51 protein-coding genes (1 of these 51 running past the window's edge) are annotated in these 56177 nt (G+C 72.2%); 27 read left to right on the forward strand and 24 right to left on the reverse strand.

All coding sequences use genetic code 11. From position 1 onward, the window contains the following. Window positions 1-409 (forward strand): sugar phosphate isomerase/epimerase family protein (locus QSK36_RS20235; protein WP_285783502.1); only part of this gene is annotated, 409 nt, incomplete at its 5' end. A gap of 197 nt (window positions 410-606) precedes the next feature. On the opposite strand, the gene QSK36_RS20240 is transcribed toward QSK36_RS20235, so the two are convergent. The 4 genes from QSK36_RS20240 to QSK36_RS20255 form a co-directional block, all read right to left on the reverse strand. After that, a complete protein-coding gene (locus QSK36_RS20240; RefSeq protein WP_285783503.1) occupies window positions 607-1101 on the reverse strand; it encodes an MSMEG_6728 family protein in 495 nt (164 codons plus the stop codon). A gap of 70 nt (window positions 1102-1171) precedes the next feature. Then, window positions 1172-2257, reverse strand: coding sequence for an alcohol dehydrogenase catalytic domain-containing protein (locus QSK36_RS20245; protein ID WP_183540749.1), 1086 nt, complete (start codon window positions 2255-2257; stop codon window positions 1172-1174). A gap of 37 nt (window positions 2258-2294) precedes the next feature. Next, window positions 2295-2489: a ferredoxin gene (locus QSK36_RS20250; RefSeq protein ID WP_030506197.1), complete on the reverse strand. Its 195-nt coding sequence runs from the start codon at window positions 2487-2489 to the stop codon at window positions 2295-2297. A 21-nt stretch (window positions 2490-2510) separates the two neighbouring features. Continuing rightward, complete coding sequence (locus QSK36_RS20255; protein ID WP_182899710.1) at window positions 2511-2993, reverse strand: pyridoxamine 5'-phosphate oxidase family protein; 483 nt, start codon at window positions 2991-2993, stop codon at window positions 2511-2513. Window positions 2994-3075: 82 nt separating this feature from the next. Between QSK36_RS20255 and QSK36_RS20260 the strand changes: the two genes are divergently transcribed. Continuing rightward, window positions 3076-3705 carry a class I SAM-dependent methyltransferase gene (locus QSK36_RS20260; protein WP_285783504.1) on the forward strand — a complete coding sequence of 210 codons (630 nt, stop codon included), beginning with the start codon at window positions 3076-3078 and terminating at the stop codon, window positions 3703-3705. 22 nt (window positions 3706-3727) lie between these two features. Here the strand turns inward: QSK36_RS20260 and QSK36_RS20265 are convergent, their stop codons facing one another. Continuing rightward, complete coding sequence (locus QSK36_RS20265) at window positions 3728-4135, reverse strand: RidA family protein (RefSeq protein WP_285783505.1); 408 nt, start codon at window positions 4133-4135, stop codon at window positions 3728-3730. 98 nt (window positions 4136-4233) lie between these two features. Here QSK36_RS20265 and QSK36_RS20270 point away from each other — a divergent pair, with 98 nt between their 5' ends. After that, window positions 4234-4614 (forward strand): winged helix-turn-helix transcriptional regulator, encoded by a 381-nt coding sequence (locus QSK36_RS20270; RefSeq protein WP_183540744.1) that lies wholly within the window; start codon window positions 4234-4236, stop codon window positions 4612-4614. 23 nt (window positions 4615-4637) lie between these two features. On the opposite strand, the gene QSK36_RS20275 is transcribed toward QSK36_RS20270, so the two are convergent. The 3 genes from QSK36_RS20275 to QSK36_RS20285 are packed head-to-tail and all read right to left on the reverse strand — an operon-like array spanning window position 4638 to window position 7682. Further along, entirely contained in the window at window positions 4638-5699 is a 1062-nt protein-coding gene (locus QSK36_RS20275) for a prenyltransferase (protein WP_285783506.1), read from the reverse strand. Next, window positions 5696-6409 (reverse strand): class I SAM-dependent methyltransferase, encoded by a 714-nt coding sequence (locus QSK36_RS20280; RefSeq protein WP_352240606.1) that lies wholly within the window; start codon window positions 6407-6409, stop codon window positions 5696-5698. Before QSK36_RS20280 ends, QSK36_RS20275 begins: the two co-directional genes overlap by 4 nt. A gap of 31 nt (window positions 6410-6440) precedes the next feature. Further along, complete coding sequence (locus QSK36_RS20285; protein ID WP_285783507.1) at window positions 6441-7682, reverse strand: glycosyltransferase family 4 protein; 1242 nt, start codon at window positions 7680-7682, stop codon at window positions 6441-6443. A gap of 255 nt (window positions 7683-7937) precedes the next feature. Here QSK36_RS20285 and QSK36_RS20290 point away from each other — a divergent pair, with 255 nt between their 5' ends. After that, window positions 7938-8963, forward strand: coding sequence for a GDP-mannose 4,6-dehydratase (locus QSK36_RS20290; protein ID WP_182899703.1), 1026 nt, complete (start codon window positions 7938-7940; stop codon window positions 8961-8963). Window positions 8964-8990: 27 nt separating this feature from the next. Here the strand turns inward: QSK36_RS20290 and QSK36_RS20295 are convergent, their stop codons facing one another. Continuing rightward, window positions 8991-10907 (reverse strand): hypothetical protein, encoded by a 1917-nt coding sequence (locus QSK36_RS20295; RefSeq protein ID WP_285783508.1) that lies wholly within the window; start codon window positions 10905-10907, stop codon window positions 8991-8993. Between the two features lie 15 nt (window positions 10908-10922). On the opposite strand from QSK36_RS20295, the gene QSK36_RS20300 reads away from it, so the two are divergent. Further along, complete coding sequence (locus tag QSK36_RS20300; RefSeq protein ID WP_285783509.1) at window positions 10923-11255, forward strand: hypothetical protein; 333 nt, start codon at window positions 10923-10925, stop codon at window positions 11253-11255. Between the two features lie 274 nt (window positions 11256-11529). Then, window positions 11530-12795 carry an ROK family transcriptional regulator gene (locus QSK36_RS20305; protein ID WP_285783510.1) on the forward strand — a complete coding sequence of 422 codons (1266 nt, stop codon included), beginning with the start codon at window positions 11530-11532 and terminating at the stop codon, window positions 12793-12795. Here QSK36_RS20305 and QSK36_RS20310 read toward each other — a convergent pair. Then, complete coding sequence (locus QSK36_RS20310) at window positions 12782-13981, reverse strand: cytochrome P450 (protein WP_285783511.1); 1200 nt, start codon at window positions 13979-13981, stop codon at window positions 12782-12784. The two genes, QSK36_RS20305 and QSK36_RS20310, sit on opposite strands and share 14 nt — an antisense overlap. Window positions 13982-14180: 199 nt before the next feature. Here QSK36_RS20310 and QSK36_RS20315 point away from each other — a divergent pair, with 199 nt between their 5' ends. Beyond that, a complete protein-coding gene (locus tag QSK36_RS20315) occupies window positions 14181-14522 on the forward strand; it encodes an MmcQ/YjbR family DNA-binding protein (RefSeq protein ID WP_139578270.1) in 342 nt (113 codons plus the stop codon). Window positions 14523-14535: 13 nt separating this feature from the next. Here the strand turns inward: QSK36_RS20315 and QSK36_RS20320 are convergent, their stop codons facing one another. After that, window positions 14536-15207 (reverse strand): FadR/GntR family transcriptional regulator, encoded by a 672-nt coding sequence (locus QSK36_RS20320; protein ID WP_139578271.1) that lies wholly within the window; start codon window positions 15205-15207, stop codon window positions 14536-14538. A gap of 75 nt (window positions 15208-15282) precedes the next feature. Next, window positions 15283-18144 carry a helix-turn-helix transcriptional regulator gene (locus QSK36_RS20325; protein ID WP_285783512.1) on the reverse strand — a complete coding sequence of 954 codons (2862 nt, stop codon included), beginning with the start codon at window positions 18142-18144 and terminating at the stop codon, window positions 15283-15285. Between the two features lie 432 nt (window positions 18145-18576). Here QSK36_RS20325 and QSK36_RS20330 point away from each other — a divergent pair, with 432 nt between their 5' ends. The 5 genes from QSK36_RS20330 to QSK36_RS20350 are packed head-to-tail and all read left to right on the forward strand — an operon-like array spanning window position 18577 to window position 28400. Then, window positions 18577-20835 carry a TOMM precursor leader peptide-binding protein gene (locus QSK36_RS20330; protein WP_285783513.1) on the forward strand — a complete coding sequence of 753 codons (2259 nt, stop codon included), beginning with the start codon at window positions 18577-18579 and terminating at the stop codon, window positions 20833-20835. 17 nt (window positions 20836-20852) lie between these two features. Further along, window positions 20853-22355 (forward strand): SagB/ThcOx family dehydrogenase, encoded by a 1503-nt coding sequence (locus QSK36_RS20335; protein WP_285783514.1) that lies wholly within the window; start codon window positions 20853-20855, stop codon window positions 22353-22355. Further along, complete coding sequence (locus QSK36_RS20340) at window positions 22352-23164, forward strand: DUF2118 domain-containing protein (RefSeq protein ID WP_285783515.1); 813 nt, start codon at window positions 22352-22354, stop codon at window positions 23162-23164. Before QSK36_RS20335 ends, QSK36_RS20340 begins: the two co-directional genes overlap by 4 nt. An 11-nt stretch (window positions 23165-23175) precedes the next feature. Then, window positions 23176-25428: an NHLP family bacteriocin export ABC transporter peptidase/permease/ATPase subunit gene (locus QSK36_RS20345; RefSeq protein WP_285783516.1), complete on the forward strand. Its 2253-nt coding sequence runs from the start codon at window positions 23176-23178 to the stop codon at window positions 25426-25428. Continuing rightward, window positions 25425-28400 carry an NHLP bacteriocin export ABC transporter permease/ATPase subunit gene (locus QSK36_RS20350; RefSeq protein WP_285783517.1) on the forward strand — a complete coding sequence of 992 codons (2976 nt, stop codon included), beginning with the start codon at window positions 25425-25427 and terminating at the stop codon, window positions 28398-28400. Before QSK36_RS20345 ends, QSK36_RS20350 begins: the two co-directional genes overlap by 4 nt. A 60-nt stretch (window positions 28401-28460) precedes the next feature. On the opposite strand, the gene QSK36_RS20355 is transcribed toward QSK36_RS20350, so the two are convergent. The 3 genes from QSK36_RS20355 to QSK36_RS20365 are packed head-to-tail and all read right to left on the reverse strand — an operon-like array spanning window position 28461 to window position 30795. Further along, entirely contained in the window at window positions 28461-28646 is a 186-nt protein-coding gene (locus QSK36_RS20355) for a hypothetical protein (protein WP_079320568.1), read from the reverse strand. After that, entirely contained in the window at window positions 28643-29479 is an 837-nt protein-coding gene (locus QSK36_RS20360; protein WP_285783518.1) for a class I SAM-dependent methyltransferase, read from the reverse strand. Before QSK36_RS20360 ends, QSK36_RS20355 begins: the two co-directional genes overlap by 4 nt. Beyond that, entirely contained in the window at window positions 29476-30795 is a 1320-nt protein-coding gene (locus QSK36_RS20365) for a cytochrome P450 (protein WP_285783519.1), read from the reverse strand. Before QSK36_RS20365 ends, QSK36_RS20360 begins: the two co-directional genes overlap by 4 nt. 237 nt (window positions 30796-31032) lie before the next feature. Here QSK36_RS20365 and QSK36_RS20370 point away from each other — a divergent pair, with 237 nt between their 5' ends. From QSK36_RS20370 to QSK36_RS20380, 3 genes are read left to right on the forward strand one after another with little or no spacing between them, the layout of a single operon-like run. Beyond that, window positions 31033-31419: a hypothetical protein gene (locus tag QSK36_RS20370; RefSeq protein ID WP_079320571.1), complete on the forward strand. Its 387-nt coding sequence runs from the start codon at window positions 31033-31035 to the stop codon at window positions 31417-31419. Between the two features lie 28 nt (window positions 31420-31447). Then, entirely contained in the window at window positions 31448-32392 is a 945-nt protein-coding gene (locus QSK36_RS20375; protein ID WP_285783520.1) for an ABC transporter ATP-binding protein, read from the forward strand. Beyond that, window positions 32392-33249 carry an ABC transporter permease gene (locus QSK36_RS20380; RefSeq protein ID WP_183540714.1) on the forward strand — a complete coding sequence of 286 codons (858 nt, stop codon included), beginning with the start codon at window positions 32392-32394 and terminating at the stop codon, window positions 33247-33249. Before QSK36_RS20375 ends, QSK36_RS20380 begins: the two co-directional genes overlap by 1 nt. 3 nt (window positions 33250-33252) lie before the next feature. Here the strand turns inward: QSK36_RS20380 and QSK36_RS20385 are convergent, their stop codons facing one another. Further along, window positions 33253-34416 (reverse strand): cytochrome P450, encoded by a 1164-nt coding sequence (locus tag QSK36_RS20385; RefSeq protein ID WP_183540712.1) that lies wholly within the window; start codon window positions 34414-34416, stop codon window positions 33253-33255. 90 nt (window positions 34417-34506) lie between these two features. Between QSK36_RS20385 and QSK36_RS20390 the strand changes: the two genes are divergently transcribed. The 4 genes from QSK36_RS20390 to QSK36_RS20405 are packed head-to-tail and all read left to right on the forward strand — an operon-like array spanning window position 34507 to window position 38138. After that, on the forward strand, window positions 34507-35733 hold the full coding sequence (locus QSK36_RS20390) for a flavin monoamine oxidase family protein (RefSeq protein ID WP_285783521.1): 1227 nt from the start codon (window positions 34507-34509) through the stop codon (window positions 35731-35733). Then, a complete protein-coding gene (locus tag QSK36_RS20395; RefSeq protein WP_285783522.1) occupies window positions 35730-36653 on the forward strand; it encodes a Rieske 2Fe-2S domain-containing protein in 924 nt (307 codons plus the stop codon). The genes QSK36_RS20390 and QSK36_RS20395 overlap by 4 nt, the downstream gene beginning before the upstream one ends. Continuing rightward, on the forward strand, window positions 36653-37438 hold the full coding sequence (locus QSK36_RS20400; protein ID WP_285783791.1) for an alpha/beta fold hydrolase: 786 nt from the start codon (window positions 36653-36655) through the stop codon (window positions 37436-37438). Before QSK36_RS20395 ends, QSK36_RS20400 begins: the two co-directional genes overlap by 1 nt. Further along, window positions 37425-38138 carry a VOC family protein gene (locus tag QSK36_RS20405; RefSeq protein WP_285783523.1) on the forward strand — a complete coding sequence of 238 codons (714 nt, stop codon included), beginning with the start codon at window positions 37425-37427 and terminating at the stop codon, window positions 38136-38138. The genes QSK36_RS20400 and QSK36_RS20405 overlap by 14 nt, the downstream gene beginning before the upstream one ends. Here the strand turns inward: QSK36_RS20405 and QSK36_RS20410 are convergent. From QSK36_RS20410 to QSK36_RS20420, 3 genes are all read right to left on the reverse strand, one after another. Then, window positions 38098-38268: a hypothetical protein gene (locus QSK36_RS20410; RefSeq protein WP_183540702.1), complete on the reverse strand. Its 171-nt coding sequence runs from the start codon at window positions 38266-38268 to the stop codon at window positions 38098-38100. The two genes, QSK36_RS20405 and QSK36_RS20410, sit on opposite strands and share 41 nt — an antisense overlap. 125 nt (window positions 38269-38393) lie before the next feature. Continuing rightward, on the reverse strand, window positions 38394-39242 hold the full coding sequence (locus QSK36_RS20415; protein ID WP_183540700.1) for a zinc metalloprotease: 849 nt from the start codon (window positions 39240-39242) through the stop codon (window positions 38394-38396). 192 nt (window positions 39243-39434) lie between these two features. Continuing rightward, on the reverse strand, window positions 39435-40091 hold the full coding sequence (locus QSK36_RS20420; protein WP_183540698.1) for a TetR family transcriptional regulator: 657 nt from the start codon (window positions 40089-40091) through the stop codon (window positions 39435-39437). Window positions 40092-40298: 207 nt separating this feature from the next. Between QSK36_RS20420 and QSK36_RS20425 the strand changes: the two genes are divergently transcribed. Together QSK36_RS20425 and QSK36_RS20430 are read left to right on the forward strand one after the other, a co-directional pair. Next, complete coding sequence (locus QSK36_RS20425; protein ID WP_285783524.1) at window positions 40299-41366, forward strand: acyl-CoA dehydrogenase family protein; 1068 nt, start codon at window positions 40299-40301, stop codon at window positions 41364-41366. Continuing rightward, window positions 41366-42538, forward strand: a complete 1173-nt coding sequence (locus QSK36_RS20430; RefSeq protein ID WP_285783525.1) for an acyl-CoA dehydrogenase family protein — start codon at window positions 41366-41368, stop codon at window positions 42536-42538. Before QSK36_RS20425 ends, QSK36_RS20430 begins: the two co-directional genes overlap by 1 nt. A 31-nt stretch (window positions 42539-42569) precedes the next feature. On the opposite strand, the gene QSK36_RS20435 is transcribed toward QSK36_RS20430, so the two are convergent. Continuing rightward, window positions 42570-44372 carry a hypothetical protein gene (locus tag QSK36_RS20435; RefSeq protein WP_285783526.1) on the reverse strand — a complete coding sequence of 601 codons (1803 nt, stop codon included), beginning with the start codon at window positions 44370-44372 and terminating at the stop codon, window positions 42570-42572. 283 nt (window positions 44373-44655) lie between these two features. Here QSK36_RS20435 and QSK36_RS20440 point away from each other — a divergent pair, with 283 nt between their 5' ends. From QSK36_RS20440 to QSK36_RS20465, 6 genes are all read left to right on the forward strand, one after another. After that, window positions 44656-45741 carry an ABC transporter ATP-binding protein gene (locus QSK36_RS20440; protein WP_183540690.1) on the forward strand — a complete coding sequence of 362 codons (1086 nt, stop codon included), beginning with the start codon at window positions 44656-44658 and terminating at the stop codon, window positions 45739-45741. Beyond that, entirely contained in the window at window positions 45738-46412 is a 675-nt protein-coding gene (locus QSK36_RS20445) for an ABC transporter permease (RefSeq protein WP_183540688.1), read from the forward strand. The genes QSK36_RS20440 and QSK36_RS20445 overlap by 4 nt, the downstream gene beginning before the upstream one ends. Then, on the forward strand, window positions 46409-47071 hold the full coding sequence (locus QSK36_RS20450; RefSeq protein ID WP_139578293.1) for an ABC transporter permease: 663 nt from the start codon (window positions 46409-46411) through the stop codon (window positions 47069-47071). The genes QSK36_RS20445 and QSK36_RS20450 overlap by 4 nt, the downstream gene beginning before the upstream one ends. Window positions 47072-47110: 39 nt before the next feature. Next, window positions 47111-48031 carry an ABC transporter substrate-binding protein gene (locus tag QSK36_RS20455; RefSeq protein WP_285783527.1) on the forward strand — a complete coding sequence of 307 codons (921 nt, stop codon included), beginning with the start codon at window positions 47111-47113 and terminating at the stop codon, window positions 48029-48031. Between the two features lie 256 nt (window positions 48032-48287). Further along, a complete protein-coding gene (locus QSK36_RS20460) occupies window positions 48288-49487 on the forward strand; it encodes a cytochrome P450 (RefSeq protein WP_285783528.1) in 1200 nt (399 codons plus the stop codon). A gap of 156 nt (window positions 49488-49643) precedes the next feature. Further along, the gene (locus tag QSK36_RS20465) at window positions 49644-52799 is read left to right on the forward strand and encodes an AfsR/SARP family transcriptional regulator (RefSeq protein WP_285783529.1); all 3156 of its coding nucleotides are present in this window, start codon (window positions 49644-49646) and stop codon (window positions 52797-52799) included. On the opposite strand, the gene QSK36_RS20470 is transcribed toward QSK36_RS20465, so the two are convergent. From QSK36_RS20470 to QSK36_RS20485, 4 genes are all read right to left on the reverse strand, one after another. Further along, window positions 52783-53532 carry an ABC transporter permease gene (locus QSK36_RS20470; protein ID WP_221264151.1) on the reverse strand — a complete coding sequence of 250 codons (750 nt, stop codon included), beginning with the start codon at window positions 53530-53532 and terminating at the stop codon, window positions 52783-52785. The two genes, QSK36_RS20465 and QSK36_RS20470, sit on opposite strands and share 17 nt — an antisense overlap. Next, entirely contained in the window at window positions 53529-54473 is a 945-nt protein-coding gene (locus tag QSK36_RS20475; RefSeq protein ID WP_285783530.1) for an ATP-binding cassette domain-containing protein, read from the reverse strand. Before QSK36_RS20475 ends, QSK36_RS20470 begins: the two co-directional genes overlap by 4 nt. Window positions 54474-54602: 129 nt before the next feature. Continuing rightward, entirely contained in the window at window positions 54603-55376 is a 774-nt protein-coding gene (locus QSK36_RS20480; RefSeq protein WP_285783531.1) for a Cof-type HAD-IIB family hydrolase, read from the reverse strand. Beyond that, window positions 55373-56177, reverse strand: the 3' portion of a protein-coding gene (locus QSK36_RS20485; protein ID WP_285783532.1) for an inositol monophosphatase family protein. It continues 20 nt past the right edge of the window; only the last 805 of its 825 coding nucleotides appear in the window; its start codon lies off the right edge, out of view; its stop codon occupies window positions 55373-55375. The genes QSK36_RS20480 and QSK36_RS20485 overlap by 4 nt, the downstream gene beginning before the upstream one ends.

Raw genomic sequence — 56177 nt, forward strand, 5'->3', positions numbered from 1 at the left:
CCGGCCGGCCTTCGGGCTGAACTGGGACCCCTCGCACATGGTGTGGCAGGGCCTGGACCCGGCGAACTTCATCCTCGACTTCGCCGACCGGATCTACCACGTCGACTGCAAGGACGCCCGGGTCGCCACCCGCGACGGCCGGCGGGGCCGCCTGGCCTCCCACCTGGCCTGGGCCGACCCCCGCCGCGGCTGGGACTTCGTGTCCACCGGCCGGGGCGACGTGCCGTGGGAGGAGTGCTTCCGGGCGCTCAACCACATCGGCTACGACGGCCCGATCTCCATCGAGTGGGAGGACGCGGGCATGGACCGGCTGCACGGCGCGCCGGAATCCCTCGCCTACATCCGCTCGCTCAACGCCATCACCCCACCGGCCGCAGCCTTCGACGCCGCCTTCTCCTCCGAGAGCTGACCTCTCTCTCCCCAGCTCTCGCGAGGCCAAGGGCCGGGTGCTCCGTCAGGCGCGCCCGGCCCTTGGCCTCTTGACCGAGCCCGCGAACAGCACCCGCCGTGCCACCGGTGCCCGGTCCGCGCCGACCAAATCCACTTCCGAGGGAAAGCAACCGCGCTTACCGTGCCCCATGTAGACGGCATCTACGTAGATGCCGTCTACATACTGCGGCGGGGTGGGAGCAGGGCGTTGACGCGGTCGGAGTCGGGCCAGACGTAGGGGAGGTCGTCCGGGTCTCCGGGGAACTTCGGGCCGTAGAACTCCGGGTCCTTGCGCAGCAGGGCCGAGCGGTGGCTGAGGTGGAAAGCGGGATCGCCGAGCCACGGCGGCAGTTCGCCCGCCTCCGCGAGTGCCTCCTGGGTGCGGGGCGTCGCGATGCCCCGGCAGTCGAGCAGTTCCCTGGTCATCGTCCCGGCGCAGGTGTCGGCGCGGCCCAGGTCGCACCAGACCATCACGATCTCCAGGCCGTAGCGGACCAGCGCCTCCTCGTATCCGGCCCACATGTGCGCCACCGGATGGTGCCGCCAGCCGTACCCGGGAACGGTGAGCGTGCGCAGGACCTGCAGGGCCTCGACCCGCTGCTTGCCGAGGCGGAGCGGGTCGAGGACGCGGGCGGTGGCCGCGAAGTCCGGGTACGGCAGGAACGTCTGCATGTCGCCGCTCGGGCTACCCCGGCCCGCCGGAGATATCCCCCGCGCCGGGGAGATCTCCGGCGGGGCGGTGTCAGTCGAACAGCACGATCTGCCGGAGCACCTCGCCGCCGCGCAGGGCGTCGACGGCGTCGTTCAGGTCGCCGATCCGGATACGGGAGCTGATCATGCTGTCCAGGTCGAGCTTGCCCGCCTTGTAGAGGTTCACGAAGCGCGGGAAGTCCCTGCGGACGTCGGCGTCGCCGTACAGCGAGCTGAGGATGTTCTTGCCCTCGAACAGCAGGTTGAAGGCGGTCAGCGGCACCTGGTCGTCCATGGCGCCCGCGCCGACGACGATGACGTCGCCGCCGCGCCTCGTCGCCTGCCAGGCCGTCATGATCGCGGCCGACTTGCCGACCACCTCGAAGCCGTGGTCGAAGCCCTGGCCGCCGGTCAGCGTGCCGATGGCGTCCATGAGCTGGTCGGGGGTGCAGGCGTGGGTGGCGCCGACCTTCTTCGCGAGCGCGTGCTTTGACTCCAGCGGGTCGATCGCGAGGATCGTGGTCGCGCCGGAGACGCGGGCGCCCTGGATCACCGACAGGCCGACGCCGCCGCAACCGACGACCGCGACGGTCGCGCCGGGGCGCACCTTCGCGGTGTTGAGCACCGCGCCGACGCCCGTCGTGATGCCGCAGCCGATCAGCGCCGCCACCTCGTACGGCACGTCGGGGTCGACCTTGATCGCCCCCTGCCACGGCACGATGATCTCCTCGGCCCAGGTGCCGCACCCGGCCATGCCGAACGCCGGGGTCTCGCCGTCGAACAGGAAGCGCGGCTCGGTGAAGCTCTTCATCATGTACGTCATGCAGAGGTTCGGCTGGCCGCCCACGCAGCTCGGGCAGTCGCCACAGGCGGGCGTCCAGTTGATGATGACGTGGTCGCCCGGCTGCACGGTGGTCACGCCGTCGCCCACCTCGACGACCTCGCCCGCGCCCTCGTGACCGGGGATGATCGGGAGCGGCATGGGGAGCACGCCGGTGAGCACCGAGAGGTCGGAGTGGCAGACGCCGGTGGCCTTCACTCGCACGCGGACGTCACCCGGGCCCACCGGCGTCAGCGTGAGGTCGTCTCTGATGTCGAGCTTTTCGTCGCCGACCGCGTGGAGAAGCGCGCCGCGCATGGGGACCTCCTGGTCTTTCAGGGTTGGGTGCCGCGCGTCACTCGTCCTCGAGCGACAGCGCGGCCTTGGGGCAGGACCGGACCGCGTGGCGGACCCGGTCGAGCAGTTCGGCGGGCGGCTCGGGCATCAGGACGTGGAGGTTGTCCTCGTCGTCGACCTCGAAGACCTCGGGCGCCAGGCCCATGCAGACGGCGTTGGCCTCACACACGTCGTAGTCGACCTTGATCTTCATGGCGCGTCCTCCTCCTGTGCGTCACGTCGCGCTGGAGTTCACGCTATCGCCGCCGAGCTTGCGGTGATCCCAGGAGACGACGCGGGCCGGCTCGACCAGGTAGGCCACGCGCTTGCGCGCGGTGTGCTCGACGTATGCCCGCGCCTCGGGGCCGTCGACGGGCATGCCGGTCATCCGCCGGGTGACGTCCAGACCGACCTCCAGGACGGCCGCCGGGTCGTCGATCAGCCGCGCCTTGCCGTAGACGAGCGCGCCGCGCAGCTGCGCGTACTCGTCCCCGGTCTCGATCAGGCAGCTCACCCGCGGGTCGCGCTCGATGTTGCGGGCCTTCTGCGACTTGGCGTACGTCCAGAATGTGACGCGGCCGTCGTCGAGTCCGTAGAACATCGTGACCAGGTGAGGCGTGCCGTCGGGATTGATCGTGCCGAGCTGCAGCTTGCGGGCGTCCCGCAGGAGCCCGGCGATCTCTTCCTCGCTCATCGCGATGCGGGCGCGCTGGTTCACGAAGCAAAGTAGAACACGTTCCATCAGAGCGGACAAGGGGCAGTCCCGAACATCGTTCGGCTTGTTGGGTAGGGTGCCCGACATGGTGACCCCGATGCCCGACGACCTGCGCCGCGCCGCCGAAGAGGCGCGCGGTTTCATGCCGCCCGCCGAGGGCGAGGCCCTGTACGAGACCGCCTGCGCGTACGGCTCCCGCGGGCCGATCTGTGAGGTCGGCACGTACTGCGGCAAGTCCGCGATCTACCTGGGCGCCGGGGCGCGGCGGGCGGGCACGGTGGTCTTCACGGTGGACCACCACCGGGGGTCTGAGGAGATCCAGCCGGGCTGGCCGCACCACGACCCCGAGCTGGTGGACGCGAAGACCGGGCTGATGGACTCGCTGCCGTTCTTCCGCGACACGATCGCCGCCGCCGGCCTGGAGGACGAGGTGATCGCGGTCGTGGGCGCGTCGGCCACGGTCGCCCGTCACTGGTCCACTCCGCTGGCCGTGCTGTTCATCGACGGCGGCCACTCGGAGGAGCCGGTGACGGCCGACTACGAGGGATGGGCGCCGCACGTCATGAAGGGCGGCGCGCTGGTCTTCCACGACATCTACCCCGACCCCGCCGACGGCGGGCAGGCGCCCTACCGGGTCTACCTGCGCGCGCTGGAGTCGGGCGGCTTCCGCGAAGCGCGGGTCGTCGGGTCGCTGCGCGTACTGGAACGCGTCTGACGGCGCGTCCCGCCGGGCGTTCTCAGTCGACGACCGCGGTGGCCTCGACCTCGACCAGATGGTCGGGTACGTCCAGCGCCGCGACGCCCAGCAGCGTGGCCGGCGGCACGGGGGTGATCCCCAGCTTCGCGGCCGCCCGGGCGATCCCCTCCAGCAGCAGGGGCATCTTACGGGGCGTCCAGTCGACGACGTGGACGGTCAGTTTCGCCACGTTCTCGAAGGAACCGCCGGCCGCGGCCAGTGCGGTGGCGACGTTGAGATAGCACTGCTCGACCTGGGCGGCGAGGTCGCCTTCGCCGACCGTGACCCCGTCGGCATCCCAGGCGACCTGTCCGGCGATGAAGACCAGTTTCGACCCGGTCGCGATCGACACCTGCTGGTAGGCATCGATCTGCGGCAGTCCATCCGGGTTCACCAGAGTGACGGTCATACGTCCGCCTCCTTCACACTCTCTTGCGGTTACTCGGGAACTGTAGGAGAGTGGCCGCTGACAAGGAAGAACGCACTTTTCAGTGACTGGGGAACCTCATGGTGACCAAGCAGTTCACGGGCTCGCCGGAGGAAGCGGACCTGACACGCGCGGACTCCCTGGCGCGGGAGATCTTCTCGGACATCGCCAACAAGTGGGCTCTGCTGATCATCGAGTCCCTGGGGGAACGCACCCTGCGTTTCAGCGAGTTGCGGAGCGAGATCGAGGGCATCAGCCACAAGATGCTCACGCAGAATCTGCGCATGCTGGAGCGCAACGGCCTGGTCGAGCGGACCGTGCACCCCACCGTGCCGCCGCGGGTCGACTACGTCCTCACCGAGCCGGGCCGGGCTCTGCGGGCGGTCGTCGACGGAATGTGTGACTGGACCCACCGCCACCTCGGTGACATCGAGGCCTCCCGCGGCCGCTTCGACGCCTGACGAGCGGCGCGGGCGACCGGCGGTCAGGCGCGGGCGCGCTCGCAGCCGCACTCGCCGGTGATGCGGGCCTCCCGGCCGCCGGCGTCGCGGAAGATCCCCGAGCCGGGGGTCGCGCGGGCGAGGGCGTCCGCGGCGAGCACCACCGCGGCGGCCGTGTATCCCGAGCGCTCGTTGGGGAAGTGCCGCTCGTTCACGAACTGCCAGCCGGTCCAGTAGGAGCCGTCCTCGTGGCGCAGGTGCTGCATGTCGGCGAACATCGCCAGCGCGCGGTCCCGCTGCCCGGCGGCGTCGAGCGCGAGCACCAGTTCGCACGACTCCGCGCCGGTCACCCAGGGCTGGTCGGAGACGCAGCGCGCGCCGAGGCCGGGCACGACGAAGGTGTCCCACTCCAGGTCGAACCGCCGGGCCGCCGCCGCCCCGCGCACGGCGCCGCCGAGCACCGGGTAGTACCAGTCCATCGAGAACCGGCTCTTGTCGGCGAACGCCTCCGGATGGTCGGCGATCACGTGGCCGAGCTGGTCGGCGGCGAGCTCCCAGTCGGGCTGCGGGTCGCCCAGCCGCTCGGCGAGCAGCGCCCCGCACCGCAGGCCCTGGTGGATGGACGAGCACCCGGTGAGCAGGGCGTACTCCGCCGGACGCCCTTCGGCGTCGCGCTGCCAGAGGATCTCGCCGCGCGCGGTCTGCAGGCCGATGACGAAGTCGAGGGCCCGCGCCACCATCGGCCACATCGACCGGGCGAAGTCCTCGTCGCCGGTCACCAGCAGGTCGTGCCAGACCCCCACGGCGATGTACGCCGCGTGGTTGGACTCCCCGGCCGCCTCGGCGGGCTCGCCGTCGCGGACCTTCATCGGCCAGGAGCCGTCCGGGCGCTGGTGCCGTACGAGCCAGTCGTAGCCCTTGCGGGCCTCCTCGCGCAGCCCGGCCACGGTCAGCGCCATCAGGCACTCGATGTGGTTCCAGGCGTCGATGTGGCCCTCGGGCCAGGGCACGCCGCCCTGGTCGTCCTGGATCGCGACGATGCTCTCGGCCGTACGGACGACCTGCTCTGCGGTGATGATCCCCGGAACGTCCGGCACCCGCCTCATGCCGGCTTCCGGACGTAGACCACCACGCTCTTGCCGATCAGGGGGTTGAGCACGGCCTCGGCCAGCCGGGTGGCGAGGGGGCGCTTCATGATGTCCCAGACGAGAAGCTCGTGGTAGGCCTTGGCCAGCGGGTGCTGGTCGTCGTTCACCCCGACCGCGCACTTGATCCACCAGTACGGCGAGTGCAGGCCGTGGGCGTAGTGATGGCCGCCGACCTCAAGCCCGGAGGACTTCAGCTTCGCCTGGAGCTCCGCCAACGTATAAATCCGGATATGTCCGCCGGGGGCGGTGTGGTAGTCCTCCGACAGGGCCCAGCAGATCCGCTCGGGCAGGAAGCTCGGCACCGTGATCGCGGCCCGGCCGCCCGGCTTCAGCACGCGCACGATCTCGCGCATCGCGGCCATGTCGTCGGGGATGTGCTCGAGCACCTCGGCGGCGATGACGCGATCGAACGACGCGTCGGGGAACGGCATGTCGAGGGCGTCGCCGACGACGGTGTCCCCGGTCGCGCCCGCCGGCACCTCGCCCTCCTTGTCCATGGCCGCGAACATGGCCGCCACGCTCTCCATCTCGGCGGCGTCCATGTCGAAGGCGACCACGTCGGCGCCCCGGCGCAGCACCTCGAAGGCGTGCCGGCCACCGCCGGCCCCGAGGTCGAGGACGCGGTCGCCCGGTCCGACGGGCAGCCGGTTGAAGTCGACGGTCAGCACTCGCTGCCTGCCTTTCGTCAGTTCTGGGGAGTCACCGCGAGGGGGTGTGGGCGGCGATGGCCTCGTGGTAGGCCTCGACCGTGCGGCGGGCGACGACCGGCCACGCGTACCGCTCCATCACGCGGTCGTAGCCGCGCCGGCCGAACTCCGCGCGCTCCTGCGGGGAGTCGAGCAGGCGGCGCAGCACGGCGGCCAGCTCCTCGGGGTCTCCCGGGGTGACCTGCACGGCCGCGTCGCCGACCACCTCGGGCAGGGCGCCCGTACGCGAGGCGACCAGCGGCGTGCCGCACGCCATGTGCTCGACGGCCGGCAGCGAGAACCCCTCGTAGAGCGAGGGGACCACCGCAACCTCGGAGGTGGCGATCAGCTCGGCCAGCTCCTCGTCCGGGATGCCGTGCACGAACCGCACACGGTCGTGCAGCGACAGCTCGTTGACGAGCTGTTCCGTGGGTCCTCCGGGGGTGGGCCTGCTCACCACGGTGAGGTTGACCTCGCGCTCGGTGGCGAGCTTGGCGACCGCCCGCAGCAGGGTCGCCACGCCCTTCATGGGCGAGTCGGCACTGGCCACGGCCACGATCGAGTTCTCCCGCTTCGGCAGCTCCGGCCGGGGGTGGAAGAACCGCGTGTCGACGCCGAGCGGGATCAGCCGCATGTTGGACTGCGGCACGTTGAAGTCGCGGTGGATGTCGGCGAGCGACGACTCGCTGACGGTCAGGATCGGGCTCAGCCGGGGCGCGACGATGCTCTGCATGCGCACGAAGCCGTACCAGCGGCGCATCGACAGCCGCTTCCAGCCCTTGGCGGCCTTCAGCTCGATCCGCCGGTCCACGCTGATGGGGTGGTGGATGGTGCCGACCACGGGGAACAGCCGCTGGATGCCGAGCAGGCCGTAGCCCAGCGTCTGGTTGTCCTGGACGACGTCGAAGTCGCCCCGCCGCCTCTTCAGCTCCCGGTAGGCCCGCAGGCTGAACGTCAGCGGCTCGGGGAAGCCGGCCGTCCACATCGTGGCGACCTCGAGCGCGTCGATCCAGTCGCGATATTCGTCGAGCTTCGGCGTGCGGAACGGGTCCTCGTCGCGGTAGAGGTCCAGGCTCGGCACCTTGTTGAGGATCACGCCGTCGTCCAGCTCCGGGTAGGGCTGGCCGGAGAAGACCTCGACGTGGTGGCCCAGAGCGACGAGCTCGCGGCTTATGTGGCGCAGGTACACCCCCTGGCCGCCGCAGGTGGGCTTGCTGCGGTAGGACAGCAGCGCGACTCGCAGCCTCTCCGCCAAGAGGCACCCCTTTCCCGCCGGTTTCCAGCCGTGCCCCCGCGGGGCTGCTGCCAGGAACACTACCATTTGACCTTAGATGGGGTAGGTGAGGTGGAAAGGGTCCTCGATCGACTCTCACCCTGCCCGACCTGGGGTGTTAGCTTACCCGAACGAGATTCGGTGTAACACGTTCTAGCGGCGCCTATGTAGGCACGGCCGGGCAGGGCGGTACATTCGCCTCTCATAGGCCAAGTTGGGCGCTACGAGGAGGATCCGTTGGCCAGGCGTGCGCTGATCACCGGCATCACCGGTCAGGACGGCTCCTATCTCGCAGAGCACCTGCTGAGCGAGGGATACGAGGTCTGGGGCCTGGTCCGCGGGCAGGCCAACCCCCGCGTCCCGCGCGTGCGCCGGCTCCTGCAGGACGTACGGCTGGTCCGCGGCGACCTGCTCGACCAGGGGTCGCTGATCTCGGCGGTGGAGAAGGTACAGCCGGACGAGGTCTACAACCTGGGGGCCATCTCGTTCGTGCCCATGTCGTGGGAGCAGGCCGAGCTGACCGCCGAGGTGACCGGCATGGGCGTGCTCCGCGTGCTGGAGGCCATCCGCGTCTGCTCGGGGATCACCGCCTCGCGCGGCTCGTCGGCCGGGCAGATCCGCTTCTACCAGGCGTCGTCCTCGGAGATGTTCGGCCAGGTCAGGGAGACGCCGCAGACCGAGCGCACCCCCTTCCACCCCAGGTCGCCGTACGGCGTGGCCAAGGCGTACGGGCACTTCCTCACCCAGAACTACCGCGAGTCGTACGGCATGTTCGCGGTGTCGGGCATCCTGTTCAACCACGAGTCGCCCCGGCGGGGGGCCGAGTTCGTCACCCGCAAGGTCTCGCTCGGCGTCGCGCGGATCAAGCTCGGCATGGCCACCGAACTGCGCCTGGGCAACCTGGAGGCGCGCCGCGACTGGGGGTTCGCCGGCGACTTCGTCCGCGCCATGCACATGATGCTGTCGGCCGCCGGGCCCGAGGACTACGTCATCGGCACCGGGCGCACGCACTCGGTGCGCGAGCTGGTCGAGGCGGCGTTCGCCGCCGCCGATCTGGACTGGGAGCGGCACGTCGTCTGCGACGCGTCCCTGCACCGTCCGGCGGAGGTCGACCTGTTGTGCGCGGACCCGAAGAAGGCCCGCACCCAGCTCGGCTGGGAGCCGACGGTGTCGTTCGAGGAACTCGTGGCGATGATGGTCGAGGCCGACCTGCGCCTGCTCGCCGACGGCGGCGACCCAGAACAGGACTCCTCCTGGGCCTGACACTCCCCGGCAGCGGGCTGGTGGGGGCTACGGCGGAGTGAGAGCCCGGCTCACCGCCTCCGCGACCTTGCCGATGCCGTGTTCGAGACGGCGGAAGTAGGTGGCCCTGGACAGGTGGAGGCGATGCGCGAGGAGGTCGTGCCCTCCGGCGCGGGCGAGGTAGTACAGGCGGAGGATCTCCCCGGCTTCGGCGTCCACGGCGGACGCCGACGACGCGAGTGCCTCCACGGCCTGCCGCAGGAGGTCGGCGAGCGCGGGCGCCGGTCGCGGGCCTGAGACGGCCGTCCGGGCCGGCGCGCGAAGGTCCCGCAACGCGGCGCGGACGAATTCGGCCGTCCGGCCGGGTTCCTCGGTGTGGGGGTCCTGCATCCGCCGCAGCCACCCGGGCAGGTTCCGCACCGTGAACGTGCGGGCGAACACGGCGCTCGGCCGGCCGCACCGGTAGAGATCGTGCCTCGTGGCGCCCACGCGGCGCAGGCCGAAGCGCGCCGCCATCTCCTGGTAGGGGATCCACGGCGTGGACACGACAAGCCGGCCGCCGTCGATCCCCGCCATGAGGATGTGGCGGACGAGTGCGGGCTGAGCCCGGGCGAACCGCGGCTCGACCGCCATCATGCCGACGACCGATCCGGACCGCCCGAGGCCCAGCACCGTGTCCGCGTGCTGCTGGAGCAGCGGTTCCAGCGCCGGTGCGCGGTCGGGATCCAGCGGCGTGAGGTTGACCATTCCCACCGCGTGGTCGTCGGTGTCCACCGCGAGATGGAAACCGTGGTCGGCGCCGGAGAGCCACAGATCGCGCATCCGCACCACCTGGCGTTCCGCCAGGCCCTCGGCGTCGCCCCACAATCGGATCAGGCGGCCGATCGCCTCGTCGTCGCCGTCGCCGGCGCGCCGGACCGAGAACTCGCCGCGCTCGTCGGCGTACAGGTCACGGCGCGCACGCCGGCTCCCCGACAGGTAGAGGACCTGGTCGGCGAGCCGGGCCCGCAGCGGTGGGTCGGCGGTGCGGGCCAGCTGGCGGTGCCGATGCTCGGCGGCCCGCGCGGCCATGTCGTCGCGGAGAACCGGGTGACGCCAGCGATAGGCGAGATCGAAGAGCGTGCGGTAGGGCTCGGCGACGGTCAGCCCGTGACGGTCCGGGCGGATCACGCTCAGCCGTCTCAGCCGCGTGAAGACCCCGGGCGGCAGTCGTGCCAGGGCGGTGAGGAGATCCTCGTCCGCCCCGTCCACGGCGGCCACGATCGGCAGCGTTTCGGGAGGAATCCCCCGGGACTCCACGCCCAGGCGAAGCAGCACCTCGGTGGCGGCGGCATCGGCCAGCGCGCCCTCCGGGCCCGGTTCGCCGCCTCTGCGGATCGCCCGGCACAGCGAGTCCGCGACGAGCGGGATCCCGCCGCCGAGCCGTACGACCAGGTCGGCGCGCGCCGGGTCCGTCACCCCGAGCGTGGCGGCCAGCCCGCGGATGTCCGCGGGCGGCCACGGCCCGAGCTCGACGGTGACGAGCGGCCTGTGCGCCCACCCGGGCCGCGAGGCCAGGGGCAGCCGGCTGGCGATCAGGAAGCGGCCGTGACCGGCCCGGTCCAGGAAACGCGCCGCCGCGTCCGCGCGGCGGTCGGTGTCGACGCCGTCGATGGCCAGCGGCGCGCGCCCGCCACGATGGACCTCGACCGGCGTACGGACCCCGTCCGGCGTGCGGAGGTCCACGAATCCGGATGACAGCGTCGCGAGCAGACGGGTCTTGCCGACCCCGAGCGGGCCCACGACGTTGACGATCGCCGGCGCGTGCTCGGCGTCCGTCTCGTCCAACGCCGTGACGACACCACGGGCGGCCTCCTCGACGCCGGCCGGTGCGACCTGCGAGCCGGCGAGCCGGTGGGTGGAGGCGGGGAGGTTGAGACCCGGTTGAGACTTCGCCGGGGACGAGCGCGGATACGTTCGGATCACGTCGAACACGGAGAGGTGACCATGTTCAGTGTCATCCGCGCACGCGCCGGCGCCGCCGCCGTCGTCATCGGTGCGGTGAGCGTCCTCACCCTGACCGCCCGGCCCGCCCAGGCCGCCGTCGACCCGGCCAACTGCCAGTTCAGCTACAACCTGTCCGTCGGACGCGTGGCCGCCGACTGCTGGAACAGCACCGGGTCGGGCTGGTATCTCAAGCTCACCTGCGAGCGCTTCAGTAACGGCAACCATTACTACGCCAAGGGATCGATCGTCTACGGCAGCGGAGTGTCGGCCGCGCAGTGCGACGCGCACATCTCGGAGATCGCCGACGTCGAGATCGTCAACATCTGAGCCGGCGTTCGCCGGGTCGCATGCCGGCGGCCGGCGCCGGGCGGCGTCCGGGTGGCGGGAGGCCTGCCGGTCTCCCGCCGCCGTCCCGTCAGCCCGCCGGGAAGAGCGCATGGATTCCCCTTCGGGACGCACACCCGCGATGCGGGGCGATGGGGCGGGAAGGGTGGTTCCAGCGCATCGTGAGCCGCCTGACAGGTACTGTCAAGATCTCCGCGCCCTCGCTGGGGTTATCCAAGATTGACATAAAACCTACCAAATGTGCATGCTTTTGGGCATGTGGCAACCCAGGCCAGATGTCGTGTCTCCGGTGCGGCGCGGGCACGAGCAGACCGTGCTCGGCCTGCTGCGCGCGCACGGCCCGCTCAACCGGGGCGAGCTCAGCCGGCGGTGCGGCCTGTCGCGCACGACCCTGCACGACACTCTCAGCGGACTGTTGGCCACGGGCGCGGTGGTCACGGCGATGCCGGACGAGGCGCCGCGCGGACGGGGCCGTCCCGCCGAGCGACTGGCCCTCAATCCCGCGGTCGGCCAGGCCCTCGGCATCGACTTCGCCCGCCGCGCGGTCCACGTCGCGGCCGTCGGCGTGACGTACGAGATCGTGGGCGCGGCGGGGGAGGCGCACGCGCCCGGCCTGCCGTGGCCCGACCGGGTGGCGCTCGCCGACCGGCTCGTCCGCGGGCTCGTCGGCGGCGGGTTGTGGCACAGGGCGCTCAAGGGCGTGGGCGTGGGCGTCGTGGGCCCGCTGGCCGGGGCTCGGGACGGGACCCTCTCCGGCGTCGAGGCCCTGCTCGGGGAGCGCTTCGGCGGGCCGGTGCTGCTGGACAACAACACCAGGCTCGCGGCGCTCGCCGAGTCGACGTGGGGCGCGGCCGCCGGTGACCAGGACGCGCTCTATCTGCGGCTGTCGTACGGCGTCGGCGGCGGGGTGGTGGCCGGAGGGATGTTGCACCGCGGCGCCGACGGAGTGTCGGGGGAGATCGGGCACATCCCGGTGGACCCGGCCGGGAGGCCCTGCGAGTGCGGTGGCACGGGGTGCCTGGAGACCGTCGCCTCGATCAGGGCGGTGCTCGACGCCTACCGCGCCCGGGGCGGCCGCGGCGACGACCTGCCCGCGCTGACGGCCGCCGTGGAGGCGGGCGACCCGATCGCCCTCGGCCTGCTGTCCGAGGTGGGCAGCCAGATCGGCCGGGTGCTCGCGGCGCTGTCCAACGCGATCGGGCCCAGGGTGATCGTCGTCGGCGGCGAGCTGGCCGAGATCGGCGCTCCGCTCCTGGGGCCCGTCCAGAAGGCCCTGGACGCGGGCGCGGTGCCGATCTCGCGCCATCGGCTGACCCTGCGCAGGGCGGCGCTCGGCGACGTCGCGGGCGCACTCGGCGGCCTCGCGCTGGCGCTCGGGGAGTCTCCGCTGCTGTCGCGCTACCCGGCCGCGGAGCCGGAGCCCGGCCCCGCGGATTCGCGCGCCGCCGGGTGCGGCAGGGCGCCGGCCCGGCCGCGCCTGGCCCTGACCCCGCTGCCGCCGCCGCGCGTCAGCCGAGGGTGACGGGGAGCGTCTTGATGCCGTTGATGAAGTTGGACCTCAGCCGCGTGGCCTCGCCGGTCTGCCGGATGCCGGGCAGGCGCTGGGCCAGCACCTCGAACAGCACCCGAAGCTCCAGCTTGGCCAGGTGGTTGCCGAGGCAGAAGTGCGCCCCGCCGCCGCCGAAGCCGATCTGCGGGTTGGGGTCGCGGCCGATGTCGAACTCGTCGGGCCGCTCGAAGATCTCCTCGTCCCGGTTTGCCGACGCGTAGAAGACCACCACCTTGTCGCCCTCGGCGATCTTCTGGCCGCGGATCTCGGTGTCCGCCGTGGCCGTACGCCGGAACAGGTTGACCGGGGACACCCAGCGGACGATCTCGTCGGCGGCCGTCCTGGCGAGGGAGGGGTCGTCCACCAGGCGCTTCCACTGGTCCGGGTGCTCGAAGAGGGTCAGCATGCCTCCGGAGGCCGCGTTCCTGGTGGTCTCGTTGCCCGCCACGATCAGCAGCAGGACGAACAGGTCGAACTCGTCCTCGGTCAGCGTCTGCCCGTCCTCGTCGGGCTGCAGGAGCTTGGTGACGATGTCGTCGCGCGGGTCCTGCCTTCGTGCCGCGGCCAGCATGTGGGCGTACGAGTAGACCTCGAACGCGGCGGCCTGCCCCTCGTCCGGGCTGGTGGAGTAGTCGGGGTCGTCGCTGCCGATCATGCGGTTGGACCACTCGAAGATCTTGTCCCGGTCCTCGACCGGCGCGCCGAGCAGCTCGCAGATCACGTACAGCGGGAGCGGCGCGGCGATGTCCCGCACGAAGTCGACTTCGGGCTTGCTCTGGACCTCGTCGACGAGGGCGTGGCAGATGTCCCGGATGTGCTCCTCCAGCCGTCCGATCTGGCGCGGGGTGAAGCCGCGGTTGACCAGCGAGCGGCGCCGGGTGTGGTCGGGCGGGTCCTGGTTGAGCATCATCAGCCGCTGGAACTCGCGCTGCTCCTCGGGCATCTCGTCGAACAGCGCCAGTTTCCGCGCCGAGGAGAACAGGTCGGAGTGACGGGAGACGTGGACGACGTCGGCGTGCTTGGTGACCGCCCAGAATCCGGGCCAGTCGCCCTGTCCCTCGTGCCGGTAGACGGGCGCGTTGTCCCTGAGCCAGCGGAGCTGGTCGTGCGGCACCCCGCTGTGCGCGTAGCGGTCCTTGTCGACGAGGTTGATTTCCATGGCACTCACCTAATCGGGTTTGGTTGCCCTTGGTAAGAGGGGTGATCGCCCTGCCGGCGCTCGGCGAAAGTGTGGTCAAGCGCTTGTTCGCGGTGATTCTGAAACGTGTTCTATTACGTGGGCGACGGCCCGTCAAGCGACCCGCAGGTGACGGATCGTTGCCGCCGCCTTGTCGGTGGGCTCTGGTACGACTTGGCGTATGGGTGTGAGCGTCGAGGAGTTTCTCGCCATGCTGGACCGGTTGCCCGAGGTGAGCAAGGGCGAGGGCGGCGACTGGGTCTCGGTCAAGGTGCGCGGCAAGGGTTTCGGCTACCTGTGGGAGCGCACCGAGACGGTGGGCCTCAAGGCGACGATCGAGGAGCAGATCGCGCTGGTGGCCGAGCGGCCCGAGGTGTTCGAGCCGCAGTTCACCGCCGGACGTTTCGGCTGGGTCGTGGTCCATCTGGCGAAGATCGACGCCGACGAGCTGTTCGAGCTCGTCACCGAGGCGTGGTGCCTCACCGCGCCGAAGTCCCTCGTCGAAGCGCACGAATCCCGGTAGCGGCGGGGCGCCGTCACAGCGAGCGGCGCAGCCACTCCTCGACGCCCGCGATGTGGACGGTGGCCCAGGCCTGCGCGATCTCCGGCCGGCGGCCCGCGATGGCCTCGTAGATGGCGGCGTGCTGTGCCCGCGTCGTCTCGGCCGCGCCCTCCTGGGTGAGGCCGCGCCAGATGCGGGCCCGCGCGGTCGGGCCGGAGATGCTCTCGATGAGCGAGCTGAGCACGGGGTTGCCGGCGCCCTCGGCGATCCGCTGGTGGAACCGCAGGTCGTTGGCGACGAAATCCTCCGTGCTCGGCTCCTCGGGGAACGCGTCCAGGATGTCGCGCAGCTCGGCGATGTCCTCGTCGGTCATCCGGGTCGCCGCCATCGCGGTGGCCGCGGGTTCGAGGATGCGCCGCACCTCGAAGAACTGCAGGACCGTGTCGTCCTGGTGGAAGCCGACCACGAACGACAGGGCGTCCAGCAGCAGGCCCGGCTCCAGGCTGGTGACGTAGGTGCCGTCGCCCTGCCGCACGTCGAGCACGTTGATCAGGGCGAGTGCGCGGACGGCCTCCCGCAGCGAGTTGCGTGACAGCCCCAGCCGCTCGGCCAGGTCCGCCTCCCGGGGCAGCCGGTCGCCCGGGCCCAGCTCACCCGACAGGATCATGTCCTTGATTCTGCTGATCGCCGCGTCGGTGACCGCCACGCCCCGTCCCCCTGCCACGCGCCTTCGTCCGGGGCCGTGCTCAGCCCCGTCTCCGGGGAATTGTACGGCCGGGCCCTATTCCTCCTGGCCGCGCCATTCCTCCTGGCCGGGCAGGGGGCCGATCCCGACCTGCTGGTGGTCACCGAGCCGCTTGATGATCTCGGCCAGCTCGGCGCGGGTGTGGATGCCGAGCTTGCGGTAGATGCGGGCGAGGTGGGTGTCCACGGTCCGTTTGCTGATGGACAGCTCGGTCGCGACCTGGAGGTTGCTCATGCCGCGCAGCACCAGTTCGGTGACCCGCATCTCCCCGGCCGTCAGGGGCGATGGGCCGTCGGCCTGGCCGCCGCGGGCTCGGCCGCCGATCGTTGCGAGGTTGCGCTCGGCGAGCGCGGCGAGCCGTACGGCGCCGCAGCCGTCGGCCAGCACGTATGCCTCGTTGAGCGTGTCGTGGGCGCGGCGCGACTCCCCGGCGGCCTGCAGGGCGATGCCCAGGCGCAGCATCGCCCGGATGCGCTCCATGGCGCCGCCCGGCCCGTCGAGCACAGTCAGCGCCTCGGTGAGCAGGTCGAGCCTTCGGCTGCCTTCGGCGGTCGTGCTCGCGATGCTCAGCGCGCGGCCGAGGCTGTCCGGGGCGCCCCAGGCCCGGGCCAGCTCGAGCTCCTCCTCCGCCAGGCGGTGGGCGGTGCCGTGCTGGCCGAGCCGCAGGTAGGCCAGCGCCGCCTGGCCCCGCCAGCCCGCGCACGCCGGGTTGACGACCCCGGCCGACAGCATCTGCCGTCCGGCCTCCAGCAGGGCGCGCAGCCCCTCGCGGACGTCACCCCTGGCGATCGACACCCGGCCCCGTGCCTCCAGCAGGGTCCCCTGCAGGAGGGGGTGCACCGGTTCGCGCGCGGCGACCTCGTCGAACAGCGCGTGGGCGACGTCGAGTTCATCGCGCTCGAGGAGCACGCGGGCCGCGCAGGACACGGCGGCGACGTGCAGCCCGGGGGCGTGCGACCCCCGCGCGAAGTGGATGGCCTCGCGGGCGTGCGCCAGCGACGCGCGCAGCTCCCCCTTGCGGTAGGCGACGTCCGACAGCAGCGTGACGGCGAGGGCCTGCCCGGTCATCGAGGCGTGCGCCCGCGCCTCGGCGGCCGCCTGCTCCGACCAGTACGCCGCCTCGTCCACCCGGCCCGCCCACAGCAGCGCCATGACCAGCGTCGGCGGGATCGGCCCGCCCCCGTCGAGGCAGCGCCGGGCCAGGGTCAGCGTGCGGTGGAGGTGCCTGCCCCTGGCCGCGCCGGACAACGCGGCGGTGGCGAGGTAGTCCCGCGCCCCTGCGCTCGTGACGGCGCCGGGCTCGGCGTTGAGCTGCCGCATCGCCGCGCGTGAGCCGTACGACTGGCCGGTCAGCAGCGCCTGCGCGCTGAGCCGCAGCAGCACCTCGCGATCGGGGAGCCGGCCGGTCGGATCGTCGTCGAAGCCCCGGGCGATGTCGCAGAAGGCCGAGGCCGCTTCCGGGGAGTTGAGCGTGAGCAGAGCGGTGGCGAAGGGCGCCAGGGAGTCCGCCAGCTCGCCGGTGTCGCCGGCGAGGGCGGTCACGGTGCGGAAGTGCCGCAGACAGGCGGGGATGTCGAGGTGCACCTCGACGGCGCCCAGCTCGGCCGTCACCTGCAGGACGGCCTGGTCCTTGGCCGTGGCGAGCGCCCGGTGGAGATAGCGGGTCGCGTCCTCCCAGGCGTTCTCGGAGACCGCCTCCCGCGCGGCCTCGCGCAGCACGGAAACGGCCCACGGGTCGCCGGTGGGGCTCGCCGACAGCAGGTGCCGGGCCGACCGCTTGGGCGGCGAGCCGAGGCGGTGCAGCAGCGAGGCCGCCCGCCGGTGCAACTCGTCGCGCGCGCGGGGGTCCATCCGCGCGAGGATCGTCGACTGGACGAGGTCGTGCGTGAACCGCTGCGGCGGGCTGCCCTCCAGTAAGCCCGCCCCGGCGAGCGCGTGGCCCGCCTCCTCGGCCGCGACCGCGCCGTACCCGGCCAGCATCGCCGCCGTCTCCAGCCCGGCGTACGGCGCGATGATGGCCAGGCTCTGCAGGAGGGCGAGGAGGGACGGATACCTGCCGCCGAGCCATTCGAGGACGGTCTCCGACAGGGCCGTCGCGCCGATCCGCATCACGTGGGGCAGTTCGGACCTGTCCGGCAGGACGTCGGCGGCGGCCAGCCGTCCCGCCGTCTCCAGCAGGAGCAGCGGATTGCCCTTGGTCAGGCGGTGGCAGGCCGTCACGATCTCGTCGTCCACCGGGGCGCCCAGCGCCGACTCCATGAGCGTGGCGGCGCATCTGCGGCACAGCGCCGAGGGCCGCAGCGACCGCGCGTACGGCAACGCCAGGATGTCCCAGATCGCGTCGCCGGCGCTGCGGTCCTCCACGTCGCAGGTCAGGATCATCGCGATGGGCAGGCCGTCGAGCCGCCTGGCGATGTAGGAGCACCACTGCGCCGACTGCGGGTCGGCGTGGTTGAGGTCGTCGACCGCGATGATCAGCGGCTGTCCCGCGGTCAGCGAGCGGGTGGCCCGGTAGAGGTCGTCGAGCAGCGTGGCGGGCACGACGGGCGCGCTCCCGTCGTACGGCACCGCCGCCAGTGCGGGCGCGCGCACGTTCGCGTCGAGGACGGCGGCGGGGGCGCCGGGGTCGGCCCGTTTCGAGCCGCTCATCATCGGGTCGAACAACTGCCGGACGATGCCGAACGCGAAGGAGCGCTCGTCGGCGTGGCCCCGGGCGCTGAGCACGACACCGCCCGGCCTGCGCGCCAGCGCCGCGTGCAGCAGCCGGGTCTTCCCGATCCCCCGCGTGCCCTGAATCACCAGTACGGCCGGTTTCCCTTCGGCAAGCCCGGCCAGTACCTCGTCGACGACCCCTAGCTCGTTGTCCCGATGCAGTAGTACCGGGCGCCCTGAGGCCATCCCTACCCCCGGAGCACATACTGATTTTTCTCGACATACGGATCATGCCGGACAGGGCCAGCGGGTTGTCAATACTTGAAATCGGGATGAGTAAACACAATATTGCTGACTCGTGAAAGCAACCTATTGTCATGATTTCCTGTCTGCCGGATAGGGGAGGCCGCCCGTCCGAGCCGAAACCCCTGTGGCGCCGGCGATGCGGGCGGCCGAATCATCGCGGCAGGTCGGCGGCCCAAGCCCCGGGAGGCGGTGCGCATACGTATTCCGCCGCGCCGCCCGCGGTACGCATCGCCGTACGCACAGGGCCGGGTCCTGCTTTGTGCGCGCCGCGCGTACGTATGGTCGGCGTGACGACAAATACGTCTTTACTTTCTGCGGAATCCGATGGAATTCTCCGCTCATCGGCTAATCGCGCAGTGAATGGCGGGGGGCATGGAACGGCCACGGCTAAAGGCGCACTTCACCACCGAAGTCCTCGACGATGCGAAAGTCTTCCTTCTGGCGGAAGGCCAGCACTATCTCGTACGCGGCGCGGGCTCGGGCCGCGTCCTTCCCTATCTCGACGGCCGGCACACGGTGATGGACATCGTCCAGGCCCTCGCCGGCGAACTGTCCCCGGCCCAGGCGGTGCTCGCCATCCGGCGCTACGAGGCCGCCGGTCACCTGGTCGAGGGCCGACCGGCCCTGACCGATCCGGTGCTCGCCTTCTGGGACGCGCAGGGCGTCGACCCCGCGGCCGTCGTCACGGCCCTGGAGCAGACGTCCTTCCGGCTGTTCGCGGGCGCGGGCGTCGACCCCGGCCCGATCGAGGCGCTGCTGCGCGAGCACGGGCTGCGCACGGATCCGGACGGCGACGGCCCGGTCGTGGCGGTGGTCGACGACTACCTGGACCCGGGCCTGGAGGAGCTCAACGCCGAGTGCCTGGCGGCCGGGCGGCCCTGGGTGCTGGTCAGGCCGGCCGGCACCGTGGCCTGGTTGGGACCGCTGTTCCAGCCGGGCAGCACGGGCTGCTGGGCGTGCATGTCCCAGCGGATCGAGGGCAACCGGCAGGTCGAGCGCTACCTCGCGGGCAAGCGGGGAGACGGGCTGCCGCCGTACCACCCTGTGCGCGAGGCCCTGCTGGGCGGCGCCGCGGCGGTGGGCGGGCTGCTCGCGGCCGAGCTCGTGCGGACGGCCGCCACGGGCCTGCCGTCGACGCTGCAGGGCAAGATGATCACTGTCGACCTGCGCACGCTCACCAGCGCCGAGCACCAGCTGATCCGGCTGCCGCAGTGTCCGGTGTGCGGCGACCCCTCGCTGATCCGCGAGCGCGAGCCGAAGGTGACGCTCTCCTCCCGGTCCGCCCGGCACGTGACCGACGGCGGCTACCGGGTCGAGCTGCCCTCGGCGACGTACGCACGGCTGGAGCGGCACATCAGCCCCTACCTGGGCGCGGTCACCCGGCTGCGGCCGTGGGCCGACGAGGACAACGGCGTGACCTACAGCTTCACCGCCGGTCACAACTTCGCGATGCTCGGCGACAACATGGACCTGCTGCGCCGCAACCTGCGCGGGCAGAGCGGCGGCAAGGGCCGGACCGAGATCCAGGCCAAGGTCAGCGCCCTGTGCGAGGCGATCGAGCGCTACTCGGGCGTGTGGCGCGGCGAGGAGCCGGTGCTCAAGGCGGCCCACGCCGACCTCGATGACGGTCTCGCGGTCCACCCGAGTGACCTGCTGCTGTTCTCCGACAAGCAGTACGGCAACCGGGACGCCTGGAACAGCGACCCCTCGCACCGGCTGCACCTGGTGCCCGAGCGGTTCCGCACCGACCTGCCGCTGGACTGGTCGCGGGCCTGGTCGCTGACCGCCGACGAGGAGCGGCTGGTCCCCGCGGGCTACGCCTGGTATGGCCATCCCGACCTGGAACGCCACTTCTACTGCGTCGGCGACTCCAACGGCAGCGCCTCCGGCAACACACTGGAGGAGGCGATCCTCCAGGGGTTCTGCGAGGTCGTGGAGCGGGACGCGGTCGCGCTGTGGTGGTACAACCGGGCCCGGCGGCCCGCCTTCGACCTCGACTCGCTCAAGGACCCGTACGTCGACACGTTGCGCGAGTTCTACGCCGACATGGGCCGCGGCCTGTGGCTGCTCGACCTGACCACCGACCTCGGCGTCCCGGCCTTCGCCGGTGTCTCCCACCGGCTCGACCACCCGGTGCAGGACGTCATCGTGGGTTTCGGCGCCCACCTCGATCCCCGGATCGCCGCGCTGCGGACGCTGACCGAGGTCAACCAGTTCCTCCCGTCCGTACGCCGCAGGGACGAGAACGGCGAGACGATCTACCACGACGACGACATCGCCACGCTCCGCTGGTGGAAGGAGACCACCCTCGAGAGCGACCCCTGGCTGCTGCCCGACCCCGCGCAGCGCCCCCGCACGCTCGCGGACTACCTGGTGTCCGAGGGCGCCGACCTCGCGGCCGACGTGGAGACCTGCGTCGCCCGGGCCGCCGCGTGCGGCCTGGAGGTGATCGTGGTCGACCAGACGCGGCCGGATCTGGAGCTCAACGTCGCCCGGGTGCTGGTCCCCGGCATGCGGCACTTCTGGCGCCGGCTCGGCCCGGGCCGCCTGTACGACGTCCCGGTGGCCCTCGGCTGGCGGACGGAACCGGCTCTGGAGGAGGAGCTCAACCCCACCAGCGTCTTCTTCTGACCCGATAGGGGGAGCCCATGCACACCGTTCAGGTGCGGCTGCGCCGCGACGCCGGTCTGTCCGAACCGGAGGAGACACCGGGGGCGGTCACCCTGGCCACGCCGTTCGGCCCCGCCGTGCTGCGGGGCCTGCCTCCGGGCACGGTCGCCGCACTGCGCGCGCTCGCCGGCGGCGCGAGCGAGGACGAGCTGGCCAGGACCGTCACCGAGCACGACGGCGACGGCGGGCTGTTGCGCTGGCACCTGCTGCTGCGCAAGCTGTCGGCCGGGGCGTTGCTGGAGCGGGCCATCGTGGTGCCGTCCGGCGGAGAGGTGGTGCCGTCCGGCGGAGAGATGGTGCCGCCCGGCGGCGAGCCGGTGGCCGTGCTGCGCCCCTACGGCGGCGGCCCGCTGCGCCCGGCCGCGCCGCTCGCCGCGGACGCCCGCGTGCGCCTGTCGAGGTTCGCCGTCGCGGCGCCGGAGGACGGCAGGCTCGTGGTGCGCGCGCCCCGCAGTCCCCTCGGGGTCGAGCTCGCCCCGGCCGCCGCCCCGCTGCTCGGCCTGCTCGCGGACTGGACGACCCCGGCCGGCCTCGCCTGCCCGGGCCTGGCGGCCGGGACCACGGCGGCGGTCCTCGGCCTGTTCGCCGACGCCGGGCTGCTGGTGCGGCCGACGCCGGAGGGGGAGGACCCCGAGCGCGGCGCCGCCCCGCTCGCCCAGTGGTCGCCCGCCGACCTGTGGTTGCACACCCGCACCCGGGAGCCGCGCACGACCGGGCGCTACGGCGGGACCTATCCCCTGCGGGGCGTGCAGGATCCGCTGCCGGTGGCGCCGCCCGCCTTCGCCGGCCCCCGGATCGCCCTGGAGCCGCCGGACCTGGACGCGATCGCGAAGACCGAGGCGAGCCTGACCGACGTGCTGGAGGCCCGCCGCTCGATCCGCGAGCACGACGCCGCCCACCCGATCACCCTCGACCGCCTGGGCGAGCTGCTGTACCGCACGCTGCGCCAGCGGCGCACGTTCACCGGGGAGGACGGCCAGGAGCTGGCCGACCGGCCTTACCCGTCCGGCGGCGCCGTCCACGAGCTGGAGGTCTACCCCCTCGTCGTCTCCTGCGAGGGGCTGGAGCCCGGGCTGTGGCACTACGCCGCCGGCGCGCACGTGCTGGAGCGGGTGGCCGATCCCGGCCCGGCGACCCGGACGCTGCTCGACCGGGCGAGGTCGGCGGCCATGATGACCGAGGACCCGCAGGTCCTGCTGATCGTGACCGCCCGCTTCGGCCGGGTGATGTGGAAGTACGAGACCATCGCCTACTCGCTGATCCTCAAGCACGTGGGCGTGCTGTACCAGACCTTCTACCTGGTGGCCACGGCCATGGGCCTGGCGGTCTGCGGGCTCGGCGGCGGGGACGCGGCGGAGTTCGCCGCGGCCAGCGGGCTCGACCCGAACGCGGAGGGCAGTGTGGGCGAGCTCCTGCTCGGCAGCAGACGGGGCGGTGCGGCGGGGCCGCCGCCCGGATGGTCCCCGGAGGTGCCGGCGTGAAGTTCCGGTTGAAGGCGCTGCAGCGGATGCGGGAGCCCGACGAGCTCGACTCCCCGACCCTGCTCGCCTCCCCGCGAGGCTGGATCGCCACGTTCGTCGTGCTCATCGTGGTCGTCGCCGCGGGGGTGTGGTCGTTCGTCGGCCGGCTGCCGGTCACCGTCACCGCCAAGGGGCTGCTGACCCATCCGGCGGGCACCGCCCAGCTGCAGAGCCCGTACACCGGGACCGTGCAGACCATGATGGTGAGTCCCGGCCGGCGGGTGGTGCGCGGGCAGGCGGTGGCGGAGGTCCTGCGGGGCGACGGCACCGTGCGCACCGTGAGCAGCCCGTTCGCCGGCGAGGTCGTCACCGTCTCGGCGAGCGAGGGCGCGATGGTCCGCGAGGGCGACGGGCTGCTCGCGATGGAGAGGACCGACGCCCCCCGCGACCGCCTGGTCGCGATGCTGTTCGTGCCGGGCGACCACGCGCTCGGCATCGCCCCCGGCCGTACGGTCGACCTCGCGGTCTCCGACGCCCCGCCCGGCGTGTTCGGGCTGCTGCGCGGCAGGGTGACCTCGATCAGCGCCTACCCGCTGATGGCGGAGGGCGTCGCCGGTCTGGTCGGCGGGGACCTCGCGGCCCGCGGCTACGTCACCGCGGAGCCGCCCCGCCTGGTGGTCGTCGACCTCGTCCCCGACCCCGGGACCACCTCCGGCTACTCCTGGACGACCGAGACCGGTCCCCCGATGAAGCTGCGGTCGCAGGTCACGGTGACGGGCACTGTCACGCTCAGCAGCCAGACGCCCTTCAACCTGCTCCTCGGACGCTGAGAAGGAGACGGATGAGCCAGGTCACGGCCCCCCGCGCCGACGCCTCACCGCCCCGCGCACCGCGCAGGCGCGGTCCCCGCAAACGGGGCGGCCGGCGCGGGAGCACGCCGACCGTCATCCAGATGGAGGCCGTCGAGTGCGGGGCCGCCGCCCTCGCCATGGTCCTCGGCCACTACGGCAGGTTCGTGCCGCTGGAGGAGCTGCGGGCCGCCTGCGCGGTGTCCCGGGACGGCGCGAAGGCGTCCAGCGTGATCGCCGCCGCCCGCAAGTACGGGCTGGAGGCCAAGGGCTTCCAGATGGAGCTGGACGACCTGCGCGACATCGTCAAACCGGCGATCATCTTCTGGGCGTTCCAGCACTTCATGGTCGTCGAGGGCATCCGCACCCGCTTCGGCAGGCCGGTGGTGGCGGTCAACGACCCCGCGAGCGGCCCGCGCCTGCTCGACTGGGACGAATTCGACTCGGGCTTCACCGGCATCGTGCTGACCTTCGAGCCCGGGCCCGGGTTCCGGCCCGGCGGCCGGCCCACCCGGGTGGCCGAGGCGCTGCTGTCGCGCCGCATGCCCTCCGGCCGGGCGCTGCCGCTGGTGCTGCTGGTCAGCCTGCTGCTGGTCGTGCCCGGGATCATCGCGCCGGCGTTCAGCCGGGTGTTCATCGACCACATCCTCACCGGCCGCGACCCCGGCTTCATCCTGCCGCTGCTGCTGGCGATGTCGATGACCGCCCTGGCGATGTTCGTGCTGACCTCGGTCCAGCGGCACTATCTGCTGCGGATGGAGATACGGATGGGGCTGGTCAGCTCCGCCCGTTTCTTCCGCCATCTACTGCGCCTGCCGGTGGAGTTCTTCCTGCAACGCAGGCCCGCCGAGGTCGCCAGGCGGGTGTCGGCCAACGACACGGTCGCCGAGATCCTGTCCAGGGACCTGGCGATCACCGTCGTCAACCTCGTGCTGGTGCTCTTCTACGCGGTCGTCCTGATCCGGTACGACCTGCTGCTCGGCCTCATCGGCGTGGGCATGGCGCTGCTCAACATCCTGGTGCTGCGGCAGGTGTCCAGAGCCAGGACCGACGCGGTGGCCGCGCTGCGGGCCGATCTCGGCAACCTCACGTCGGCCACCTTCAACACCCTGCAGCTCGTGGAGACCGTGAAGGCCACCGGCGCCGAGCCCAGCGCCTTCCAGCGGTGGGCGGGCTTCCTGGCCAAGGCCGTGACCGCCCGGCAGCGGCTGGGCGTGCCCAGCGCGGTCATCACGGTCGTGCCTCCGCTGCTCGCCGGGGTCAACAGCGGCCTCATCCTGCTCGTCGGCGGCCTGCGGGTGGTGGACGGCGCGGTCAGCGTCGGCCTGCTGGTGGCCTTCCAGAGCCTGCTCGGCGCGCTGTCGCGGCCGGTCACCCAGCTCACCAACCTCGGCGGGCGTCTGCAGGACATCTCGGCCGACATCACCCGGCTGTACGACGTGGAGCGTCACCCCCGCTCGCCGGTCTTCGACCGGCCGGACAGGCCCGCCGGCAGCCGGCTCGACGGGGCGATCACCTTCGAGGACGTGACGTTCGGGTACAACCCGCTGGCCAAGCCGGTGATCAAGGACGTGTCGTTCTCGGTGGTGCCCGGCCGGCGGGTGGCGATCGTCGGGAGCTCGGGGAGCGGGAAGTCGACCATCGGCCGGCTCGTGGCGGGGCTCTACCGGCCGGCGTCGGGCCGGGTGCTGCTCGACGGGCGCGACCGCGAGGAGATCTCCAGGACCGAGCTGGCGGCCTCGGTCGCGTACGTGGACCAGGACATCTCGCTGTTCGAGGGCACGGTGCGCGACAACCTCACGCTGTGGAGCGAGGACGTCTCCGACGAGGTCGTCACCGCCGCGCTGCACGACGCGGCCATCTTCGACGTCATCTCCGCCCGCCCCGGCGGGCTCAACAGCCGGGTGCGCGAGGGCGGGCGCAACTTCAGCGGCGGGCAGCGCCAGCGGCTGGAGCTGGCCAGGGCGCTGGCCGCGCAGCCGACCCTGCTCGTCCTCGACGAGGCGACCAGCGCGCTCGACCCGGAGACCGAGCGGGTGATCGCCGACAACCTGCGCCGCCGGGGATGCGCCTGCCTGATCATCGCTCACCGGCTGTCGACCGTACGGGACGCCGACGAGATCCTCGTGCTGTACCAGGGCGAGGTGGTGGAGCGCGGCACGCACGAGGACCTCGTGCGCCTCGGCGGGCACTACGCGTGGCTGATAGAGAACGCCCAGCCGGGCGGTGAGGGAGCGGACCAATGAGCGTCTCGACCGTGACGCCGTCCTCGGCGTTCTCGCCGTTCTTCACCGACGCGGCCACGCCCATCGACTACTCGGCCGACCGGCTGCTCGTGCTGGCCGACCTGCGCGAGGTGCTGCTGGTCGAGCGCGGCGCGGTCGACCTTTTCGCCGTACGCCTGGAGAACGGCAGGCCGGTCGGCAGGTGGAACTACCTGTGCCGGGTGCGGCAGGGCGCGCTGGTGCTCGGCTCGCCCCGGGGGCCCAGGCACAGCATCGTCGGGCGGCCGGTGCTCGGCACCCGCGTGTCGCGCCTGCCGCTGGCCCGGCTGGAGGGCCTGTCGGCCCGGCGCGTCGACGGCCCCTCCGAGTCGGGGAAGGCGGTCCGCGCCCTGCCCACCCGCGAGTACGGCCTGGCGGTGCGCGAGTTCGTGCGGGGCCTGGAGGCCGGGGTGGTGGCGCTCGCCGCGTCGATGCGCGACACGCTGCCCCCCCGAGACTTCGTCCCGCTGTCGCCGCACGAGCCCACCATCGTCCGCAGGGGCGAGGCCGTCCGGTCGGTCGACGGCGTCCGGTGGATCACCGTAGAGGACGGCGTCGTCGAGATGCCGGAGGGCGTCGCCGGTCAGCTGAGCGCGGGCGCCGAGGTCTGCGTCACCGAGCGGGACTGGCTGGCGGCGCTCGGTCCGGCCCGGTTGCGCGCCCGGTCGACCCTCGACCTGCTGGGCGCGGGCGAGCTGTGGCACCGGTGGGTCGAGCACACCACCCGCTTCCTCTACATGATCGACCGGCGGATCGAACGCCGGAACTCGACCGAGCTGAGGGCGCTGACGAGCCGGGCCGAGCGGGGCGGGGACGTGCTGCGCACCACCGCCCGCGGGTTCGACACGCTGGTGCGCGACACCGAGGCGCGGGTCCGCCTCGCCGACGTGGCAGGGGACCCGCCCGCACTGGCCGCCGCGCGCCTGGTGGCCTCGCACGCCGGCTTCTCGGTGACCGCGCCCCCGCCAGGAGGCGCGCACGGCGGCCGGATCGACCCGCTCCAGGCCATCGCGCTCGCCTCAGGCGTGCGCACCCGCCGGATCAGGCTGGACGACCACTGGTGGCGGCGGGACATCGGGCCGATGGTGGGCTACCGCTCCTCCGACGGGGCGCCGGTTGCGCTGCTGCCCATCGGGTCGCGCTACGTCGTGGCCGCGCCGGGGGAGGAGCGCGTCACCCCGGTCACCGCGGCGGTGGCCGGCACGCTGACCCGGCACGCCGACGTGCTGTACGAGCCGCTGCCGCCGACCGTCACCGGGGTGGGCGGGCTGTTGCGGTTCGGCCTGGCCAAGAACCGCAAGGACCTGTGGACCCTGCTCAGCCTCGGGACGCTGGTGGCCTGCATTGGCCTGCTGGTGCCCGCCATGACCGGCCTCGTGCTCGGCACATACGTGGCCAGGGCCGAGCGCGAGATGATCGTGCAGGGCGCGCTGCTGGTGATCGCGGGCTCGCTCGTGGCGGCCGCGCTGTCGGTGGTGCAGAACTTCGCCGCGCTGCGCATCGAGGGCAGGTCGTCGGCCCGCCTGCAGGCGGGCGCGTGGATGCGGCTGCTGTCGCTGCCGGCGACGTTCTTCACCAACTACTCCACGGCCGAGCTGGGCACCACGGTCCTCGGCGTCAGCGCGGTGCAGGAGACGCTGTCCGGCGTCATGACGACGGCGGCCCTCGGCCTGTTCGCCGGCCTGGCCAACCTCGTGCTCGTCTATCTCTACGACGTGCGGCTGGCGCTGATCGCGACGGCGCTCGTGCTGGCCGGGGTGCTCGTGTGCGCGGTCGCCGGCTACTTCGAGGTGCGGCTGCAACGCCGGATCTACACCCACCAGCAGCGGCTGTCGTCGCGGGTCTTCCAGCTTCTGACGGCGGTGCCGAAGCTGCGGGTGGCGGCGGCCGAGGACCGGGCCTTCGGGGTCTGGTCGTCGGAGTTCCTCAAGGCGCGCGGCATCGGCGTGTCCGCCCGCCGGGTGCAGAACCTCGTCACGACCTTCAACGCCGGCTTCCCGCTGGTCGCGTCGGTCATCGTCTTCGCCGTGGTGGCCGGGCCGATGCTCGGGGACGTGACCGTCCCCGCGTTCCTGGCGTTCTTCGCCGCGTTCAACCTGCTGCTGGCCTCGGTGCTGCAGTTCACCGGCGCGGCGATCACCGCGATGAGCGTGGTGCCCATGCTGGAGCGGCTGCGGCCGATCCTGGCGGCCGAGCCGGAGGATCACGCCGGCAAGGCCGACCCGGGCGAGCTTTCGGGCCGGATCGAGCTGTCGCGGGTGTCGTTCCGGTACGGCGAGGACGGGCCGCTCGTCCTGGACGGGGTGGACCTGTCGGTGGAGCCCGGCGAGTTCGTCGCGGTCGTCGGCCCGACCGGCAGCGGCAAGTCGACGATCCTGCGGCTGCTGCTGGGCTTCGAGTCGCCGACCTCGGGGACGGTCCTGCACGACGGCCAGGACCTGGGCGAGCTGGACATCGGTGCGGTGCGCCGCCAGTGCGGGGTGGTCCTGCAGAACAGCGCGCTGCTCGCCGGCGACATCAAGGCCAACATCATCGGCAGCACCGACCACACGGTCGACGACGCGTGGGACGCCGCCGGCATGGCGGGCATCGCCGACGACATCGCGAACATGCCGATGGGCATGCACACGGTGCTGTCGGAGGGCACCAACACGCTGTCGGGCGGGCAGCGGCAGCGCATCATGATCGCACGCGCCCTCGTCTCGCACCCCCGCATCGTGCTGTTCGACGAGGCGACCAGCGCGCTGGACAACCCCACCCAGAAGATCGTCACGGAGAGCACCCGCCAGCTCAACGCCACCCGGATCGTGATCGCGCACCGGCTCTCGACGATCAGGGACGCCGACAAGATCGTGGTGCTCGACCGCGGGCGCATCGTCCAGCAGGGCAAGTACCAGGAGCTGCTTGAGGATGCCGACGGGCTGTTCGCCCGGCTGGCGCGACGGCAGATCTGAGGCCCGGAACGTGCACACCGCCGGCGGACCGGAAACGGCCCGCCGGCGGTTCTCACGTGTTCAGTAGCGGGGCCTGCGGCTCAACACGATTCCGGCGATGAGGAACACCACGCCGAGCCCGCCGTACACGAAGGCGTGGGTGGTGGCGGGCGGCTTCACGCTGGCGTTGGCGACGGCCAGCCCGAGGCCCACGATGCCGCTGATGTAACAGAAGATCGCGACGAAGATTTTCCAGAAGGGGCTCATGACGTACTCCGTTCGGACTCGGCGGAACCGCCCGGTGCGGTCCCGGCGACGACGAGGCCGAGCAGCATGACCCAGGCGTCGGGGTCGGCGCGGAAACGCCGCCACCGGTCGGCCGCCAGGGCGAGCTCGGGCAGGGACAGGGCCCCGGAGGCGACCAGCGGCGCCAGCCGCTCCGGGCCCAGGTGGGGAGCGAACGCCTCGGTGGGGCGGTCGTCGTTGGTGGTGGCGAACGGGCGCAGGACCACGTCGCCGAAGCCCGCACGGCGAAGGAGCCGGGTGAGCTTGCGCCCGATCAGCCGGTCGCCGCCCGCCTGCCGCTGCGCGCCGGTCATGCGGTTGTGGACGCCGGCCATCTCGGGGTACATCGGGTCGGCCAAGCCCCACAGCATCGCGTCCACCTCGATCACGATCAGCCGTCCGCCCGGCCGCAGCACCCGCAGGGCCTCGGCCACCACCGTCGCCGGGTCGGCCACGTGCTGCAGTACGTACCGGAGCAGGACGGTGCCCACGGCCCCGTCCGCCAGCGGCAGCCGTACGGCGTCGCAACCGAGCAGCGGAACCCGCGCGCCGGACGCGTGCGCCAGCAGCGCCGTGTCGATGTCGGCAGCCAGTATGGGCAGGTCCGGCAGGGCGGCCCGCAGCCGCCGCGTGACCGCGCCGGAGCCCGCCCCGAGCTCCAGCAGCGGTGCGGGCAGGCCGACGTCGAGCAGGACACGCAGCTCCTCGTCGAAGGAGAGCTCGGCCTGGGCCTCCAGACGCGCCAGCTCGCCGCGCAGGCCCCCGGCGGTCGTCGTGGCCGGATCGTACGACCCGGCGCCCGTCACGGCGGTCACCGCGGCCTCGGGACCATGAGCATGCCGTGCCGGGGGCGCAGCGTGACCAGGGCCTCGGGCTCGACCGGGTGGCCGGGGACGAGCTCCGGGCGCACGGTGCGCAGCAGCACCGCCAGCACGAGGGTGGCCTCGACCATCGCGAAGTGGCGGCCGACGCACACCCGGGGGCCGCCCCCGAAGGGGAGGTACTGGTGGCCCGCGTGGGTGTGCTCGGTCGCGAACCGGTCCGGTGCGTACGTCTCCGGGTCGGGCCAGTACCGCGGATCCCGGTGGAGTACGTACGGGCTGACGCACACGAGCGTGCCGGGCGGTATGGGGTAGCCGCCGACGACGTCGGCCTCGACGGAGCGCCGGGAGATGAGCCACACGGGCGGGTACAGCCGCATGGCCTCCTTGATCGCCCGCTGGCAGGTCGTCAGCCGGGGCAGGTCGGCCGCGGTGGGGGTCCGGTCGCCGCCCAGCACCTCGTCCACCTCCGCGCGCACCGCCCGCGCGGCGTCGGGATGACGGTCGAGGAGGTAGAGCGTCCAGGTCAGCGCCTTGGCCGTGGTCTCGTGCCCGGCCATGACGATCGTCAGCACCTGGTCGCGCAGGTCGGTCGCGGTCATCGCGTGCCCCGAGGCCAGCATCGCGCCGAGCAGGTCGTGGCCCTCCTGCCCGGTGGCCCGGCGGGCGGCCACGATCGCCCGGGTGACGCCGTCGAGGAACGCCTTCGCCCGGCGGAACCCCTCCCGGCCCCCTCCCTCGGAGGTGGGGTCGAAGTGGCCGATGAAGCGGTTGACCTCGTCCACAGCCCGGCCGAAGCCGTCGCCGACGCCCGCGATGTCCGCGCCGAGCATGGCCCGCGCGATGACGGTGAGTGTGAGAGCGGTCAGGTCGTGGTCGACCCGGACCGCCGCGCCCTCCTCACCGGCCCGCCGCCACCGCTCGGTCAGGCCGGCCGCGGCGTCGGTCATGACCTGGTCGAACCGCTCGACCTCGGTCGGGCGGAAGGCCGGGGCGATCATCTTGCGCTGCCGGGCCCATTCCTCGCCGCCGCTGGTCAGCAACCCGTTGCCGAGCAGGGGACGCAGCATGTCGTCGTCGGGCGTGCGGTCCTTGGTGTAGTTGGCGCCGTTGTCCTTCAGCACGTGCCGGGCCAGGTCGGGCCGGTGCAGCATGTAGACGGGCGCTCCCTCGGCCTCGTGCCTCGTCACGTCGCCGTAGGCGGCCATCTCGGTGACGAAGCGCAGCGGGTCCTCCCGCATGCTGCGCAGGCTCTGGGCGCCGTCCGGACCCGGCGGCAGGGATACGTAACCGCTGTGCGTATCGGCCATGCCCACCCTCACTTTTTTAAATACGTATTCGCCGATGAATTGCGCATGCGATTCGGAGTGAATACGTACTCGGTGATATTTCCTGATCGGAGCATAGTCTGCGCCGTTCGCGTCCTCAATACTTATGCGAGTGGCCCGGAAATTAAGTCTGTGCGTTCCCGTCCGGCCGTGTAAGACTTCATTTCGAAAGCAGCGGGACACATTGCCCGCGAAAAAGCCGGGAGGCAGGCTATGTCTTTGGACCCGAGACAGCGCGCGGAATTCGTGAACGCGTACACCCGCGTTCTGATCACGGCGTGGTCGAGTGAGGAATACTCGGCCCGTCTGGACTCCGACCCCCGCTCGGCCCTGGCCGAGTCCGGTCTGGAGCTGCCGGCGGGAGCCGAGGTCGTACTCGTCCGCAACATCCCCGAAGGCCACCACGACAGCAACATCGAGGTACAGGTCGCGCTGTGGGAGCGGGGCCTCGAGACGGGCCGCTTCGAACTGCACATCCCCGAGACGCCGCAGGTCGACATGGCCGAGCTCAACGAGGGCGACCTCGACTCCATCGCGGCCGGCGTGTCCTCGGCCGAGTCGATCGACATCAACTGCTGCTGCTGCCCCTGCTGCTGCTGCACCTGACGATCACGACACACTCGGAGGGCAGATCATGTCCACGATCGCCGAGCAGGCGAACCCCGTACACGTGCGCTCCCTGCACAAGCGGTACGGTCCGGTGAACGCGGTCGAGGAGGTGGACCTCGACGTGCGGAGCGGCGAGGTGTTCGCCCTCCTCGGGCCGAACGGCGCCGGCAAGACCACCACGGTCGAGATCCTGGTGGGGGTTCGCCGGCGGACCTCCGGCGACGTGCGCGTCCTCGGCCGTGACCCGGCCGAGGACGCGCCCGAGTGGCGCGCGCGGATCGGCGTCGTCCCCCAGACGACGGGGGCGTACACCGACCTGACCGTGCGCGAGGTGGTCGAGCACTTCGCGGCGTTCTACCCCGCGCCGCTGCCGGTGGCCGAGGTGATCGACATGGTCGGCCTCGGCAAGCAGGCGCGCAAGCAGGCGCAGACGCTCTCCGGCGGGCAGGCCCGGCGGCTCGACGTCGCGGTCGGCGTTATCGGGGACCCCGACCTGATCTTCCTGGACGAGCCGACGACGGGACTCGACCCCGTCGCCCGCAGGGAGGCGTGGGACCTCGTCCGCTACTTCACAGACCGTGGCAAGACCACCGTGCTCACCACCCATTACCTGGACGAGGTCGAGGCGCTGGCGCAGCGGGCGGCCGTCATCGTCGGGGGACGGGTCGTCGAGTCCGGCCCGGTCGCGGAGCTGGGCGGCCGGCGCGCGACACCCGCCGCCGTGAGCTTCGCCAGGGCGGACGGGCTCGACAGGAGCCTGCCCGCGCTGCCGGGCGACGCCGTGGTGGAGGAGGCGGAGGGCCTGGTGGTCGTACGCACGCACCACCCCACCGAGGCCATGGCCGCGCTGCTGCCCTGGGCGGCCGCCTCCGGTGTGCGCGAACTGCCGGACCTGCGCATCCACCGGCCGTCGCTCGAGGAGATCTACCTGGACCTCATCCGGAGCAACCAGGAAGGCGGTGTCGTGTGATGAGCGCTCCCAACGCAGCCCTCACCCAGGAGAGGGGCGCGGTGGTGCTCGATCCCACCCGCTCGATCGTGTGGCGGTCGGCCGTCTCGCGATCGTCGGTCGAGCTCAAGTCGTTCTTCCGCAACCGGCAGTCGCTGGTCTTCACGCTGCTGCTGCCCATCGTGCTGCTGGTCGTGCTCGGCTCCATCTTCTCGGGGACCGTGCCCGGCACCCACACCGACTTCAAGCAGATGTTCATCGCGGGCATCATCGCCTGTGGCGTGATGAGCGTCAGCTTCAACGGGCTGGCCATCAGCGTCGCCATCGAGCGCGACACCGGGATGATCCGCCGGCTGGCCTCCAGCCCGATGCCGAAGTCCGCCTACTTCATCGGCAAGGTGGTCAGGGTGGCCGTGACCGGCACCCTGGAGACGCTCCTGCTGCTCGCGGTGGCCGTGCTGGCGTTCGGGCTGCCGCTGCCCTCGACCACCGCCCGCTGGGAGACGCTCGTGTGGGTGCTGCTGCTCGGCGCGGTGGCCTGCACGCTGCTGGCCGTGGCGTTCAGCTCGGTCATCCCCAACGCCCGGTCGGCCTCGGCCATCGTCACCCTGCCGTTCCTGGTGCTGCAGTTCATCTCGGGGGTGTTCTTCCCCTACAGCCAGTTGCCGGCGTGGATGCAGACGGTCGCGGCCCTGTTCCCGCTCAAGTGGATGACCCAGGGACTGCGCTCGGTGTTCCTGCCCAACGATTTCGCCCACGTCGAGCCCGCGGGCGTGTGGGAGCTCGACCGCGTGGCGCTCGTGCTGGCCGCGTGGTGCCTCGCCGGGCTCGCGCTGAGCTTCCTGACCTTCCGCTGGCGCGGACCCAACGTCCGCTGACCGTCAGGAGAGCCGGATCCGGAACTCGCTCAGCCGGCGCGGCACGAGCACGGGCGCCCAGGCGGGCGGGGCGCCGTCCGGGCGGATCGCGGGGAAGCGCTCGGCCAGGCCGCGCAGCAGCAGCGCGCCGGCCTGCCGGACGAGGGGCGCGCCCAGGCAGAAATGGGTGCCGGCGCCGAAGGCGAGGTGGGGATTGGGAGACCGGGTCAGCACCAGGTCGCCGGGGCGGTCGAAGACGGCCGGGTCCCGGTTGGCCGCCGCGACCACGGCGAGCACCCGCGCCCCGGCGGGAATGACCGCGTCCCCGAAGGACACCTCCGCGGTCGTCACCCTCGCCGTGAAGGGGATGGGCGCCTCCAGCCGCAGCAGCTCGTCGACCGCCGTACGGGCGAGGTCGTCGCCGCCCTCGCGAAGGGCGGCCAGGGCCTCGGGGCGAGGCAGCAGCCAGAACAGCGCGTTGCCCACCATCTCGGCCAGCGGGCGCCAGCCGCCGACGACGGCCAGCGAGAGGATGCCCAGCATCTCGGGCCGGGTCAGCCGCTCGTCCGCGGCCAGCCGCCCGATCGACCCGCCGGGCCCGCGCGCCACGTGCGTGTCGAGGAAGCGGGTCAGCTCGCCCATCGCCACGCGGCCCTCCCGTGCGGCCTGCGGCCCGGCCAGCGGGTCGAGGTTGACCGAGGCCCGCCGCGCCAGGTCCGCGAAGGCCGCCTCGTCCTCGCGCGGCACGAGCAGCGTCCGGGCCAGCACGCCGGTCGCGAACGGCTCGCCGAGGTCCCGGGTGACCTCGGCCGCGTCCGCCAGCCCGTCGAGCAGGCCGTCCACGACGGTGGCGATGCCGGCGGCGAGCTCGCGCACCGCGGCGGGGCCGAGCAGGGCCATGCCGGGGCCGCGCAGCCGATTGTGCTCGGGCGGGTCGGTGGTCAGCATCGAGGCGGGCAGGTCGTCGTCGCGCACCCGCTCGCGCTGTCCAAGGGCGGCCGAGAACCGGGGGTCCCTGAGCGCGCTCGCGCAGTGCTCGTGCGCCGTGAGCAGCCACATCCGGGACGTGACGTCGAAGTGGACCGGATCGTTGGCCCGCAGCCAGTCGTACGCCGGATACGGGTCGGATCTGCCCGCCGGCGAGAACGGGTGGGCCAGACCGGCCGGAAGCCGGCGGAGAGCGGTCATCGGCGATCCCTCGGTGCTGAGCTCACAAGATCACGGGTCACAAGATCACGGCACGGCCACGCTACTACAGAGCGGTCGCCGCCGGGATGAATGCGAACAACTGCGGACCGAACGGGCCGATGGGAGGCAGCGATGCGGGTCGATGTAGTGGTCGTGGGCGCGGGCGTCAGCGGCCTGACCGCCGCACGGCGGCTGCGCGCCGCCGGTCTGGCCGTCACGGTGGTGGAGGCCAGGGACCGCGTCGGCGGGCGGGTGCGCACCTACCGGCCCGGCGACGGCGGCCCCCCGATGGAGCTGGGGGCTCAGGTCGTCCACGGCGACCGCAACCCCGTGTGGGACGTGCTGGAACCGGACGCGGCCGAGCCGGTGCGGCCGGGCACGGCCCTTGTCGCCGCGGCGGGGCGGGTGCTGCCGCTGGGCGTGCTCGCCCGGCGGGGACGGCCGCCGTGGGCGGTCGAGCAGAGCCTGCTGCGGGACCCGGGGGAGGACGTGCCCGTCGCAGGGCGGCTCACCTCCGGCGACCAGGCCGAGTGGCTGCGGCAGAACTGGGCGGCCGACCCCGAGTCCCTCAGCGCGGTGGGCATGGCCGCCGGACACCGCGCCGACGACGTCGGCGAGGGCCGATTCGCCGTCCGCGGAGGGTTCGACCGGCTGCCCGGCCTGCTGGCCCACGGGCTCGACGTGCGGCACGGCAGCCCGGCCAGGAGCATCGCCTGGTCGCCGGGCCGGGTGGAGACCCGCCTCGACGACGGCGCGGTGACGGCCGCGGCGGCGGTGGTGACCGTGCCTCCGCCCGTGGTCGCGGGCGGAGCGCTCGCGATCGCGGACATGCCGGCCCGCAAGCGGGCGGCGGCCGAGTCGCTGCGCCTCGGCGACGCCTGGTGCGGGGTGGTGACGCTGTCGCGGCCCGCCCCGGAGTCGGCCGTCGTGTTCGACGCCGAGGGCGGGCTGGGCTTCGTCACCTGCACCGCCGGCAGCACGCGCGTCCTGGTGGTGGCCAAGGCCGGGGCCGCCGCGCGGGCACGCGAGGCGGCCCGCGGAGGGCCGCCCCCGCTGGGCCGGGTGCTGCCCTGGGCCGCCGACGCCCGGTGCGAGCACGTCGAGACGGCCGACTGGGGGGCGGACGCCTGGGCGACCGGTGCGTTCACCTATCCCCGGGTCGGCGGCCTGTGGGCGCGGGCGGCGTGGGCGGAGCCGATGGGCGGCACGGTGTTCTTCGCGGGCGAGGCCACGGCGGCCGGCGTCCCGATGGTTCAGGCGGCCATGGCCAGCGGTGACCGCGCGGCCGGAGAGGTCCTGGAGGCGGTAGGGCGATGAAATTACACACGGGCTGGTATCTGCTGGCGTTCGAGGAGGAACTCGCCGAAGGGCTGAACCCCCTGCTGCTCGGCGGGCGCAGGCTGCTCGCCGTACGGGACGGGTCGCGCGTCCGCGTCTTCGACGGGCTGTGCCCGCACCGGGGTGCGGCCCTCGGCCACGGCGGCACCCTGGACGGCGATTGCGTCGTCTGCCCCTTCCACGGCAAGCGGGTGGCACTCGGGGACACGGCGCGACGCTGGTCGGTCGCCGAGTACGCGGTCGAGCAGGCGGGCGCGGCGGTGTTCGTGCGGCTGTCCGCGGATGACGACCGGGGCTTCCAGCGGGCCATCAAGGAGGTGGCCGACGGCAACATCGTCGTGGGCGCGGTGATCCAGCCGGTGGCGGTCCCTTCGGAGTACGTGGTGGAGAACGCCTTCGACGCCGAGCACTTCCACCAGGTCCACCTCGTGCCCCGGGTGATCGGCATGCGGGTCTCGCCCTGCCCCGACGGCGAGCTGGCGATCGAAGGGGAGTTCCGCACCAAGGCCCCGCCGTGGGAGCGGGAGCGCCGGCTCGACTTCGCCTCCCGGTTCTACGCCCGGGCCTTCAGTCCCAGCCTCGTCGTGACCGAGCTGGGCACCGCGGAGGCGCCGTACACGATCATCACGGGCGCCGTGCCCACCTCCGGCGGTTGTGTGGGGCGGGTCGCCATCGCACTGCCGCCGGAGCGCGCCGAGGCGCTCGACGCGCTGGTCCACGGCGCGCGGTACGCCTTCGAGCAGGACCGCGTCGTCTGGGACCACCTCGATCCGGACGCGCCGCAGCGCTACGACGCCGGTGACCGGCCCGTGCTGGCCTTCCGCCGGTTCTGCGCCACCTTCGGCGCCGTTCCACCGGCCGGAACCCCTTCCGCGGCGGTGACGGGGGAGCCGGTGTGATGCGGGTGCACGCGAGCGGGAGCGGCCCGGCCGTGCTGTGGCTCCACGGCTACACGATGGACTCCTCCACCTGGCGCGACCTGTGGGCGCTGCTGCCCGGCCGGCGGCACGTCGGCGTCGACCTGCCGGGCCACGGAGCGTCCGGTCCGATGCGGCCAGGCACGACGCTGCCGGGCCTGGCGGCCGAGATCGCGGCCGTCGCGCGGGCCGAGGGGGCGCACGACGTCGTGGCCCTGTCCTTCGGGTCGCTGGCGGGGATCCAGCTCGCCGTGGACGCCCCCGACGTCGTACGGCGCCTCGTCGTGGCGGCTCCCACCATCGCGGGCGCCCCCAGCGAGCCGGGGACGGCCCCGCGTTACCGCGAGCTGATGGCGTTGCGGCGGGCCGGCGCGGACGGCGCCGCGCTGGCGGACGTCTGGATGTCCTCCCCGCCCGACATCTTCCGCGGCACCCAGGCGCACCCCCGGCTGCGGGCGAGCCTGCGGGCGGTCATCGCCCGGCACGGCTGGGACGAACTGCGCACGGGCTCGATGGCGGCGTTCCACCGGCACACGCATACCGACGAGGCGCTCGGAGCGATCAGGGCCGACACGCTGGTCCTCGTCGGGGACGCCGAGATGCCGACGTTCGCGGCCAACGCCGACCGGCTGGGCGCGGTCGTCCCCCGCTGCCGGGTGGTCGAGATGGCGGACGCCGGCCACCTGTGCCTGATCGAGCGCCCGGCGGCCGCCGCGCGGCTCATCTGGTCGCATCTGGAAAGGAGCCGGGTGGGTGCCCAGGCGTGAGACGTACGCGCAGGGCTCGCCCTGCTGGGTGGACTACATGGCGGCCGACCCTGAGGGAGCGCGGGACTTCTACGCGAGCCTGTTCGGCTGGACCTTCGACGAGCCCGAGGAGTACGGCTATCGCCTGGCGCGGCAGGCCGGGGAGGTCGTCGGAGGATTCGGCCGGGTGCCACCGGGACGGGGGTTGACGCCCACCTGGAACACCTACCTGGCGGCGAAGGACGCCGACGCGGTGGCCGGGCGGGTGACCGAGCTCGGCGGCACGGTGGTGTTCGGGCCGCTCGGCGCCGGCGAGGACGGGCGGTTCCTGTTCGCGGTCGACGCGACGGGTGCGTCGGTCGGTTTCTGGCAGGGGCACTGGGCGGAGGGCATCGTCCTGGTCGACGAGTACGGCGCGACCTGCGGCCACGAGCTGTGGGCGGCCGATCCCGCCGCCGCCGGCGCCTTCTACACGGGGCTCTTCGGGGAGGAGCCGGCGCACGGACGGGAGGTGCGCGGCGTGCCGCACGGCGTGTCCCCGCAGTGGGTGTCGTATTTCCTCGTGGACGACGTGCCCTCGGCGGCCGTGGCCGCGGAGCGGGCGGGCGGCCGGGTCGCCGAGGTGTGGGACGACGGGCGTGCGGCGGTGGTGCGCGATCCGTGGGGCGCGCTGTTCGGCGTCAGGGACGGCCGGTCCCGCTCCGCGGACGGAACCAGATGAAGAACGCGGCCACGAGGAGCGCCCCGACGATCACGACGACCACGCCCACGCTCTTGTCGATCATCAGCGACACGACGACCGCGATCGCGTACACCAGCGGCACGATAAGGCGGATGTTACCCAGTCCCATGACGGCTCCCCGAGGGAAAAAGAATTCGGCGAACGCATCATCGGCCATGTCCCGGGGGCCGTCCAGGGTGATTCCGGTTATTACGTATCCTGATCCCGGGGGCGTACGTATGCGTATTCCGGGGGTCAGATATTCAGGCCGGGCCGCAGCACGAGCAGATAGAACGCGACCACCGCGGCGTAGCCGAAAAACGCCCACACGGGAAGGCGCCAGCCGGTGCCCGGCCTCTCCTTGCGTTCGTACGGCCGGGCCGCGCCGGGCGTCATGAATCCGACCAGCGCCATTCCCGGCCCCCAGCAGCCGAGGATGCCGTAGAAGACCACCTCGGGGTCGCCGCCGAGGCCGGCGGGCACCAGCAGCGCCAGGCCGATCAGGTAGGGGATCCACAGGCGCGTCACGGCCGCCTTGCGGGCGCGTGGGGTGTCCAGAGGCACGCTCGCGGGCAGCGAGTCGAGGTACATCCGGCTGAGCGGCCGCGTGACCAGGTAGAGAATCGCCATCGCGGCGGCGGCGATGAGGAACTGGACGGCGACGGGCACATGGTAGAGACGGGCCAGAACCCCGGTGTCGCCCACCGCGAGCAGCGGTGTGACCACCAGGTAGCCCAGGAACGCCACGACGCCGGTCATCGCCAGCCACATCAGCAGCAACCGCGGATAGGAGGGCCCGCGACGGCGGTACAGCGCCCAGCAGACGAGGCCGGTGACGAGGCTGCCGACCGGGCCGGCGGCGGCCACCATGGCCTCCAGCGCGCGCTGCGGCGAGGGCACGTGCAGCTCGACGAACTGGCCGATGGCAGGATGGAACCCCGCCGCGCGGGCGGCCAGGGCGTGTGATCCCTCGTGCAGGAACACCTCGACGAGTTGCGCCGTCGCGTACGACAGGGACAGCGGACCCCAGGCCGCGCGGGCGGAGGGGATGCGCGGAGCGGCGGCGTCCCGCCGGGCCGCCGGGATCTCGGGGGTGCTCGTCACCCTGTCATGGAACCAGAACCGGCAGAGCCGGTCCAGGCGCTTTCCCGCAATTGGAATTTTGTTCCAATAAGACTGGAACTCGTTCTAGTGGGAGACGGCGGCCCGCCCATCTGGCATATCCGTCTTACCCGTGGCCGGGGACGTCGTGACACCGCAGGGTCGCACGAATTTCATCGCGTGGTCGAGGAAAATCTAGAAACCCGCCAGCAGCCGCTCGGCGGCGATCTCGATGCGGTGCTGGATCTGCTCATAGGTGCGCCGCCCGCGCAGCATCTCCAGCAACTCCTGCACCCAGACTCCCGACAGGGAGCCGGCGAGCGCGAGCTGGTCCTCCGCGGGAAGGTTCACCGTGCGGCCGTCGGCGGCGACGCGCAGCAGCAGGCTCGCCATCCGGTCGCCGAACGGCGCCTCCACCTCCGCCATGATCAGGGAGCGGATGAGCGCGTCGGCGAGTTCCGGCTCGCGCATCAGGCCCCGGGTGGCCCGCATCAGCACGTCGACCGCGCGGCCTGCGGGGTGGGCGGCGTGTGGCGGGCGCCGCTCGATGCTGGACTCCAGCAGGTCGATCTCCTCGCCGACCACCGCCACGACCAGGTCCATCTTCGAGGGGAAGTAGCGGTAGAGCGTTCCCAGGGCGACGCCCGCGCGCTCGGCGACCGTGCGCATCTGCATCGCCTCGACGCCTCCGCGGGAGGCGAGGGCGGCCGCCGCCTGGACGATGCGCCGGCGCCGCTGGTGCTGGCTCCTGGTGCGGACCCCGGGGGTGGCCGGGGCCGGATGGCTGCCCGTGGCGGAGTGCCCTTCGGGAAGCGGTGGTGGAGCGTCGGCGACTGCATGCGAAGTGCGCATAGGAACACGTTATCTGATTTCCGCTCCTTCCGGATGGTTACCCGTCAGTCACAAAAGCGCTGGCGGCTATATGACTTTGGTGTTTCTGTGAGGTGTCGTCGCCGGTTCGTGAGCCTCCCTCTGGACAGAGATTAGAATCCGTTCTAGTTTGCGGTTCTGGGGGGATCCCGCCCCGCAGACAGGTCCGTGGAACACGCGGGAGGTCCGGTGGACTTCGATCTCGACGAGACCCATGCGGAGTTGCGCGCGCTGGCCGCGTCGGTGCTGGACCGGGAGGCGGACCAGGCCAGGATCGAGGCGCACGAGCGCGGCGGCCGGCCGTACGACGCGGGGGCGTGGAAGGCGCTGGCGCAGGCGGGCCTGCTCGGCGCGTGCCTGCCTCCCGAGGCGGGCGGGGCCGGGCTCGGCCCGCTCGCGATGGCGGTGATCCTGCGTGAGGCGGGGGCCCGCGTCGCGCCGGTCCCCGCGCTGCCCGGCCTGATCGCCGCGCTGACCGTCGCCGGGCACGGGACGGACGCGCAGCGGCGGGCGCTCGCGCCGTTCGCCGAGGGGGAGGAGGTGCTGACCGTCGCCTTCCGCGAGGCCGGGGCGGGCCCGGGCGACCCGCCGGCCGCGATCGCCAGGGACGGCAGGATCACCGGACGGCCCGGAATCGTCCCGTACGCCGCCGAGGCGTCGGCCATCCTCGTGCCCGCGCTCTCCGGCGGCGGGGCCGCGCTCTTCCTCGTACGGCAGGGAGACGCGCGACTGCGCCCGGTCCCGACGGCGGCCGGGGAGCCCGCGGCCGTGGTCATCCTGGAGGACGCGCCGGGCGAGATGGTGGGGGAGCCGGACGGCGCGGCCGTCGCCGCGCTGCGGCTGAACACCCTGGCCGCCGTGACCGCGACCGCCTCCGGGGTCCTCGCAGGCGCGCTCGCGCTGACCAAGGGACACATCGCCACGCGCAGGCAGTTCGACCGGGTGCTCGCCGAGTTCCAGGCCGTGACCATGCAGATCGCCGACGTCTACATCGCCGCACGCGCGCTCGACGTCGCCATGTGGACGGGGGTCTGGCGGCTGGGCGAAGGGCTGCCCGCGGAGCGGGATCTGGCCGTCGCCGCCTACAACGCCGCCGCGGATGCCGTACGGGCGCTCTACACCTGCCAGCACCTGCACGGCGGCATCGGCCTCGACCTGACCTATCCGCTGCATCGCTACTTCGGCCTGGGCAAGCACCTCGCCCATCTGCTCGGCGGCGAGCAGGCCCAACTCGACCTGATCGGAGCCCTGGTCTGATGTTCATCGAGTTGACGGCGGAGCAGCGGCGGCTCCGCGACGACCTGCGGGACTACTTCGCGTCCTGCCTGACCGGCGAGCAGCGCGCCGAGATCGCCCGCGACCCGTTCGGCGAGGCGTACATGGCGCACTGCCGCAGGCTGGGCCGTGACGGCAAGCTCGGCCTCGGGTGGCCGAAGGAGTACGGCGGGGGCGGCTACGGCCCGGTGGAGCAGCAGATCTTCGCCAACGAGGTCACCCGGGCCGAGGTGCCGTACCCCCTGATCACGCTGCAGACGGTCGGCCCGACGCTGATGCGGTATGGCACGGACGCGCAGAAGGAGTTCTTCCTGCCGCGCATCCTCGCCGGGGAGTGCCACTTCGCGATCGGCTACAGCGAGCCGGAGGCGGGCACCGACCTGGCCTCGCTGCGGACGACGGCGGTGCCGGACGGCGACCACTACGTGGTCAACGGCCAGAAGGTGTTCACCTCGGGCGCGCACCACGCCGATTACGTCTGGCTGGCGGCGCGCACCGATCCGGCGGCGAAGAAGCACCGCGGGATCACCATGATGATCGTCGACTGCGCGGCCCCCGGGTTTTCCTGGACGCCGATCATCACGATGGACGGCCGCCACCACACCAACGCCACGTACTACTCGGATGTGCGCGTCCCGCTCGACATGGTCGTCGGCGAGGTGGACAAGGGCTGGGACCTGATCGTCAGCCAGCTCAACCACGAACGCGTCACGCTCGGGCCCGCCGGCAACATCGGGCACACCCTCGACCGTTTCGCCCGCTGGGCGAAGACCAGCCGGGGGCGCGACGGCGCGCCGCTGTGGGAGCACCCCGACGTACGGCGGGCCGTCGCCGAGGTGTACGCGTACTTCCGCACGAACGAGCTGCTGAACTGGCAGGTCGCGGCGTCGATGGACCTCGGCTGGCTGGGCGCGCCCGACGCTTCGGCCACCAAGATCTACGCCTCGGAGCGGGTGCAGGACGTCGGCCGGATCGTCGGCGACACGCTCGCCCGCTTCGGCGATCCGTACGACGAGGAGACGCGCGACCTGATCGAGCGGATGGACCGGGGCGTCAAGGGCGCGCTCGTGCTCACCTTCGGCGGCGGCGTCAACGAGGTCCAGCGTGAGTTGATCGCAATGCTCGGGCTAGGGCTGCCCAAACCGCCACGATGAGCACGCGCCCGGCGGTACGGGCGTTCCGGGCTCAGGGGGTGAAGACCGTCGGCACGTAGAAGAAGACGATCAGCGCGATGATCAGGCAGATCAGGATGCCGACGACCTCCCACAGCCAGTCGAAGTGCCGGTCGCCCTTGACCCGCCGGCCCTTGCTCATGCCCTTGCCCGCGCTGTCGCCGCCGCCGGACGACCTGCCGGCGTGCTTGCTGCCCGTGCTCCTGCCCGCCGTGTGCTTGCGGCCCGGACGGCGGGAGGCGGCGGCCGGAGGGACGGGGACCGCCGCGGCGGCCGGGTGGACCAGGGCGCCGGTCTCCGTCGCCGACGCCTCGGCGGCATGCTCGCCGTCCGTCTCCGCCGGCGACTCCTCGGCTGCGAGGAAAGGCTCGGCTGCGACGAAAGGCTCGGCCGGGAGGGAGGGCTCGGCCGGTCGCTCGGCCTCCTGCGGCGCGGACGTGAACGTGTCCATGGGGGGAGCGGCCGGGAAAAGCGCCTCGGAGGGCGGCGTCAGCGGAGATTCGCCGGACGGCTCCTCGGTCCGCGGGAAGGCGTCGGCGGACTCGGCCTGCCGGGACGTGCCCGCCGCCTCGGCCGTACGGAACGCGTCGAAGGGCACGGCGAAGCGGAGCGTGTCGAACAACGCGTCCAGCGGCTCTGCGGGGCGGGGTGTGTCGGCGGTGCCGAAGGCGTCGAACGGCTCTGCCGGGCGCGGGGCGGTGCCGAAGGCGTCGAACGGCTCCGCGGGGCCGAGTGTGTCGGCGGTCCCGAAGGCATCGAAGGGATCCGCGCGGTGGGAGGAAGCGGCGGTGCCGAAGGCGTCGAACGGCTCGGGGTTGATCTTCGCGACGTCCGGGGCAGGTGGCGGCGTGGCGGGCGCGGTCTGCGCGGATTCCTGCGGGGACGCCTGCGGCTCCACGGGCGCGGCCAGAGCCGCCGGTCGCTCCGCGGGCGCGGGCCGCCCGGTGCGCTTCCTGCGCAGACGGCCCTCGCCGAGCGAGTTCAGCAGCGACCCGCGCAGCCGGGGCATGGGCTCGGTCGTCGCCTCGTGCTTGGCCTTGCGCCGGGGGCCCTGCGGCTGCGCGATGGCGTCGGTGTTGACCACGCACGTGTTGGTGACCTGGTCGGGGTCGCTCAGCGGCAGCGGCCAGGTCGGAGTGGTCGGCCACAGCCTCTTGGTGACCAGCCCGGAGGACTGTTCCCCGCCCGTCGTGGCGCTCCCCGGCTCCTCGTACGGCAGCGCCGCCAGCACCCGGTCGCGTACGGACGCGGCCGGCCGGCGCCAGGGCAGCCGGGCCAGCACGTCGCCGACGGGGGAGACGCCGATGGCGTCGTAGACCTCCGTGACGGAGGCGGGCACGAACGGCGCCGACCTCGCGGCGGTGACCGCCGTCTCCAGCGTCTGGGCGAAGCGGCGCGTCGCCCCCGCGATCAGCTCCTCGGCGGTGTCGGCCGCCACGTCGAGGACCAGGGCCAGTTCGGGCGCCGTCAGGCCGCATACCTCCGACAGGAGCAGGACCTCACGCTGGTGCGGCCGGATGTCCCGGAACACCCGCTCGATCAAGGCGGTGGCGGGGTCGGCGACGGAGTCGACGGCCGGCAGCGCGTAGCTGACGTCCCGGCGGTAGATCTCCCGGCGCGCCAGCACGTACAGCGCGGCGCGTGCGGGCGGCTCGGCGGTCGGGGCGGTGGTGAAGACGGCCACCACGGCGTCGGCGGCGGACGCGGTCTCACCGAGCTGGTCGTGGCAGTACGCGAACAACCCCGCCACGTGACGCTCGTAGAGCTCGGCGATCAGCTCGCTCCTGGAGCGCTGACCGGTGAGCGGTGCAGTCACGACCGGCTCCTCTGAGTTTCGTGCTGGTCCGTAGCGGAGGGACGCGGCGGAGGGACGGGAGAGGTGTGAGAGTAATCATGCCAACACATCACCGCGCCACGCATCATGAGATGCCCTATTGATAGATATCTAGGCCCGGATATCGGAGGTTCCCACCGTAGGCTGGCCGCCGGGTGGTGTGTCCGGAACGGGTCGCGTTGGATATCCGGGGGGTCCACGGGGAAGAGCGAGTGGGCCTCCCGGTGTTGGCTTGATCGCACACTCTTTCGAAGGGCGAGATGGCGTGATCACGTTCGAAGACGTCACCAAGCGCTACCGGGATGGAACGGTGGCCGTGGACGACCTCAGCCTGGAGGTGCCCACGGGTGCGATCACCGTGTTCGTGGGCCCCTCCGGCTGCGGCAAGACCACGTCGCTGCGGATGATCAACCGCATGATCGACGCCACCTCCGGCCGCATCACCCTGGACGGTCAGGACGTGCGCGAGATCGACCCGCCCACGCTCCGGCGCGGCATCGGGTATGTGATCCAGCAGGCGGGCCTGTTTCCGCACCGCAAGATCGTGGACAACGTGGCGACGGTGCCGTACCTGCTGGGCTGGAGCAAGAAGAAGGCGCGCGCCCGCGCGATGGAGCTGCTCGAGCTGGTCGGGCTCGACCCCGGCCTGGCCGGGCGCTATCCCTTCCAGCTCTCCGGAGGGCAGCAGCAGCGCGTCGGCGTGGCCCGGGCGCTCGCGGCCGACCCTCCGGTGCTGCTCATGGACGAGCCGTTCAGCGCCGTCGACCCGATCGTGCGGGCCAGTCTCCAGGACGAGCTGCTGCGGCTGCAGTCGGAGCTGCGCAAGACGATCGTGTTCGTCACCCACGACATCGACGAGGCGGTCAAGCTCGGCGACACGGTGGCCGTCATGCGCGTCGGCGGGCGGCTGGCCCAGATGGCCGGCCCGGCCACGCTGCTCACCGAGCCCTCCGACGACTTCGTCCGCGAGTTCCTCGGCCGCGACCGCGGCATCCGGCGGCTTTCGTTCATCTCGGCCAAGGAGGTGCGGCTGAGCCCGTCGCCGTCCGATCTGGTGACCGACGAGGACGGCAGGGCGCTCGGCTGGCGGACCGCGGACGGGCTCGCCGCGATCGGCACCTTCAACCCCGAGACCGACTCGCTGCGCGTGGCGCTCGACGCGGCGTTGCTGTCGCCCAACGGCACCGCGGTCGCCGTGGACGAGGAGGGCCGCGTGCGCGGCGTGGCCGGCCGGGACGCGATCGACGAACTGCTCGCCGAGTACGCGCCGCCCGCCGCGGGCCGCGCCCCGGGCGGATCGAGCGGCGGCTCCTCCTCCGGCGCCGGCGACTCCGAGGGGGCGCCCGCGTGACCGACGAGCCCCTGGTCCGCTGGGACTGGATCGCGCGCAACTGGGCCAACGGAGGCCCCACCGCGATCAGCGCCCTGCTGGAGAACCACGTCGTGATGGCCTTCCTGCCCGTGCTGTTCGGGCTGGTCGTGGCCCTGCCGCTGGGCCTGGCCTGTGTGCGCTGGCGCTGGCTCTACCAGCCGACGGCCGCGCTGATGAACGTCACCTACTCGCTGCCGTCCCTCGTGCTGTTCTCGATCTTCCTGTCGGTCACCGGGCTCACCCGGTCGACCGTCGTCATCCCGCTGACGTTCTTCGCGCTCGCGGTCCTGATCCCCGCCGTGGTGGACGGCCTGGGCTCGGTGCCCGATCCCGTACGGCAGTCGGCGGTGGCGATGGGGTTCCGGCCCGCGCGCCGGCTGCTCCGGGTGGAGTTGCCGGTCGCGGTGCCGGTGGTCCTGGCCGGGCTGCGGGTCGCGACCGTGTCCAGCATCAGCCTGGTCAGCGTGGGCGCGCTCATCGGCCAGGGCGGGCTGGGCAACCTGTTCATCGACGGCTGGCAGCGGCAGTTCTACACGCCGATCGTGGTCGGGATCGTGCTCATCGTCCTGCTCGCCGTGCTCGCCGACGGGCTGCTCGTGCTCGCCCAGCGGCTGCTGACCCCCTGGTCCCGGGCGAGGAGGACGGCGTGAACTGGCTGGCCGACTTCTTCGGCGACGCGGGGCACTGGTCGGGCCCGGACGGCATCCCGGTCCGGCTGCTGGAGCACCTGGAGTTCTCGGCGGCGGCCTTCCTTGTCGCGGCGCTGATCGCCGTGCCGCTCGGCATGCTCATCGGCCACACGGGCCGCGGCGCGCTGCTCGTCGTGGTCGCGGCGAACGCCGCCCGGGCGTTGCCGACGCTCGGCCTGCTCGTGCTCGTGGTGCTGCTGGCGGGCGTGGGGACCGTCCTGCCGGTGCTGATCCCGCTGATCGTGCTGGCGGTCCCGCCCATCCTGGTGAACACGTACGAGGGCGTGCGGGGGGTGGACGCCGACCTGCGCGACGCCGCGTACGGCATGGGCCTGCGCGGGCGTCAGGTGCTGTTCCGGACGCTGACCCCGGTCGCGCTGCCGCTGATCCTGCTGGGCCTGCGCCTCGCCGCCATCCAGGTCGTCTCTACCGCCACCGTCGCGGCGTTCGTCGGGCTGGGCGGGCTCGGCCGGTTCATCATCGACGGCCTGGCCACCAAGACCTATGCGGACGTGATCGGGGGAGCGGTCCTGGTGGCCGCCCTCGCCCTGGCCGTCCAGTTCGCCTTCGTCCTGCTCGACCGGGTGGCCGTCTCACCCGGTGTCCGCCAGGTCCGCTAATTCCGTTATTATCGCCCTAAAATGAAGGGATTTTTTGGTATGAGACGTATCTTCGGCGTCGCGGCGGTCGCCCTGACCGCGGCGCTCACGTTATCGGGCTGCGGGGGCTCCGACCCCCTTTCCACGACCGCGTCCGCCGCCCCGGCGGCGTCGGGCTCGGGCGACGCCGCCGCCGCGAAGGTCGTCGTCGGCTCCTTCAACTTCCCCGAGAGCGTCCTGCTCGCCTCGATGTACGCCCAGGCCCTTCAGGCCAAGGGGATCACGGTCGAGGAGAAGCCCAACATCGGCAGCCGCGAGGTCGTCTACGACCAGGTCAAGAGCGGCGGCCTGACCGTGCTGCCCGAGTACGCCGGGTCGCTGCTGGCGTTCGTCGACAAGTCGAGCACGGCCAGGACCAAGGACGAGATCCTCGCGGGCCTGAAGGCCAAGCTGCCCGCGGAGCTGGAGATCCTGGAGCCCGCCGCGGCCGAGGACAACAACTCGCTCACGGTCACCAAGGCCACGGCCGACAAGTACAAGCTCAGCACCATCGAGGACCTCGTCAAGGTGGCGAAGGACTTCGTGGTCGGCGGTCCGCCGGAGTTCAAGCAGCGTCAGGAGGAGAACTTCAAGAACGTCTACGGCCTGGAGTTCAAGCAGTGGAAGCCCACCGGGGACACCACCGCTGACGCGATCAAGAGCGGCACGGTCCAGGTGGGCAACGTGTTCACCACCGACCCCAAGATCGTGCTGAACGACCTCGTGCCGCTGCAGGACAACAAGAACGCCTTCGGCTCGGAGAACGTGACGCCCCTGGTCTACAAGGCCGGGGTGAACGACACCGTGACCTCCACGCTGAACGCGGTCTCCGCCAAGCTGGACACCCAGACGCTGGTCTCCCTGATGAAGCGGATCTCCGTCGACAAGGACGACCCGCCCGTGGTGGCCAAGGACTGGCTCACGCAGAACGGCCTGCTCTGACAGCGAGCATGTAGGTGAACGCCTCCCGGTGGAGCATGACTCCTTGCTCCGAACCGGGAGGCGTTCGTCTGCGCTCACCGGACGGCGATCAGTCCGATGCGGTGTCGTGTCAGCGGCCGCGTCAGCACGGCAACGGCCCGATGTCAGCGCGGCCGGCGATCGTGGATGCCATGAACGGCTCAGCGATCGCGGCCTCGGGGCCGCGAAAGGCATCCGAAGACAACGCCGTGCTCGCCGGCTGATGAGGGGAATGGCCATGGAACACACCGTCACCACGATGCCGACCGCGCGTCAGTCCGGCTGTCCCTTCGATCCCCCGGCGGAGCTCATCGACGCCCGCCGGCACGGCCCGATCAGCCGCTACCCCTTCCCCGACGGACACGAGGGCTGGCTGATCACCGGATACGACCTGGTCCGGTCGGTCCTGGCCGACCCCCGGTTCAGCTCGCGCAAGGAGCTCATGCGCCACCACCCGCTGATCGACTTCGGCGAGATCGAGGTCCCCCCGGCGCCGCCCGGCGAGTTCCTCCTCATGGACGAGCCGCAGCACAGCCGCTATCGCAAACCGCTGGTGGGCAAGTTCACCGTACGGCGGATGCGACAGCTCACCGAGCGCGTCGAGCAGGTCACCGCCGACCACCTGGACGCCATGGAGAAGGCGGGGCCGCCGGCGGACCTCGTGACCGCGTTCGCCAAGCCCATCCCCGCCGTCATCATCTGCGAGCTGCTGGGCGTGCCGTACGAGGACCGGGGCTCCTTCCAGGACAACATCGACAAGTTCCTCGGCGGGGAGGTCGGCGACGAGGAACTGATCGCGGCCTACACCGCGACCCAGCGATACCTCGCGGAGCTGGTGGCCGCCAAGCGCGCCAACCCCACCGACGACGTGCTCAGCGACCTCACCGACAGCGACCTGACCGACGAGGAGCTACAGGGGATGGCCCTGATCCTGCTGTCGGCCGGATTCGACACCACTGCGAACATGCTGGCGCTGGGCACCTTCGCGCTGCTGCAGAACCCGGACCAGCTGGCCGCGCTGCGCGCCGAGCCCACGCTCATCGACGGGGCCGTGGAGGAACTGCTGCGCTACCTGACCGTCGCGAAGACGTTCATGAGGACGGCGCTGGAGGACGTCGAGCTGGGCGGCCGGACCATCGCGGCCGGGACGACGGTCATCCTGTCCCTCAACACCGCCAACCGCGATCCCGAGCGCTTCCCCAACCCCCACGTGCTCGACCTGCGCAGGCAGGACGGCGGTCACCTGGCCTTCAGCCACGGCATCCACCAGTGCCTGGGCCAGCAGCTCGCCCGCGTCGAGATGCGGGTCGCCTTCCCCGCGCTGCTCAACCGCTTCCCCACGCTGCGCCTGGCCGTACCGGCTGAGGAGGTCGACCTGCGGCCGGAGACCGCGGACATCTACGGGGTGAAGAGCCTCCCGGTGACCTGGGACGTGTGACCGCGAGATACGGCCGCCCCGCGCCTGATCCACGGCTGATCCACGACTGACCCGCAGCAGGATCGGACGATCGCGATTTCCCCCGTCGACGCAGGTGGGCGGGGTGCGCGCGGTGGCGGTTAGCCGATGTCGCCACAGCTCGGCACAATTGCTGACGTGCGAGTCGAACTGCTCGGACCGTTCGAGGTCCGCAACCGCGACGGGTCCGTGGTGGAGGTTCCCGGGATTCGGCTGCGCGCACTGCTCGCCGCGCTCGCCCTCGAACCCGGCCGGATCGTCACGCGGGCGAGGCTGGTGGACTGGATCTGGGGGCGACGGCCGCCCGCGGACGAAGCCAATGCCCTGCAGGCGTTGGTGTCCAGGCTGCGCAGGGTGTTGCCGGACGGTGTGATCGAGGCGGACTCCGGCGGCTACCGGCTGGCCGTGGCGCCTGATGCCGTGGACGTGTGCCGGTTCGAGCACCTGGTCGGTCAGGCCCGCGCCGCCGACCCCGCGGCGCGGGCCGATCTGCTGCGCTCGGCCCTGGCACTGTGGCGCGGTGCGGCCATGGCGGACATCGCGCTGCGAGACAGCGACGCGTTCGACGCCGTGGTCGCGCGTCTGGACGAACTCCACATCGCCGCGCTCGGGGACCGGGTGGACGCGGACATCCGCCTCGGCCGTGGCTCGGAGCTGGTCTCCGAGCTGACCGAGCTGGTCGCCGCGTATCCGCTGCGGGAGGGGTTCGTGGCGGCCTTGATGCGAGCGCTCGCCGAGGCGGGACGTACGGCTGAGGCGTTGACCGTGTACCAGCGGACGCGTGAGCGGCTCGCCGAGGAGTTGGGCGCCGATCCGTCGGCCGAGCTCTCCGCGCTGCACACCGCGTTGCTGCGGGGCGAGCTGGGCGCGCGGGCGGACAACCACAGGACGAACCTGCGCGCCGAGCTGACGAGTTTCGTCGGCAAGGACGACGACGTCTCCGCGGTGGCCGGTCTGGTCGTCAAGCACCGGCTGGTCACCTTGGCGGGGGCGGGTGGCTCCGGCAAGACGAGGCTGGCCACGGAGACCGCGCGGACGATGCTCGCCGAGCTGCCGGACGGGGCGTGGCTGGTCGAACTGGCCTCGGTGCGGGCGGGCGGTGACCTGGCGCAGGCCGCCCTCACCGCGATCGGCCTGCGTGACCAGCCACTGCTCGGTGCCGCACGGGGTGGGGAACCGATGGATCAGCTCGTCGCCGCGGTCCGGGAGCGCGCGATCCTGCTGATCCTGGACAACTGCGAGCACGTGATCGAGGCGGCCGCGGCTTTCGCGGATCGGCTGCTGGGGGAGTGCCGGAGGCTGCGGATTCTGGCCACGAGCAGGGAACCGCTCGGCATCACCGGAGAGGTGCTGTGGCAGGTCGAGCCGCTCGCGCTGCCCGCGAAGGGAGCCGACCCCTCCGAGGCCGGGTCCTCGCCCGCGGTGCGGCTGCTGCGGGACCGCGCGGATCTGGTGCGCAAGGACGTCGGCTCCGACGCGCACACCCTGTCGGCCATGGCGCGGATCTGCCGGGCGCTCGACGGGATCCCGCTGGCGATCGAACTGGCCGCGGCACGGCTGCGCACCATGTCCGTCGATCAGCTGGCACGCCGGCTCGATGACCGATTCCTTCTGCTGACCGGCGGCAGCCGTACGGCGCTGCCCCGGCACAAGACGCTGCGCGCGGTCGTGGACTGGAGCTGGGATCTGCTGACCGAGGCCGAACGCCGCGTGCTGCGGCGGCTGTCGGTGTTCTCCGGCGGGACGAGCCTGGAGGCGGCCGAGCGGGTGTGCGGGGACGAGGCGTTCGCCGGGGAGCAGGTGCTCGACGTGCTGACCGCGTTGATCGAGAAATCGCTGCTGCTCGCCGACGGCGAGGGCACGCCGCGCTACCGGATGCTCGACACCATCAGGGAATACGCGGCGCACCGGCTCGCCGAAGCCGGGGAGACCGAGCCGGCGCGCCGGGCGCACCTCGCCTACTTCATCGAGCTGGCCGAGACGGCCGATCCGCACCTGCGCCGGGCCGAGCAGCTGGAATGGCTGGCCAGGCTCGAGGCCGAGCACGACAACATCAGTGCGGCGCTGCGCGGGGCGATCGCCGAGGGATGGGCCCAGGAGGCGATGCGGCTGGTCGGGGCCGCGGGCTGGTACTGGTACCTCGGCGGGCACAGGGCCGAGGGCACCGAGTTGAGCATCGCGGCGTCCTCGATGCCCACTGAGGTGACCGCTGAGGTGTCCGACGAGGTGCGGGCGATGGCATACCTCATCGTGACGATGTTCCTGACCTCCGGGGTCGGCGGCGACCAGTATCAGGCGCGGGAGTGGATCCACGAGGCGCACCGGCTCGCCCAGCGCAGCGGGTATCGCCACCCGCTGCTCGGGTTCGTCGGGGTGCTGGAGCGGATGCTGCAGGGCCCGGCGGAGTTCCTCCCCGCGTTCGAGCCGCTCATCGCCGACGACGATCCGTGGGTGCGCGCGCAGGCCAGGCTCGCTCGTGGCCGGCTGCGGCTGATGCTCGGCGGCGATGAGACCGATGTGGACATCGACGCCGAGATCGCCCTTGCCGAGTTCCGGACGCTGGGCGAGCGGATGGGGATCTCGCTGGCGCTGACCTTCCTGGCCGATCGGCTCGCCATGCGCGGCGAGTTGGCACGCGCGTGTGAGCATTTCGAAGAGGCGATCGTGGCGCTGACCGAGGTGGGCGGGGCCGAGGACGTGGTCGGCCTGCTGGCGCGGCAGGCTCAGCTGTACTGGCTGCTCGGCGACGAGCGGTCCAGCGCTCGCGCCATGGCGGAAGCGCAGCGGCGCGCGGGCGGGATCGCCTGGCCGGACTCGCTTGCCGAGCTGGCGCTTGTGCAGGCACAGCTGGCGCGCTGGCGCGGCGAGCCGGACCAGGCACACGAGCACCTGGCCACGGTGCGTGCGGTGCTGAACGACGCGGAAAGGGGCGACTCCGTCCGTGCCGCCATCATGGACCTGTACGGCTACCTCACCGAGGATCTCGACAAGGCCCGCGCGTACCGGACCGAGGCGCTCCGCGCGGTCATGAAGTACGAGTATCCGCCGGCGATCGCCGAGGTGCTGATCGGGATCGCGGATCTCGCGCTGCGCCAGGGAGACTACGAGCAGGCCGCGCGACTGCTCGGGGCGAGCGACGCCGTGCGCGGCACGCCGGATCGTTCGCAGCCGGACGTTTCCAGGATCGCCGCGGACGCGCGGAATCGCCTCGGTGAATCCGTGTTCACCGAGGCGATCCGTGACGGCCGGCGGCGGGACTGGCGCGAGCTGGCCGAGATCACGCTCGCTTGTTGAACGACGCGCGCGCCCACAGGTAGCCGATCAACGTCAGCCCCGCGCACCAGGCGATCGCCGTGATGGCCGAGCCCGCCGACGGCGCTCCGGTCAGCAACCCGCGCAGGGTTTCGATGATCGGGGTGAACGGCTGATACTCGGCGAACTGCCGCGCGCCGGGACCCATCTTGCCGGCCGGAACGAACGCGCTGCTCAAGAAGGGCAGGAGCATCAACGGGACAGCGGCGAGGCCCGCGCTTTCCGGCGTCTTCGCCGCGAGACCGAACGCGACGGTCAGCCAGCCGATCGCCAACACCGTCAGCGCGACGATGCCGATCACGCCGAGCCATTCCGCGAAACCCGCCGACGGCCGGAATCCCATCAGGAACGCGACCCCGGTGACGAACGCGATGGCCACCAGGCTCCGCAGCATGGTGACGATCACGTGCGCGTTCAGCACCGCGGCCCGGGACACGTCCATGACGCGAAGCCGGTTGATGAATCCGGTCGTCATGTCGGAGTTCACCGCGATCGCGGTGGCGCCGATGCCGTAGCAGATGGTCGTCAGCATCAACCCCGGCGTCGCGTAGTCGGCGTAGTCGACGCCGACGCTGAACGCGCCGCCGAACACGTAGACCATCAGGAACATCAGAAAGACCGGCATGACGATGCCGTTGAACAGCGCCACCGGATTGCGCATCGTGTGCCGGAAGTTGCGGCGCAGCATGGTCGTGGAATCCGCGATGACCTTCATCGGGCGTTGACCTCCTTGTTCGCGGTGCCGGTAAGGGCGAGGAAGACGTCATCCAGGTCCGGGGTGTGCACCGACAGCTCCTCGACGTCAACGGAGTGCGCGTCGAGCTGTTCGAGCAGCGCGCGCAACGACCGCACTCCACCGTCGCCGGGCACCTGCAAGGTCAGCTCTTCGTCGTCCCTCGTGGACCCGGGCAGGATCCGTGCCGCGGCGTCGAGTTCGTCCCGGCCGGTGAACCGCAGCCGGACATGGCTGCCGGGAACCCGGCGCTTGAGCTCGTCGGCGGTGCCCTCCGCGACCAGCCGGCCCTGATCGAGCACCGCGATGCGGTCGGCGAGTTGGTCGGCCTCCTCCAGATACTGGGTGGTGAGGAAGATGGTCGTACCGCCGGCGACCAGTTCCCGGATGATCTCCCACATGGTGCGGCGGCTGCGCGGGTCGAGTCCCGTCGTGGGCTCGTCCAGGAAGATGATCTGCGGCTCGCCGACCAGGGTCATGGCGAGGTCCAGCTTGCGGCGCATGCCGCCGGAGTAGGACGCCGCCGGTTTGCCCGCCGCTTCGGCCAGATCGAACCGGTCGAGCAACCGGCCGGCGATTCGTCTGCCCTCCGCCTTGGGCAGGTGCAGGAGATCCGCCATCAGCAGCAGGTTCTCCTCGCCGGTGAGCAGGTCGTCCACCGAAGCGAACTGCCCGGTGACCCCGATCGCCGCGCGCACCGCCTTGGTCTCCGTCGCCACGTCGTGCCCGGCGACGACCACGGTGCCGGCGTCGGGGGCCAGCAGCGTGGTCAGCACGTTCACCGTCGTGGTCTTGCCGGCGCCGTTGGGCCCGAGCAGGGCGAAGATCGTGCCGGCCTTGACGTCCAGGTCGATGCCGTCGAGCACGACCTTGTCCTTGTATGCCTTTCGCAGTCCCGAGGCCGCGATCGCTGATCCGTTCATGGCGTTCACGATCGCCGACCGCTCTGATACCGGCCCGTTGCCGTGCTGACGCGGCCGCTGACACGGACTGTGCTGCCCGCTTCGCTCGTCGGGGCGCTCGGGTTGCCCGCCTCGCTCGGTGTCTCCTGCCTATCGGGACAGGGCGAGGTTCACCACGTCGGCGACGGCGCCGTCGGCGCAGGCGCCGACCACGACGTCCGCCGCGGCCCGGACGTCCGGGTGGCCGTCGCCGACCGCGACCCCGAGCCCGGCCAGCGCGATCATGTCGATGTCGTTGGGGTTGTCCCCGACCGCGGCGATCTGGTCGAGCGGCACGCCGTGGGCCGCCGCCAGAGCGCGGAGCGCGGTGCCCTTGGTCGCACCCTCGGGCAGCACCTCCAGGTAGGTGGCCTCGGACCGGACCGTCACGGTGCCGGGGATCGCCAGGTCGGGGAGCGGGTCGCCGATCAGCATGCACTTGGTGATCCCACCGGGCGGCAGGGCCGACCAGTCGCCCGGATCCCGCAGGTCGATGCCGTCGCGCCGGGCGTAGTCCCGCAGCTGCGGCACGTCGTGCACGGCCAGCGCCTCGCCGCCGCAGAACGCCACCGGATACACGCCTTCGGGGAGGTCGCCGAACATCTCCAGCAGCGTCCGCCACGCGCCCGGCGGCAGGTGACGGGAGCGCAGCACCGCTCCCGTGCCGAGGTCCACCGTACGGGCGCCGTTGTAGAGGATCGCCGCCCCGTCGAGCCCCAGCTCGTCGTAGAACGGCCGGGCCGACAGCTCCATCCGCCCGGTGGCGATGACGACCTCCCCGCCCGCGGCGCGGAAACGGCACAGCGCGTCCCTGCTGGCGGGCACCATGGCCAGGTCGCGCCCCACGAGCGTGCCGTCCAGGTCGGTCACGATCCAGCGGATCACGAGGCCGCCCCCGCCGCGACCGCCGCCGCGATGTCCGGGAAGACCTCGGCCATCACCGACCCGGCGAGGTCGAACCCGCCGACGCACGCGACGTAGCCGCCGGGGGTGAAGACGCTGCCGGACAGCGGGACGAACACCCCGCCCGCCTGCGCGACCAGGAGCGACCCGGCCGCGACGTCCCAGGCGTTGACGTTCGTGCCGTGCGCGACGTCGGACCAGCCCGCGGCGACGTGCGCGAGCTTCAGCGCCGCGCTGCCGGGACGACGGGTGGTGGCGAAGGCGTGCTGGATGCGGGCGAACCGGTGCAGCGCGTCGTCGCCACCCGCGCTGAGGTCGCGGGGGGTCGGGTAACTCGACAGCAGCACGGCCTCCCGGTCGGTGCTGGCGCCGGAGCTGCGCAGCGGCACGCCGTTGCAGAAGGCCCCGCCGAGCGAGGCGGTGTACTCGTCGTCGCGCACGGGGTCGTAGACGACGCCCGCCACCACCTCGTCGTCCACGGCGGCGGCGATCGAGGTGCAGAAGAACGGCAGCCCGGCCGCGAAGTTCGCGGTGCCGTCGATGGGGTCGACGTACCAGCGGACCTCGCCCTCGCCGCGTACGCCGCCCTCCTCGCCGACCACCACGCTGCCGGGGCACAGGCGGTCGATGACCTCCCGGATGCGTGCCTCGGCCGCCTTGTCGTGCTCGGTCACCGGGTCGTGGAAGTCGCGCTTGGTGGTGATCTCGGGCCGGGAGCGGAAGGCGTGGCGGAGCATGTCGCCGACCGATCGGGCCGCCCTGACCGCGATGGCGGCCAGCTCA

Source organism: Microbispora sp. NBRC 16548 (assembly GCF_030268985.1).
Classification (GTDB): Bacteria; Actinomycetota; Actinomycetes; order Streptosporangiales; family Streptosporangiaceae; genus Microbispora; species Microbispora catharanthi.

What these genes read in the sequence shown, in the direction of transcription:
- QSK36_RS20240 (WP_285783503.1), bottom strand. Translation starts at nt 1,101, where the DNA reads ATGCAGACGTTCCTGCCGTACCCGGACTTCGCGGCCACCGCCCGCGTC.
- QSK36_RS20245 (WP_183540749.1), bottom strand. Translation starts at nt 2,257, where the DNA reads ATGCGCGGCGCGCTTCTCCACGCGGTCGGCGACGAAAAGCTCGACATC.
- QSK36_RS20250 (WP_030506197.1), bottom strand. Translation starts at nt 2,489, where the DNA reads ATGAAGATCAAGGTCGACTACGACGTGTGTGAGGCCAACGCCGTCTGC.
- QSK36_RS20260 (WP_285783504.1), top strand. Translation starts at nt 3,076, where the DNA reads ATGGTGACCCCGATGCCCGACGACCTGCGCCGCGCCGCCGAAGAGGCG.
- QSK36_RS20265 (WP_285783505.1), bottom strand. Translation starts at nt 4,135, where the DNA reads ATGACCGTCACTCTGGTGAACCCGGATGGACTGCCGCAGATCGATGCC.
- QSK36_RS20270 (WP_183540744.1), top strand. Translation starts at nt 4,234, where the DNA reads ATGGTGACCAAGCAGTTCACGGGCTCGCCGGAGGAAGCGGACCTGACA.
- QSK36_RS20275 (WP_285783506.1), bottom strand. Translation starts at nt 5,699, where the DNA reads ATGAGGCGGGTGCCGGACGTTCCGGGGATCATCACCGCAGAGCAGGTC.
- QSK36_RS20305 (WP_285783510.1), top strand. Translation starts at nt 11,530, where the DNA reads ATGTGGCAACCCAGGCCAGATGTCGTGTCTCCGGTGCGGCGCGGGCAC.
- QSK36_RS20310 (WP_285783511.1), bottom strand. Translation starts at nt 13,981, where the DNA reads ATGGAAATCAACCTCGTCGACAAGGACCGCTACGCGCACAGCGGGGTG.
- QSK36_RS20315 (WP_139578270.1), top strand. Translation starts at nt 14,181, where the DNA reads ATGGGTGTGAGCGTCGAGGAGTTTCTCGCCATGCTGGACCGGTTGCCC.
- QSK36_RS20325 (WP_285783512.1), bottom strand. Translation starts at nt 18,144, where the DNA reads ATGGCCTCAGGGCGCCCGGTACTACTGCATCGGGACAACGAGCTAGGG.
- QSK36_RS20330 (WP_285783513.1), top strand. Translation starts at nt 18,577, where the DNA reads ATGGAACGGCCACGGCTAAAGGCGCACTTCACCACCGAAGTCCTCGAC.
- QSK36_RS20335 (WP_285783514.1), top strand. Translation starts at nt 20,853, where the DNA reads ATGCACACCGTTCAGGTGCGGCTGCGCCGCGACGCCGGTCTGTCCGAA.
- QSK36_RS20345 (WP_285783516.1), top strand. Translation starts at nt 23,176, where the DNA reads ATGAGCCAGGTCACGGCCCCCCGCGCCGACGCCTCACCGCCCCGCGCA.
- QSK36_RS20350 (WP_285783517.1), top strand. Translation starts at nt 25,425, where the DNA reads ATGAGCGTCTCGACCGTGACGCCGTCCTCGGCGTTCTCGCCGTTCTTC.
- QSK36_RS20355 (WP_079320568.1), bottom strand. Translation starts at nt 28,646, where the DNA reads ATGAGCCCCTTCTGGAAAATCTTCGTCGCGATCTTCTGTTACATCAGC.
- QSK36_RS20365 (WP_285783519.1), bottom strand. Translation starts at nt 30,795, where the DNA reads ATGGCCGATACGCACAGCGGTTACGTATCCCTGCCGCCGGGTCCGGAC.
- QSK36_RS20375 (WP_285783520.1), top strand. Translation starts at nt 31,448, where the DNA reads ATGTCCACGATCGCCGAGCAGGCGAACCCCGTACACGTGCGCTCCCTG.
- QSK36_RS20380 (WP_183540714.1), top strand. Translation starts at nt 32,392, where the DNA reads ATGAGCGCTCCCAACGCAGCCCTCACCCAGGAGAGGGGCGCGGTGGTG.
- QSK36_RS20385 (WP_183540712.1), bottom strand. Translation starts at nt 34,416, where the DNA reads ATGACCGCTCTCCGCCGGCTTCCGGCCGGTCTGGCCCACCCGTTCTCG.
- QSK36_RS20390 (WP_285783521.1), top strand. Translation starts at nt 34,507, where the DNA reads ATGCGAACAACTGCGGACCGAACGGGCCGATGGGAGGCAGCGATGCGG.
- QSK36_RS20395 (WP_285783522.1), top strand. Translation starts at nt 35,730, where the DNA reads ATGAAATTACACACGGGCTGGTATCTGCTGGCGTTCGAGGAGGAACTC.
- QSK36_RS20400 (WP_285783791.1), top strand. Translation starts at nt 36,653, where the DNA reads ATGCGGGTGCACGCGAGCGGGAGCGGCCCGGCCGTGCTGTGGCTCCAC.
- QSK36_RS20410 (WP_183540702.1), bottom strand. Translation starts at nt 38,268, where the DNA reads ATGGGACTGGGTAACATCCGCCTTATCGTGCCGCTGGTGTACGCGATC.
- QSK36_RS20420 (WP_183540698.1), bottom strand. Translation starts at nt 40,091, where the DNA reads ATGCGCACTTCGCATGCAGTCGCCGACGCTCCACCACCGCTTCCCGAA.
- QSK36_RS20430 (WP_285783525.1), top strand. Translation starts at nt 41,366, where the DNA reads ATGTTCATCGAGTTGACGGCGGAGCAGCGGCGGCTCCGCGACGACCTG.
- QSK36_RS20455 (WP_285783527.1), top strand. Translation starts at nt 47,111, where the DNA reads ATGAGACGTATCTTCGGCGTCGCGGCGGTCGCCCTGACCGCGGCGCTC.
- QSK36_RS20460 (WP_285783528.1), top strand. Translation starts at nt 48,288, where the DNA reads ATGGAACACACCGTCACCACGATGCCGACCGCGCGTCAGTCCGGCTGT.
- QSK36_RS20470 (WP_221264151.1), bottom strand. Translation starts at nt 53,532, where the DNA reads ATGAAGGTCATCGCGGATTCCACGACCATGCTGCGCCGCAACTTCCGG.
- QSK36_RS20475 (WP_285783530.1), bottom strand. Translation starts at nt 54,473, where the DNA reads ATGAACGGATCAGCGATCGCGGCCTCGGGACTGCGAAAGGCATACAAG.